Below are 57,109 nucleotides of genomic sequence, written 5' to 3' on the forward strand. Positions count from 1 at the left end.
GGAGGAAGGTTTCGCCGAGATTCCCGCCTGGCATCCGGCGGTGGCGCGGGTGATCCCGGTGGCGATCCGGCGCTGGCGCAAGAACCTCTGGCAGACCCTGCGCAACGGCGAATGGCGGCGCTTCAAGCAGCGCCTGAAGGAAGTCGACTATGACCTGGTGATCGACGCCCAGGGGCTGCTGAAGAGTGCCTGGCTGACCCGCTACGTGGGCAAGACGCCGGTCGCCGGTCTCGATCGCGACTCGGCGCGCGAGCCGCTCGCCAGCCGCTTCTATCGCCGTGCCTATCCGGTCGCCTGGGGACAGCATGCGGTGGAGCGCACGCGCCAGTTGTTCGCCCAGGCGCTGGACTACCCGTTGCCCGAGTCGGTCGGTGACTATGGCCTGGACCGCGAGCAGTTGGCCGACGCCGAGCCTGGCGCGCCGTACCTGGTGTTCCTGCACGGTACTACCTGGGACACCAAGCATTGGCCGGAAGCCTACTGGCGCGAACTGGCCGAGCGCATGTGCGAGCGCGGCTGGTCGGTGCGCCTGCCCTGGGGCAGCGCCGCCGAGCGGGAGCGGGCCGGGCGCCTGGCGGCGGGGTTGGAAAATGCCGCGGTACTCCCCAGATTATCCCTGGCCGGCATGGCCAAGGTGCTTGCCGGCGCGCGCGCCTGCGTGGCGGTGGATACCGGCCTCGGTCACCTGGCGGCGGCGCTGGACGTGCCGACGCTGTCGCTGTTCGGCCCGACCAATCCTGGCTTCACCGGCGCCTACGGGCGCTCCCAGGTCCACCTGGGCAGCGACTTCCCCTGTGCGCCGTGCCTGAAGAAGACCTGTACCTACCAGCCGACCGAAGAGGATCGCAAACTGTTCGATCTCAAGCGTGAGCAGCCGCTGTGCTTCACCCGGCTGAATCCCCAGCGCGTGGCCACCCAGCTGGAGGCCATGCTGCTGGCCCCGGAGACCCTCCGATGACCCTGGCGTTCATCCTCTACAAATACTTCCCCTTCGGCGGCCTGCAGCGTGACTTCATGCGCATCGCCCTGGAATGCCAGCGGCGCGGGCACGACATCCGCGTCTATACGCTGATCTGGGAGGGCGACGTGCCGGACGGCTTCGAAGTGCTGGTGGCCCCGGTGCGCTCGATCTTCAACCACCGGCGCAACGAGAAGTTCACCGCGTGGGTCCGCGCCGACCTGGACAGGCGCCCGGTGCAGCGGGTGATCGGCTTCAACAAGATGCCCGGACTGGATGTCTACTACGCCGCCGACGCCTGTTTCGAGGAAAAGGCCCAGACCTTGCGCAACCCGCTGTACCGCCAGTGGGGCCGCTACCGCCACTTCGCCGGCTACGAACGGGCAGTGTTCGACCCGGCCTCGAAGACCGAGATCCTGATGATCTCCGAGGTGCAGCAGCCGCTCTTCGTCAAGCACTACGGCACCCAGGCCGAGCGTTTCCATCTGCTGCCGCCGGGGATCAGCCAGGATCGCCGGGCGCCGGCCAACGCCGCGGACGTGCGTGCGGAATTCCGCCGCGAGTTCGGCCTGGAGGAGGACGACCTGCTGCTGGTGCAGATCGGTTCCGGCTTCAAGACCAAGGGCCTGGATCGCAGCCTGAAGGCGCTGGCCGCGCTGCCCAAGGCGTTGCGCAGGCGTACCCGGCTGATCGCCATCGGCCAGGACGATCCCAAGCCGTTCCTGCTACAGATCGCCGCCCTCGGTCTCAACGACCAGGTACAGATCCTCAAGGGTCGCAGCGATATCCCGCGCTTCCTGCTCGGCGCCGACCTGCTGATCCACCCGGCCTACAACGAGAACACCGGTACGGTGCTGCTGGAGGCGCTGGTCTCCGGCCTGCCGGTGTTGGTGACCGATGTCTGCGGCTACGCCCACTACATCGCCGAGGCCGACGCCGGGCGGGTGCTGCCGAGTCCCTTCGAGCAGGACAGTCTCAACCGCCTGCTCGCGGAAATGCTGGAGGACGCTCCGGCGCGCGCCGCCTGGTCGCGCAATGGCCTGGCCTACGCCGATCACGCCGACCTCTATAGCATGCCGCAGCGCGCCGCCGACCTGATCCTCGGGGAGGCCTCATGAGGCTGGTGCTGGAAGAGCCGTTCAAGCGCCTGTGGAGCGGGCGCGACCCGTTCGAGGCGGTGGAGGCGCTGCAAGGCAAGGTCTACCGCGAACTGGAGGGGCGCCGCACCCTGCGCACCGAGGTTGACGGGCGCGGCTACTTCGTCAAGATCCACCGTGGCATCGGCTGGGGCGAGATCGCCAAGAACCTGCTCACCGCCAAGCTCCCGGTGCTCGGCGCGCGCCAGGAGTGGCAGGCCATCCGGCGCCTGCACGAGGCCGGCGTAGCGACCATGACCGCGGTCGCCTACGGCGAGCGCGGCAGCGATCCGGCGCGGCAGCATTCCTTCATCGTCACCGAGGAACTGGCGCCGACCGTGGACCTCGAGGTGTTCTCCCAGGACTGGCGCGAACGTCCTCCACCGCCGCGGCTCAAGCGCGCGCTGGTCGAGGCGGTGGCGCGGATGGTCGGCGACATGCACCGTGCCGGAGTCAACCATCGCGACTGCTACATCTGTCATTTCCTGTTGCACACCGACAAGCCGGTGAGCGCGGACGATTTCCGCCTCTCGGTGATCGACCTGCACCGTGCCCAGACCCGCGACGCCACGCCGAAACGCTGGCGTAACAAGGATCTGGCGGCATTGTATTTCTCTGCGCTGGACATCGGACTGACGCGTCGCGACAAGCTACGCTTCCTGCGCACCTATTTCCGCCGGCCGTTGCGCGAGATACTGCGCGACGAGGCCGGCCTGCTGGCCTGGATGGAACGCAAGGCGGAAAAACTCTACGAACGCAAGCAGCGTTACGGAGACCTGCTCTGATGGCGGGGTGGACCCTCGAACCCGATTACCGTCACCTGGCCGCCGATTTCGGTAGCCTCGATAGCGTGTTCGCCCTGGAGGGCGAGCGCCTGACCCGCGACCCGTTGTCCGAAGTCATCCGCATCGAGCGCGACGGCGTGCGTTACTACGTCAAGCGCTACCGCAGCGCCGGCAAGGGCCTGCGCCGCTACCTGGCGCGACCGCGGATCAAGGCCGAGTGGCAGAACCTCAAGCGCTTCGAGAAGTGGGGCATTCCCACCGCCGAGGTGGTCGCCTGGGGGCTGGAGCGCAAGGCCGGCGCTTTCCAGCGCGGCGCCATGATCACCCGCGAACTGCCGGGCACCGAGGACTTGTCGGTGCTCGCCTGCAACCGGGATCCGCGCCTGAAGGACCCGCGCTGGGTGGACGGCGTCAGCCGGCAGATCGCCAAGGCTACGCGCCTGATGCACGACCAGCATTTCACCCATAACGACCTGAAGTGGCGCAACCTGCTGGTGGACGCCCAGCCGCTGGTGTATTTCATCGACTGCCCGAACGGCGCGTTCTGGTGGAGCTTCATGCTGCGCTACCGGATCACCAAGGACCTGGCCTGCCTGGACAAGGTGGCCAAGTACCACCTGTCGCGCACCCAGCGCCTGCGCTTCTACCTGCAATATCGCCGTCGCCGGCACCTGAACGAATCCGACAAGAAGCGTATTCGCCAGGTGGTGGCTTTCTTCGAGGGGCGCGAATGAGCGTTTTCATCGCCGCGCAGGACCACGACCTGCTCCAGCGCAACCGTCTGGACAGCTTCGACGCCCTGTGGGCCTTGCAGCTGGATGCCGTGGACGAACCGAATACCGAACGGGGTGGCTGGAGCAGCGTCTACCGCCTCGACCTGGGCGACTCCGCCTACTACCTGAAGCGCCAGAGCAACCACCTGACCCGCAGCCTGCGCCATCCGCTGGGCGAGCCGACCTTCGCCCGCGAGTTCCGCAACATCGAGCGCTACCGGGCGCTGGGCATTCCCGCCCTGCAGGCGGCGTTCTTCGCCCAGCAGGCGGTCGGCGGAGAGCGCCAGGCGATCCTCCTGACCCGTGCCCTGGACGGTTGGCAGGACCTGGACACCTGGCTGGCGTCCTGGCACGACCTGGCCGAAGAGCGGCGCCGGGCGATTCTCCGGGCGGTTGGCAGGCTGGCGCGCCAGCTGCACGCGGCCGGACAGATGCATGGTTGCTTCTATCCCAAGCATGTATTCCTCCGCGAGGGGGCCGATGGTGTCTTCGAGGCCTGCCTGATCGACCTGGAGAAGACCCGCCCGATCTGGTTCGGCCGCCGCGACCAGGTCAAGGACCTGGAGCCGATGCTGCGCCGTGCCCCGGACTGGAGCGAAGCGGACGTGCACGAATTCATCTCCGCCTATGTCGACGAACCCCTCGACTCGGCCGAGGTCGAGCAGTGGTATCGCCTTCTCGACCAGCGCCGCCGGCGCAAGGAGTCGCGCCGATGAGACTGGCCGAACTGCAAGCCGCCGGGCGCCACCCGCAACTGCCATTGCGGGTGACCCTGGCGGATGGCGCTGGCGCTGCCGAACTGCGCCTGGACAGTCTGCTGCGGGTGCTGCCCGGGCAGCGCTACGTCGGTGCCGGCGAATGGCGTGGGCGCAAGGTGCTGGCCAAGCTGCTGGTGGGCGGCAAGGCCGCACGGCATTTCCAGCGCGAACTGGAAGGGGCGCGTCTGCTCGCGGCCCAGGGGCTGACCACCCCGGCGCTGCTGGCCGACGGGCTGCAGGAGGGCGAGGGCGGCTGGCTGCTGTTCGACTACCTCGACGCGGCGCAGAGCCTCGGTGACGCCTGGCGTGCGGTGGAGGCACAGGCGCCGCTGGGCGATGCCCAGCAAGCGGTGCTCGGCGAAGCCCTGGCAGCCATTGGCGAGCTGCATGCAAAGGGCCTCTGGCAGGACGACCTGCACCTGGACAACCTGTTGCGCCACGCCGGCCGCCTGTATCTCATCGACGGTGGCGGCGTGCGTGCGGAAACTCCCGGCCAGCCGCTGTCGCGACAGAAAGTGCTGGAAAACCTCGGGGTGTTCTTCGCCCAGTTGCCGGCGGTCCTCGATCCTTTCCTGGAGGAGTTGCTGGTGCATTACCTGCTGGCCAACGGCGAGCATGCGCTGCCGCTGGAAGCCTTGCAGAAGGAAATCGCCAAGGTTCGCCGCTGGCGGGTGCGCGACCTGCTGAGGAAGGTCGGTCGCGACTGTAGCCTGTTCAGCGTCGTGCGCGGTCCGTTCCGCCTGTTCGCCGCCCGCCGCAGCGAGGCCGAGACGATGGCGCCCCTGCTGGCGGACGCGGACCGCCTGATCGCCGCCGGCCACGTCTACAAGGACGGCGGCGCGGCCACCGTCGCCCGGGTCGAAGCGAACGGCCGCACGCTGATCATCAAGCGCTACAACATCAAGGGCTGGGTCCATTGGCTGAAGCGCTTCTGGCGGCCGAGCCGGGCCTGGGCCTCCTGGCGCGAAGGCAACCGCCTGGAATTCCTCGGCATCGCCACCGCCCGTCCGCTGGCGATGCTGGAGCGGCGCTGGTGCTGGCTGCGCGGGCGCGCCTACCTGATTACCGATTATCTCGGCGGTCAGGATATAATCGCTCGTTTTAAGCCTTGCCTGGACATGCCCGATGGCGCCGTTTCGCCACCGGAAGCCGAGTTGGCGGCACTGGATCGGCTGTTTTCGACGCTGATCCGCGAACGCATCAGCCACGGCGACCTGAAGGGACACAACCTGTTCTGGCAGGCCCATGAACAAGGCGGCGAATGGGCGCTGATCGACCTGGACGCGATGCGCAAGCATCACAGCCAGGCGTCCTTTGCCCGCGCCTACGCCCGCGACCGCGCGCGCTTCCTGCGCAACTGGCCGCAGGACAGCGGCCTCTACCGGCTGCTGGAGCAACGGATTCCCCGCCTCGGCGACGCCGCCGGGGCTTGAACGACAAGCGACGACCACCGCCTGCGGCGGTCGACGAGTTAAACGAAAGCCGCGGTTGTCGGTCCCACTCCGCAACCGCGAGCTGCTTTGAAGAGGTTCTACCGTGGCATTGACCGTCCTAGGCCTGTCTGGCGCCGTAAGCCATGACCCGTCCGCCGCCCTGTACATCGACGGCAAGCTGGTCGCGGCCGTCGAGGAAGAGCGCTTCGTGCGCGACAAGCACGCGAAGAACCGCATGCCCTACGAATCGGCGAAGTTCTGCCTGGAGCAGGCAGGGGTCGAGCCGGCCGATGTCGACGTGGTGGCGATTCCCTTCGCTCCCATCAGCATCATGGAAAAGGCCCGCTGGCACTACGCCAAGCGCTACGCCTACGCGCCGGATCGCGCGCTGGATGCGATCCTGCTCGGCAACCGCCGCTACAAGCGTTACTACAAGCGCATCGAGTGGTGCCTGCAACAACTCGGCTTCGACCTGAAGAAAATCAAGATCCAGCCGGTCGAGCACCACCTTGCCCACGCCTCCAGCGCCTACCATTGCTCGGGGTTCAAGGAAAAGACCGCGATCCTCGGCATCGACGGCAAGGGCGAGTACGCCACCACTTTCTTCGGCTGGGGCGAGAACGGTCGGATCCACAAGATCAAGGAGTTCTACGATCCGGATTCGCTGGGCGGCCTGTACGGCGCGATCACCGAGTACCTCGGCTTCGACATGCTCGACGGCGAGTTCAAGGTCATGGGCATGGCGCCCTACGGTGACGCCAGCAAGTACGATTTCTCCCGTCTCGCCAAGTTCGAGAACGGCGAACTGGTGATCAACACCGACTATGCCAACGTCATCGGCTTCCGCCGCTACAAGGAGAAAGGCAAGGGCTACTACTTCTCGCCCAAGCTGATCGAGTGGCTGGGGCCCAAGCGCGAAGGCGACATCGCCGACGATCCCTACATCCATTACGCCGCGAGCATCCAGGCGTTGTTCGAGAAGCTCGCGCTGGAGATGATGGACTACTACCTCGGCGATATCATCCGCGAGACCGGCAAGGTCGCTTTCGCCGGCGGCTGCGCGCTGAACGTCAAGCTCAACCAGAAGATCATCTCGCGCCCCGAAGTGAAGGAGCTGTTCGTCCAGCCGGCGGCCAGCGACGCCGGCACCGCGGTCGGCGCGGCGGCCTACGTGTCGCACCAGCGCGGCGTGCCGGTGGAGAAGATGGAGCACGTCTACCTCGGCCCGGAGTATTCCAACGAGGACGTCATCGCCGCCTGCGCCCGTCACGAGGCCAGGCCGCAGTGGCAGAAGATCGACAACCGCAGCCGGCGTATCGGCAGGATCCTTGCCGACGGCAACCCGGTGGCCTGGTTCCAGGGACGCATGGAGTTCGGTCCGCGTGCCCTCGGTGGCCGCTCCATTCTCGGCTGCCCGAGCGTGCCGGGCGTGGCCGACCGGATCAATGCGCAGATCAAGTTCCGCGAGCGCTGGCGGCCCTTCTGCCCGTCGATGCTGGATACCGTCGGCCCGCAGATGTTCAAGATCGACCACCCGGCCCCGTTCATGACCTTCACCTTCGAAGTCAACGAAGAGTGGAAGGAGCGAGTGCCGGAAGTGGTGCACGAAGACGGTACCTCCCGCGCCCAGGTGCTGAAGCGCGAGTACAACCCGCGCTACTACGACCTGATGAAGGAACTGGAGAACCTCACCGGCAACGGCGTGGCCCTGAACACTTCGCTCAATCGCCGTGGCGAACCGATGATCTGCTCGCCGACCGACGCCCTGAACATGTTCTTCGGCTCCGATCTGCAGTACCTGATCATGGAGGACATCCTGGTCGTGAAGGAGGGCGTGGACTGGTATGACTCGGTCGGCTGAACCTCGCGTCCTGCAGTTCTGTCACGGCTACGACGGGCCTTTCCTCGACTGTGCCCGTCAGTACGCCAGCCTGTTCGCCGGAACCCCGTACAAGGTCACCACGGTGTTCCTCACCGGGCGTTCCGATCCTGAGGTGGCGGCGCGTTGCGCCTCCGACGAGGTACTGTTCCTCGAGTACGGCTCCAGGGACATCCGTGGCCTCAAGCTGAAGGCGATCCGCGACTTGCGCGAGATCGCCCGTTCGCGCGACTTCCGCTTCTGCATCGCGCACCGCTTCAAGCCGATCTGGATCGCCAGCCTGGCCACTCGTCTGCCGATCGTTGGCGTGCACCACGCCTTCGGCGATTACCAGCGGTTGTCGCGCAAGGTCTTCGCCGGCCTGATGAGCAAGCGCCTGAGCCTGCTGGCGGTGTCCGACGCGGTGCGCGACGATATCCGCCGTTGCCTGCCGAAGTGGCCGGCGGAGCGGGTCGAGACGCTCTACAACCGCATCGACGTCGCTGCGCTGCAGGCCGAGCAGGTCGAGCGCCTGAGTGCGCGCCGGCAACTGCGCCTGCCCGACGAGGCCTGGGTGGTCGGCAACGTTGGCCGCCTGCATCCGGACAAGGACCAGGCTACCCTGCTGCGCGGCTTCGCCGCCGCGCTGCCGCGCCTGCCACAGAACAGCCTGCTGGCGATCCTCGGCAGCGGCCGCCTGGAAGAGCAGCTCAAGGACCTGGCCTGCGAACTGGGCATCGGCGAGCGCGTGCTGTTCCTCGGCCAGGTCGAAGAGGCACGGCGCTACTTCAAGGCGTTCGACGCCTTCGCCCTGAGTTCCGACCACGAGCCGTTCGGCATGGTCCTGCTGGAGGCCATGGTCGCCGGCGTACCGCTGATCGCCACCGCCTGTGGCGGCGCCCGCGAAGTGGTGGAGGGGGTCGGCATCCTCTTCCCGCTGGGCGACGAGACGGCCCTGGCCGAGGGTCTGACCCACCTGGCGGCGCTTGACCGCCGCCAGCGCGAGGCCTGTGCGCGGCTCATGCTCGAGCGCCTGGAGACACGCTTCTCCGACGCTGCGGTGCGCCGCGAATTCTGGCGCCTGCCGACGATTGCCGGCTTCGCTTCGGAGTCTGCATGCTGAACAGGTTGCGCGCCTTCCGCGAACGCGGTTGGCGCGAAGTGGACGCGCCGACCTACGCCCAGGCCTGGCAGCGTTTCGGCGGCAGCGTCGCGACCCACCCGCTGGTGGTCGAGCAGCTCGCCGAAATGGCTGGAATCCCGGTGCGTTACCTGGGTTGGGAGAGCGCTGGCGAACTGGTTGCGGCGATCCCGACCTGGGGCCGCCACCTGGCGTTGTCCAAGGACGTGCTCAAGCGGCGCGGCAAGAAGGGCCTGTACGACCTGGGCAACGCCGAACTGATCCTGCCGGTGGCCGGCGATGCCCGCATCGCCCTCCGCCATGCGGGACGCTACCTGTCGGCGCTGCATGAGCGGAACATCGTCACGCTGCGCCCTCAGACCGAGCAACTGGCTTTCGCTCGTGCTCCCGAGGATTTCTCCAAGAAGTTCCGCTATAACCAGCGGCGCGAAGTGCGCCTGGTGGAGGAGGCCGGTGGCCAGGTGCGCCAGGCAGACAGCTTCGCCCCGGCCGAGTTCGCTGCCATCTATCTTGAACTGTTCCAGCGTCGCTGGGGTTTCCCTGCCACCGGCGCGGAGCGCATGGCCGAGGTCTTCGAGCGGCTGCGCGAATTGCTGCGCGGCTCGGTCCTGCTGCTCAACGACCAGCCCATCGCGGTCCAGGTACTGTATCGCGCCGAAGCGCCGGGCTGGCTCAGCGTCGAGTACATCAACGGCGGCGTCGATCCGCAGACCCGCGAGTTCAGCCCTGGCAGCGTGCTCAGTTACCTGAACACCCAGGCCGCCTGGGAGGATGCGCGAGCGCTGGGCAAACCCCTGCGCTATTCGTTCGGTCGCGCCGACCGCGAATACAAGGATCGCTGGTGCCATCCTTCTCCGGTCTTCCAGGTCTGAAGCATGAGCGCACGCAAGCAGCAGTTGCTCAAGCGTCATCGACGCAACAAGCGGATCGGCCTACTGGTTGCGCTGCTGGCATTGCTGGCCGTCGGTCTGCTGGTCAGCCCCTGGTTGTTGCCGATCCTCCTCGTGGCCCTGTGGGTCGCCCACGAAGCCTGGTTCGCCGATCACCTGTTCTATTCGCCGGGCGAGGACTACCGCTACCGTTTCGCGGAAGGGGTCGAGTCGCTGCCGGTACGCCTGGCGGATGGCCGTCTGCGAGTCGACGGTGAGCTGCGCGAAGGCGATACGCTGGTGCTTGGCATCGGCGTGCGCGCTGGCTGGCTGGGGCGCTTACTCGAACCCTCGGTGCTGCTGGAAGGTGGCGCGGAGGCCGATGCCCAGGCTTTCGAACGTGGGGTGAACGGCTTGCGCTACCTGAACCTGACGGGACTGGCCGGGCCGCTGGGCGAGGGCCGGATTCGCCTGCGCGGCCGGCATTGCCGGCTGGTCGGCGAACCGACCCTGTGGCGTGCGCGCCATCCCGACTACCGTGATCGGCGGGTGATGGTCATCGCTCCGCATGCCGACGACGCCGAGCTGGCCGCCTTCGGCCTCTACAGCCAGGCTCGCGAGGCCTGGATCGTGACCCTGACCGCCGGCGAGATCGAAACCGAGCATTACCGCCGCATGGGCCTCGACGGAATAGCTGCGGCGCGCCTGAAGGGCCGCCTGCGCGCCTGGGATAGCCAGGCCGTGCCGACGTGGGGTGGGGTGCCGGCCGAGCGCTGCGTGCAACTGGGTTATTTCTGCCTGCAATTGCCTGCCATGGAGGCGAACCCGGGCGAGGTGGTGCCGTCCCGTGAGGCCGATCTCGCCGATATCCGTCCGTTCCGCCAGTTCAACCGCCTGCGCCTGGCCAGCGATGCCGACGGCCTGTCGACCTGGAACAATCTGCTGGCCGATCTCCGCGAGCTGATCCTGCTGGCACGTCCCGAGGTCATCGTCCTGCCTCATCCGCATTTCGATCCGCACCCGGACCATGTCCGCGCCCAGGAGGCTGTGCGCGAGGCGCTCCAGGGCCTGGACTGGCAGCCGCAGGCATTGTTGCACTATGCCAATCACCTGCACGACAACGATCGCTGGCCGATGGGCGATGCGCACATGGGGGTCAGCCTGCCACCGCTGACCGAAGAATGCTCGCCGCTGCTGCCATGGACGCTGGCGCTGGAGCGCACGCGCCAGGTGGACAAGGCCATGGCCTTGGGCATGATGCACGACCTGCAACCCAGGCCGCCGTTCAAGCGCCGTCTGCGCCGCCGTCTGCAGGGCTGGCTCGCCGGGCGTCGCTGGCCGGCATACGGCGAGGACGAGTTCATGCGCAAGGCGGTGCGTCGGCACGAGTTGTTCTGGGTGGAGTCGCTGGATGGGGAGGCGTGATGCTTGGGTCGAGCGTTCGGCAAGGTTCGAGCCGCCATGCTGCTTCGGAGAAGCCGCGAGGATGAAGGTCTGATGAAAGTTCTGTTTCTGGTCCAGAAAGAGCAGCGCGCGATCCTGGATCGCCTGTACGACGGCATCGCCGCCCATTGCGAGTGCGATACCCGCTGGCTGAGCAGCGAGGAGCAGGCCGACCTGCGCGGCTACTTCCGCAAGCACGTGGATGTCTCGCGCTACGACCGCATCCTGTTCTTCCTCCGTTTCAAGAAGGAAATGCGCCAGGTCCGCTTCATCCGCAGCGTGCCCAACCTGGTGATCCTCGAGCACGATGCCTACCAGAACTACATTCCCTGCAAGTACACCGGCAAGTTCAGCGCCCATTACCGGCGCCTGCCCTGGGCACGGGTGATCAGTTCGGGCCATACGGTCAGCGAACGCCTGCGCCAGGAGGGATTCGACGCGGTATTCGTGCCCAAGGGCTACGACCAGACCCTGTTGCATGACCTGGGCCTGGCGCGCGATATCGAGCTGGGCTTCGTCGGCAGTACCGGCAGCGTGGCCTACAGTGGACGCAAGGCGCTGCTCGACGAGTTGGGCGGAGTGGAGAACCTGCTGGTGACCAAGACCAAGTCCGGCGAGGAGTACCTGCGCACGCTCAACCGCATCCGTTTCTTCGTCAGCGCGGATGTCGGCATGGGCGAATACATGATCAAGAATTTCGAGGCGATGGCCTGCGGTTGCGTACTGCTGGCCTACGACCAGGGCGAGCGGGAAAACGAGGCCTTGGGTTTCCGGGACATGGAGAATATCGTGCTGTATCGCTCGGTGGCGGACATCCAGGAAAAGCTCGCGATCCTGCGCCTCGATACGGCTCTCGCCGAGCGGATCGCGCGAAGCGGCCAGGCGCTGGCCATCGAACGATTCAGCTTCGCCGCTGTCGGTCAGAGTATCGTCGAGGCCATGCGGCCCGCGTTGCGCGAGCCGGAGCGTCCCGGATGGCTGGAGAAGACCTGGCGACGTATTTTTACCTGAGAGTAGCAGCCGAAAAGAGCTGGGGCTTCAGGCGTGTTTGCTATTGTTCAGCTTGTTTTTCCGGGCTGGGGGGAGGTGTAGGACCGATGAAGATCGCAGGATCGCTCATGCATGTCTGGCGCTTTGAATGGGGACGTGAAGGACAGGTAAGGTTGTAGTTATGGCGCTCGTCGATGATGGTTCGCAGCCATTGGTTTCCGTGATCATCGCTTCCTATAACCACGAAAAGTACATAGAAGCGAGCATTGCCAGCGTGGCTGCGCAGACATACCGCAACGTGGAACTGCTGGTGGTGGACGATGGTTCCAGCGATGGCAGCGTCGAGCTTTTGCGCGGGCTCCAGGCGAAGTACGGCTTCGACCTCAGGGTCCAGCAGAACCAGGGACTGTCGAGAACGCTCAACGAGGCGATCGCCAGGGCCCGGGGAAATCTCATCGTGCCTTTCGGTTCGGACGACATCATGTTGCCGCAACGCCTGGAGAAACAGGTGGCACACATGTGGGACAAGCCCGAGGTAGGTATCTGCGCGGGCAATATCGAGATCATCGACTCCAATGGCCGGGTCATGCCGGGAAAGGAGCAGCGCAAACGCGACCTGCCTTTCCGCCGTCTCGACTTCGATGACCTGTTCCTGGACCGCAAGCCGGGCCCGATGGCGCCCACCTTGATGTTCCGGCGGGAAGCCCTGGAGAAGGTCGGCGGTTTCGATCCGGACATACGCCTGGAAGATGTCTATATCGAACTGGCGGTGACCAAGGCTGGCTACGTCATCGACATTCTTGGCGAGGTCCTCGCCCAGTACCGCAAGCATCCCACCAATACGTACAAGAACGCCCGTTTCATGGTGGACAACGTATTCAAGACGTACAGCCAGTTCAGCGATCACCCCGATTACGAGCAGGTGATCATGCGCTTCCGCAATTCGATGTTCCTCAAGTGCTCGAACCGGGACAAGGTACTGGCCCGGGAGCTGCTCTCCGGCTTGCCGCTGAAGTACTGGAACGAGAAGACCTTCCGCGGCATTGCGCGGCTGTTTTTCTCCTGATCGCTGATATCGCCGCACTCAAGGCGCGGCGATATCCTCACCGCGCCTGCTGGCGGCGAACCTTTGCTGGATCCACAGCGCATACAGCAGCGCCATGGGAATCCAGATCAGGAACCAGTGTTCCTTGGGATGGGGCAGGAAGGCGTTGCCCTCCGTGAGTCCGGCTGCCAGGCCGAACACCAGCCAGGTCGAGGCTAGCAGAACCGCTGGAGACTTCCGGTTTTTCCAGGAGAAGCCGAAGGCCAGTGCGTAGATCGCCACCCACAGCAGGAGCCCGATGATCCCTCCAGCGAAAAGCACACCCAGTTCGATGTTGTGCGGGTCGGCGAGCAGCATGCCGTTGCTCAGGACGATTCGCATCGGATGATCGTAGCCGTGTCCGAACCATGGATGCTCGCTGATCTGGCGTAGGGCGTCGGCCCAGATTTCCGGGCGGAACGATGCCCCTCTCTGGGTGATCACTTCCGGGTACAGGATGTAGCCCAGTAGCGCTCCAGCCAGGGCGAGTGCCAGGGCGATGAGGGCTTTTTTCCTGTCTCCGGCCAGGACCAGCCACATAAGGGCCGCTGTGAGCCCTACCAGGGGAGTACGTGAACCGGTCGCGATGAGAAGGCCACCGAGCAGCGCCAGAGATATCAGTGGCAAGGGGGCCAGGATGAGGCGGGATTGCATCCAATAGGCCAGCCAGAGTGCCGTGAAGGCGCCATAGACATGGGCGCTCAGTAATGGGTTATAGAGAGCGCCATAACCGGTAAGGCGCAGCGGGTTGGCGTCCCAGTAGTATTGCAGCAAGGTGGCTGCCGCGGAGATCACCGCGCCAAGGGCTGCCAGCCAGGTCGCGGTCTTGAGGCGGAGGGGAGCTTCGAGCGCCAGGATGGCGGCGCAGAAGAACAGGAGGGCGATGTACAGGGGGCGCTTGAGCAGCGAGCCGGTGGAGTTCTCGGGGGTCGACCAGGACAGGCTCAGCATCATGTAGCTGCTGAAGGCGAGGAAGGCGATGAACAGCGGCGAGCCCGTTAGCGGGCGAAGCAGACGCGGTTGCAGTATCACGTACAGCAGCGTCGGTGCAGCCAGCAAGATATAGAAAAGCCGGTGATAGTCGGAACGGTCGCCGACCCAGAACATTCCGGTGAGCAGGGCCAGCCAGCCCAGCGGCAGGATCCAGTGGCTGAGGATGCGGCTGGTATCGTGACGAAGACGGGTCAGTCGGGTAGCTGCGAACATTCCTTGCTCAATCCAGTTGCAGTTGCTTGAGGAGCTGCTCGAGTGTCCAGTGGACCTGGCTGCTGCGGAGATAGGCCTTGAGCACCAGGTGCTCGCTGTCGTCGAGGAACCAGGTTCGATCCTGTTCGTAGCGCAGCAGGTGCTTGAAATTGCGAATGCGCTGGGCGGCGCTGAGCGCCGAGCGCTGGACCCGCAGGTCGGCGATGTCGATCAGGCCCATCCGGCCTTCCGGCGTGCGCACCACGTTGCCCAGGTGCAGCGAGCGGAAGTACACCCCCTTGGCGTGCAGCGCGGCGATCAGCTCGCCCAGTTGCGTCCGGACTGCGTCGCCGCACTCCGGGTCGTTGCGGTCGAGTTGGCGGAGGGTCTGCCCCGGTAGCGGCTCGTAGTGCACCGCGTCGCGCTGGATATGTGGGATCCGCAATACGTCCAGCACCTTCGGGCAAACGATGCCGCGCCGCGCCAGTTCGCTGGCGTTGCGGGCGAAGCGCTCCGCATAGGGGAACAGGGCTGCGGAGGAAATCAGGCGCTTGCGGCGAAACAGTTTGAGGAAGGACCCGTCGCGCAGACGCAGAACCTTGTCCCCATGACCATCGGCTTCCAGCACTTCTGCGTTGTCACGCAACTGCAAGTAGGAGGGGTAGTCTATGACTCGCATGCGAGCTCCTGAACGAACGGCCCGCCATCTTACCCCAACACGCCTTCCAGGCGGAGTGATGGAGGTCCTGTGCTACACTCCGGGACCTTTTCAGCATGTAAGAAACCATGAGCGATAGTCCTCAGAATCCCGGACCTTCCAGTCTCAAGATCTATTTCCGCCTGTTGGGCTACGTGAAGCCCTACATCGGAATGTTCCTACTCAGCATCGTCGGTTTCCTGATCTTCGCCTCGACCCAGCCGATGCTGGCGGGCATCCTCAAGTATTTCGTCGACGGCCTCTCCAATCCTGACGCGGCATTGTTTCCGAATGTGCAGTGGCCCTGGTTGCGCGACCTGCACCTGGTCTACGCGGTGCCGTTGCTGATCATCCTGATCGCTGCCTGGCAGGGGCTGGGCTCGTTCCTCGGCAACTTCTTCCTGGCCAAGGTTTCCCTGGGGCTGGTGCATGACCTGCGGGTCGCCCTGTTCAACAAGCTGCTGGTGCTGCCGAACCGCTATTTCGACACGCACAGCTCCGGCCACCTGATCTCGCGCATCACCTTCAACGTGACCATGGTCACCGGAGCGGCCACGGATGCCATCAAGGTGGTGATCCGTGAGGGCCTGACCGTGGTCTTCCTGTTCCTCTACCTGCTGTGGATGAACTGGAAGCTGACCCTGGTGATGCTGGCGATCCTGCCGGTCATCGCGGTGATGGTGACTACCGCCAGCCGCAAGTTCCGCAAGCAGAGCAAGAAGATCCAGGTGGCCATGGGCGACGTCACCCACGTCGCCTCGGAAACCATCCAGGGCTACCGGGTAGTGCGCAGCTTCGGCGGCGAAGCCTATGAAGAGAAGCGCTTCCTCGACGCCAGCCAGAGCAATACCGACAAGCAGTTGCGGATGACCAAGACCGGCGCGGTCTACACGCCGATGCTGCAATTGGTGATCTACGTCGCCATGGCGATACTGATGTTCCTCGTGCTGTGGCTGCGCGGGGACGCCTCGGCCGGCGACCTGGTGGCCTATATCACCGCGGCGGGCCTGTTGCCCAAGCCGATCCGCCAGCTTTCCGAGGTCAGTTCCACGGTCCAGCGCGGCGTCGCCGGCGCCGAGAGCATCTTCGAGCAGCTCGACGAAGCGGCGGAGGAAGACCAGGGTACCGTCGAGAAGGAGCGGGTCAGCGGGCGCCTGGAAGTGCGCAACCTGAGCTTCCGTTATCCCGGAACCGACAAGCAGGTGCTGGATGACATCAGTTTCATCGCCGAGCCCGGGCAGATGATCGCCCTGGTCGGCCGTTCCGGTAGCGGCAAATCGACCCTGGCCAACCTGGTTCCGCGCTTTTACCAGCACAATGACGGCAAGATCCTCCTTGATGGCGTTGAAGTCGAGGATTATCGCCTGCGCAACCTGCGCCGCCACATCGCCCTGGTGACCCAGCAGGTCACGCTGTTCAACGACAGCGTGGCCAACAACATCGCCTACGGCGACCTGGCTGGCGCGCCGCGCGAGGAAATCGAGCGGGCGGCGAAGGCTGCCAACGCCAAGGAGTTCATCGACAACCTGCCGCAAGGCTTCGACACCGAGGTCGGCGAGAATGGCGTGCTGCTTTCCGGCGGCCAGCGCCAGCGTCTGGCGATCGCCCGGGCGCTGCTCAAGGACGCGCCCCTGCTGATCCTCGACGAGGCGACCTCGGCGCTGGACACCGAGTCGGAGCGGCATATCCAGGCGGCGCTGGACGAAGTGATGAAGGGGCGCACCACCCTGGTGATCGCCCACCGCCTGTCGACCATCGAGAAGGCCGACCTGATCCTGGTGATGGACCAGGGGCAGATCGTCGAGCGCGGCAGCCACGCCGAGCTGCTGGCGCAGAACGGCCATTATGCGCGGCTGCATGCGATGGGACTGGATGAGCAGGCGCCGGCGCCTGTCGGCTGATAAACTGGGCGTCTGCCCCGAGAGGTTGTTTGGAGTTCCCATGAAGTTGTCCATGCCCCGTTTCGACCAGGCCCCGGTGTTGGTGGTCGGTGATGTGATGCTCGACCGCTACTGGCATGGCGCGACTTCGCGCATTTCGCCGGAGGCCCCGGTGCCGGTGGTCCGCGTCGAACAGCACGAGGACCGCCCCGGCGGCGCCGCCAACGTCGCGCTGAACATCGCCGCGCTGGGCGCGCAGGCCTTGCTGGTCGGCGTCACCGGCCGCGACGAGGCCGCCGACAGCCTGGCCAACAGCCTCAAGGCCGCTGGAGTGGACGCGCGCTTCCAGCGCATCGATAGCCAGCCGACCATCGTCAAGCTGCGGGTCATGAGTCGCCACCAGCAACTGCTGCGGGTCGACTTCGAGGAACCGTTCCGCACCGACGCGGCGGCCCTGGCCGTGGACGTCGAGTCGCTGCTGGCCAAGGTCAAGGTGCTGGTGCTGTCCGACTACGGCAAGGGCGCGCTACAGAACCACCAGGTGCTGATCCAGGCGGCGCGGGCGCGCAACATTCCGGTACTGGCCGATCCCAAGGGCAAGGACTTCGCCATCTATCGCGGCGCCAGCCTGATCACCCCGAACCTGTCCGAATTCGAGACCATCGTCGGCCGTTGCGCCGACGAAGCCGAACTGGTCGCCAAGGGCCAGGCGCTGATGAGCGAACTCGACCTCGGTGCCTTGCTGGTGACCCGCGGCGAGCATGGCATGACCCTGCTCCGCCATGGCCAGCCGGCCCTGCACCTGCCGGCGCGGGCGCGGGAAGTGTTCGACGTCACCGGTGCCGGCGATACGGTCATCTCCACCCTGGCCGCGGCGCTTGCCGCCGGCGAGGAGCTGCCGTCCGCGGTGGGCCTGGCCAACCTGGCCGCCGGCATCGTGGTCGGCAAGCTGGGTACCGCGGCGATCAGCGCGCCCGAACTGCGTCGCGCGGTGCAGCGCGAGCAGGGTTCCGAGCGTGGCGTGCTGGGCTTGGAGCAATTGCTGCTGGCAATCGAAGACGCCCGCGCCCACGGCGAGAAGATCGTCTTCACCAATGGCTGCTTCGACATCCTTCACGCCGGCCACGTGACCTACCTCGAACAGGCGCGCGCCCAGGGCGACCGCCTGATCGTCGGGGTCAACGACGACGCCTCGGTCACTCGCCTGAAGGGCGTTGGCCGGCCGATCAACTCGGTGGACCGGCGCATGGCGGTACTCGCCGGGCTCGGCGCGGTGGACTGGGTGGTGAGCTTCGCCGAAGACACTCCCGAGCGCCTGCTCGAGCAGGTGCGTCCGGACGTGCTGGTCAAGGGCGGCGATTACGGCGTCGAGCAGGTGGTCGGCGCGCAGATCGTCAAGGCCTACGGCGGCGAGGTACGGGTGCTCGGCCTGGTGGAGAACAGCTCCACCACCGCCATCGTCGAGAAGATCCGCCAGCGCTGATTCCCGTTAGCAGGTTCTTCCCGCTTCACGCCGACCCCTGGCCCTGTGGCTGGATCATTGATGTTCCAGCCAAGCCTGGAACATCAATACATTCCAGAGCGGGCCTTGCCAGTTTCTTTTTCCGCTGAGATGCTCCTGCCAGGCTCGCCGAATCGGCTCCGGGCGCAGGTAGCCCTCGCGTCTCAAGCGTTCCTCGGCCAGGAGGCTTTCGGCCCACTCCCGCAACGGTCCCCGCAGCCAGGTGTCCAGAGGGATGGCGAATCCCATCTTGGGACGCTCGATCAGTTCCCGGGGAACGTGCTGGTAAAGAACCTGGCGCAGCAACCACTTGCCGTCGTTATTTCTGATCTTCAGGTTCAGTGGCATTTTCCAGGCGAGTTCGACCACGCGATGATCGAGGAGCGGGACGCGGGTTTCCAGGCTAGTGGCCATTGCGGCGCGGTCGACCTTCGCCAGTATGTCATCGGCCAGGTAGGTCCGGGTATCCATGGCCATCATCCATTGTTCGAAGCTTTCCATCTCGGGGAGGCTGTCAAGATTCCAAAAGACGGAAGCCGATTCCTCGCTGCCGATGACGAGGTTCGTAGGCTTCTTCCAGTGGCTGACCAGATCCTTGTAGAAGTCCTCTTCACTGGAAAACGCCATGAGACCGGCGAGCTTCTGAAGCTTGTCTCCTGGTGTGCGCAAACGGTACTTCGAGGGTAGCAAGGGGCTTGCGAGAGAGAACAGGCTGTCCCACATCGCCGGTGGCAGAGCGCTCAGCAGTTTTGCGAGCGTCATCCTGGCAACCAGTGGAAGCTGTTTCAACCTGTTCCATGCCTGGCATGCCGTGAGATAGCGATTGTAGCCGGCAAACAGTTCATCGCCACCATCGCCGGTGAGAGCGACCGTTACGGATTGCTTGGCCAGGCGACTGATCAGGTAGGTCGGTATCTGTGAGCTATCGGCGAAGGGCTCGCAGTAGATGCCGGGAAGACACGGCACCACCGCGAGTGCGTCTTCGGCCCTGACGTAAAGCTCGGTGTGCTGGGTGCCGAGATGCTGGGCGACAGCCTTGGCGTGTTCCGCTTCGTTGTAGCCGGGCTCGTCGAAGCCAATGGTGAACGTCTGTACGGGCCGGGAATGCCGAGCCTGCATAAGGGCCACGATTGTGCTGCTGTCGACGCCACCGCTAAGGAAGGCGCCAAGAGGTACGTCACTGAGCATTTGCGAAGTAACGCTGGCGGACAGTTGCCGGTGCAGGGCATCCACGGCCTCTGAGTCACTTCCCTGGAATGGCTGATGGATCCCTTGTGCGATGACCTTGCTCAGAGACCAGTAGGGGAGCGGATCCATGAGTTCACCTGGCGTAGCATTAGCCAGGTTCAATTGAATGTAATGCCCGGGCGGAAGTTTTTTTATACCTTTGTAGATGCTGTTGGGAGTGGGGCAATATCCAAAACGTAGAAATGCTGCAAGGCTGTCTCTGTCGATCTCTTTTTGGAACTCTGGGTGTACGGTCAGGGACTTTAACTCGGAGGAAAACAGGAAGCAGTTTCCCTGCCACCCATAATATAAAGGTTTTTCTCCTAGCCGGTCACGAATGAGGAAGATTTTACTCGTTTCTTTATCGAAAAGTGCGAGGGAAAACATGCCAGTGATATTGGATAGGGTTTTCTCCATACCCCAGACGGAGAAGCAGGCAAGCAGCGTCTCGGTGTCGGAATGCCCCCTCCAGGGATGCGGTCCGAGCAGGGCACGGAGTGCCAGATGATTGTAGATCTCCCCATTGAAGACTATGACGTACCGTCCGCATGCAGACGGCATGGGCTGATGTCCGGCCGTCGACAGGTCCTGTATGGCCAGGCGGCGGTGGCCGAGCGCCAGGCCGATGGAATGATCCAACCAATATCCTTTGTCATCGGGGCCACGATGAATGATCTTGTCCGTCATCTGGCCAATGATCTGTACCATTTGGGTCTTTTCAGTGTGTCTTTGGATAAATCCACTGATACCGCACATTTTCTTTACTCGTCGACGGGAATGGCTTGGGGATGACGCGGGAGGGGGATGGCAAGAAGTGGGATTGTATTTAAAGGTTTTACTTAGGGAAGAGGATAAGCCTGCAGTAATTTCATGCTTTTAAAGAAAATACCTACCGATTGGTTTTGGTTTCGGCGGGTGGGATACCTCAGGTGACCGATATTCGTGATTATCCTTGCCCAATCTGAGAATTAAATGCCGTGGTCGTCGGGCAAGTCATCTTCAAAGCTTTAAAGAGTGTTAAGAAGTGTAAAGTCAGCGCGCGCCTTTCTGCTTTCCCTGAGTTTCCACGGCTAGAATCCGCTGTTCTGAGGGATGGGGTCCGGCAGAATGCCGACCTATCCGGGCAGGTGACTGGCTGGTCTGACAAGTTTTCCCGGCGAGACGGTCATAGGCGCTGCCCATGCGGCGGCGCATGATCCGGGCATCCCATCCTGCGTGGAGCAAGATGCCCATGAGCACCGATGTACAGGGCCGTGCCCTGGCTGTACTGAACCGTGTCGCCCAGGCCGACTGGCCGGATCGCTTCAATCTTCGCAAACCCTTCGAGAAGTTGCTCTACAGCGGCAGCCGTACCGGCTTCCGCCTGGCCAGCGAGCGTTCGGCGAAGCAAGCGAAGGGACCGCGCAAGGCCGATCCGGACGGGTTGTTCGACCTGTCGTTCTCCGACGACCAGCAGATGCTGGTGGACATGCTTGAAGGCTTCGCCCTGGAGGTGTTGCGTCCGCTGGCTCATGACGCGGATGCCGAGGCCAGCCTGCCGGCGGAACTGCTCAACCAGGCGCTGGAGCTGGGCCTGACCCACTATGGGGTCGGCGAGGTGCACGGCGGCATGGCCGGTGAGCGCACCACGGTGACCACTGCCCTTATCGCCGAGGCCCTGGCCAAGGGCGACCTGACGCTGGCGGCGGCCCTGCTGGTGCCGTTGTCGGCGGCCAACTGCATCCGCCGCTGGGGCAGCCCCTCGCAGCAGGCGCAGTGGCTGCCGGCGTTCGTCAGCGAAGAGGGGGCGCCGCTCACCGCCATCGCGGTCAACGAGCCGAGTCTGCTGTTCGACCCGCAGAAACTGGCGACCCGCGCCCGGCGCAAGGGCAGTCACTACCTGCTTTCCGGAGAGAAATGCCTGGTCCTGCGCGGCCTGGAGGCCAGCCGCCTGATCGTCGCGGCGAAGACCGACGAGGGGCCTGCGCTGTTCCTGGTGGAAGCCTCCGCCAAGGGCGTCGAGCGACGTGCCGAGCCGGCGATGGGACTGAAGGCCGGCGGCACCGCCCGGTTGCGCCTGAAGAGCGTCAAGGTGCCGGCGGACAACCGCCTGGCCGCCGAGCATTTCGACTACCGGGCCTTCCTCGATCACGCGTCCCTGGCCTGGTGTGCCCTGGCGCTGGGCACCGGACAGGCGGCGCTGGACTACGTGATCGCCTACTGCAACGAGCGTGAGGCCTTCGGCGAGCCGATCAGCCATCGCCAGGGGGTCGCCTTCATGGTCGCCGACATCGCCATCGAACTGGACGCCATGCGCCTGATGGTCTGGCGCGCCTGCGCCCTGGCCGAGCGCGGCCAGCCGTTCCAGCGCGAGGCTTACCTGGCGCGGCTGCTGTGCGCCGAGAAGGCGATGAAGATCGGCACCGACGCGGTGCAGCTGCTCGGTGGCCACGGCTTCACCAAGGAGCATCCAGCCGAGCGCTGGTACCGCGACCTGCGCGCGGTAGCGCTGATGGCCGGCGGCCTGCACCTGTGAACCCGAGCGAGTGCGCGGTCCGCCGCGACGAGTGAACGAGGAATCGACATGTACCTGGAAACCCCGAAGAAATTCCGCAGCCTGGCCAACCAGGCGCATCAGGTCGCGGAAAACTATTTCCGGCCGATCTCGCGCAAGTACGACAAGGCCGAACACGCCTATCCGAAGGAGCTGGACCTGCTCGCGGCCTTGCTGGACGGCATGAACAGCGGCTCGCCCGAGGCTGTCGGTGCGACCTCGGCGAGCAAGCGTGCCGGCAAGCAGGTAGAGGAGGGTATCAAGAACGGCGGCAACCTGTCGGCGTTGCTCGGCGTGATGGAACTGTGCTGGGGCGACGTCGGCCTGCTCCTGGCCATGCCGCGCCAGGGGCTGGGCAACGCGGCGATCGCCGCGGTGGCCAACGAGGAGCAGTTGCAGCGCTTCGGCGGCACCTGGGCGGCAATGGCGATCACCGAGCCGGGCTGCGGCTCGGACTCGGCGGCGATCCGCACCACCGCGACCCAGGATGGCGAACACTATGTACTGAACGGCGAGAAGATTTTCGTCACTTCCGGCGAGCGGGCCGATGCCGTGGTGGTCTGGGCCACCCTGAACCGCAACCTGGGGCGGGCGGCGATCAAGTCCTTCGTGGTCGAGAAGGGCACGCCGGGGATGACCGTGACGCGCCTGGAGAAGAAGCTCGGGATCAAGGCTTCGGATACCGCTTCGATCAGTTTCAATGATTGCCGGGTGCCGGCCGCGAACCTGCTGGGCAACGCCGAGGTCGACGTGCAGAAGGGTTTCGCCGGGGTCATGGAGACCTTCGACAATACCCGCCCGCTGGTGGCCGGCATGGCTGTCGGGGTGGCCAAGGCGGCGCTGGACCGGACCCGCGAATTGCTGAAGAAGGCTGGCTGCAAGTTCGACTACAGGAAGCCGCTGCTCACCGTCAGCCACGCCGAGGCCACTCTCTATCGCCTGGAGGCGGAGTGGGAGGCAGCGCGCCTGTTGACCTTGAAGGCGGCATGGATGGCCGACAACAAGCTGCCCAACTCGAAGGAAGCGTCCATCGCCAAGGCCAAGGCTGGACGGGTGGCCAACGAGATCACCCTGAAGTGCGTGGAGCTGGCTGGCGCCCTCGGCTACGCCGAGGATGAGCTGTTGGAGAAGTGGGCGCGGGACTCGAAGATCCTCGACATCTTCGAGGGCACCCAGCAGATCCAGCTGCTCATCGTCGCTCGCCGCCTGCTCGGCAAGTCTTCCAGCCAGTTGAAGTAGAAAGGGCGGCAAAGCCCGCCCGGTTCAGGCGCTGGCGCGGTCGCGTCCACCGCCGGCCTGGTCGCCGTTGCTGGATGGCCACAGTGCCAGCCAGTCGCGGAAACGGATGCGTTCTTCATGCACCAGCCAGCCGTCCTGTACGGCAAAGCTCTCGGCCAACCACAGGCCGCGGGTGGCCGCAGGGCGCAACTGGCCCTTGCGCAGGGTGAACAGGTCGCCGGTGGGGCGCCCCTGGTCCAGCGGCAGCAGGTAGAGATCGGGGCGCCGACGGTCCAGACGCGCCACCAGCGGACCGCTCTCGAGCCGCTCGTCGACATGGTAGAGGCTCGGCTCGCGCGCATCGCGCGGCAGCTCCAGGCGCATGTCGTAGACCAGTTGCAGCGAGGCCGTGGGCAGGTGTACGTAGGCGCGTGGGCGCTCCAGCAAGCGCAGGCTGCCGGCTTGCACCGGACGGGCGGCGCCGGACAGCGGGGTGAGGACGAAGTGGCTGTTCTCCCGGTAGCGCAGCGAACCCTGGTAGGGCGTCGGCAGCCAGGTGTCGCCGAAGCGCCCGCCGAGCCAGCCGCCGGCGGTCTCCACCAGGCATTCCTCGGCGACTTCCTGGATCGCCGTGAGCAGCGGCAGGTTCAGTTCGTGGGCTGGTACGTAGCCGGAGATCAGCTTGAGCACGGTATCGCCGCGGTCCAGCCGGCGCTGACGGACCAGCACCCAGTAGTCGCGGCCCTGCCAGTTCAGGGTCAAGCGCACCGAGACCCCCAGGTTGGCCAGCTCGGCGACGAAGCGCTGCGGGTCGGCTACCTCCATGCGGCGGCGGCGTACGAGCATCTGCTGGAAGTTCAGCGGCAGGCCGAGGGCCTGGTAGACCAGCCCGTCCGGGGAGGCCTCTACCAGCAGCGGCAGGGTCTTGAAGGCGGACGGATCCTTGCGGGCGAGCATACGGGGCATACGGGGCTCCTTGTCGGGTCATCGCGCCGGGGCGGGACGGAGGCTCACGTTCGATGCACCGGCCACCGGAGGCGAGGGCGGCAGGCAGGATACGGCTCGTTCGGGAGGAACATGGCAGCGGAATGCACCGCGGGTGTCAACCCGCGGATGTTGCAGCCGATGTATGGTTCAGGCCTTTTTTAGGGCTTGCGCGGCCATCGCGACATTATGGGCCAGGTGCAGCGGATTGATGGTGCCGACGATGGCGGCGGCGACGCCCGGCTGGTCGAAGACCAGTTCGAAGCTGGCACGCACCGGGTCCTGTCCGGCGCCCAGGCAGGCATGCCCGCTGGCCAGCGCCTTCTTCACCAGGATGCCCTTGGCATGGGCCGCGGCGTACTCGATGACCGGGCGTTCGGCGCGCTCGTTCAGGTTGTAGGTGACCATCGCGCAATCGCCCTCGCGCAGGGCGCGCAGGCCACCTTCGACGGTCTTGCCGGAGAGTCCGTAGGCGCCGATCAGGCCCTCGCGCTTGAGCGCGGCGAGAGTCGGGTAGACCTCGCTGTTCTCGAGGATATCCAGGTCGTTGCCATCGGAATGCACCAGCACCAGCTCGATCCGCTCGGTCTCCAGGCGCTTCAGGCTGCGTTCGACGGAGCGCCGGGTATGCGTGGCGGAGAAGTCGAAGACTGACTGGCCGTCGACGAACTCTTCGCCGACCTTGCTGACGATCACCCAATGCTCGCGCTGGCCGCGCAGCAGCGGGCCGAGGCGTTCCTCGCTGCGGCCGTAGGCCGGGGCGGTGTCGATCAGGTTGATGCCGAGGTCGCGGGCCAGGGCCAGCAGGTCGGCGGCTTCGCGGTCGTCGGGGATGGTGAAGCCGGAAGGGTACTTCACTCCCTGGTCGCGGCCGAACTTGACGGTGCCCAGGCCCAGCGGCGAAACGGCCAGGCCGGTGTCGCCCAGCGGGCGGTGCAGGTCGTGGAGGGTATCCCTGATCATGCGAAGGCCACCTCCCAGGCCGGTTCGGCGAGCGGCGGACGCGGCAGTTGCGGCAGCGCGGCATGTTCGCTGGGGCGGATGCCGTCTTCTTCCAGGCGGGCGCAGACCCGGTCGGCGAAGTCAGGGGCCAGCGCCAGCTTGGTCGGCCAGCCGACCAGCAGGCGTCCCTGTTCGGCGAGGAAGGCGTTGTCCGGGCGCAACAGGTTGGACTGTGCCGGCTCGGCGCGATCCACCCGCAAGGTGGCCCACTGCGCCTGGCCGAGGTCGATCCAGGGCAGCAGCTTTGCCAGTTCGCGGCGTGCTTCGGCGATCTGCGCGGCTTCGTCGCGGGCCACGCCATCGGTTTCGGCGATGTCGCCGCCGAGGTACCAGACCGACTGGCCGTCGCGGGTCGGATGGGTGGTCACGGTGATCCGTGGCTTCGGCCCTGCCCCCAGGCAGTGGGCGTACAGCGGTTTCAGGGTCGCCGCCTTGACCATCACCATGTGCAGCGGCCGCCGCTGCATGGCCGGTTGTTCCAGGCCCAGTTCGCGGAGCAGCGCCTCGTTGCCGGCACCGGCGCTGAGCACCACGCGCTGGGCACGGATCTCCCGGCCGTCGACGCACAGGCCGGCCAGTTCCCGGCCTTCGCGCAGCGGTTCGATGCGTTCGCCGGCGAGCAGGCTGTCGCCGGCCAGTTCCGCCAGGCGGCGAATCAGGTCGGGGACGTCGAAGACGATTTCCGTGAGGCGGTAGGCCTTGCCCTTGAACCCCTTGTCGCGCAGCGCCGGAGGCAAATCCTCGCCCTTGGCCTGCTCGACCCGGCTGCGCACCGCCTTGCTGGCGAAGAAGCTGGTAAGGCTGCCGGCCAGGCCGCCCGGCGACCACAGGTAGTGCGCCTCGGAAAGCAGGCGCACGCCCCGCAGGTCGAGTTCGCCGTCGCTGCCGAGACAGGCGCGCCAGCGCCGCGGCATGTCGGCGATGGCTTCGGAGGCGCCGGTCAGGGCACCATGCAGGGCGTACTTGGCGCCGCCGTGGATGATCCCCTGCGACTTCACGCTCTGTCCGCCGCCGAGGCTGGCGCTTTCCACCAGCACGGTGGCGTAGCCGGCCCGGCGCAAGCGGGCGTTCAGCCAGAGGCCGGCGATACCGCCGCCAACGATGAGGATGTCGGTGGAAAGGGCTTGGGGCATGGGGCTGCCTTATCGGGAACGGAAAGGGCGCAGTATACAACCTGCGCCCGCGACGGTCGTTCAGTGCCCCGAAGCGCGGGAGAACAACTGGATCACCAGCACGCCGGCGATGATCAGGCCGATACCGAGGAGGGCCGCGGGGTCCAGGCGCTGGCCGTAGACGAACATCGCCACCAGGCTGACCAGGACGATGCCGAGCCCGGACCAGATGGCGTAGACCACGCCGACCGGCAGGGTGCGCATGACCAGCACGAGCATGCTGAAGGCGAGCACGTAGCCGCCCACCACCAGCAGCAGCGGCAGTGGCTTGCTGAATCCGGCGACGGCTTTCAGCGAGGTGGTGGCGACCACTTCGGCGGCGATGGCGATGGCGAGGTAGAGATAATTGGTCATGGCGGGGTCCTCCGGAAACTGCGGCCATTCTAGGGAGCCGGCGGATGGGATAAAGTCGTTACCTATCTGTATTGGAGATAGGTTATGCAGTGGAACCTGGAGCAGATCCGCCTGTTCGTCAGCGTCGCCGAGCGCCAGTCGTTCTCTGCCGCCGCCCGCGAACTGAAGCGGGTGCAATCGGCGGTGAGCAACGGCATCGCGCTGCTGGAGGCGGACCTCGGCGTCACCCTGTTCGAACGCAGCAGCGGACGCCAGCCGCGCCTGACCGACGAGGGCCGGGTGCTGCTGGCGGAGGCGCGCGAGGTGCTGCGCCAGTGCGAGCGCCTGCAGGGGCGCGCGCTGGGGCTGGCGCGCGGCGAGGAGCCGCGGCTGCGCCTGGCCCAGGACGAGGCGATGCCCTACCAGCCGGTGCTGGACAGCCTGGAAGCGCTGGCGCAGCGCTTTCCCAGTCTGGAGGTGCAGGTGTCCAGCGGCGGCCAGGGTGACGTCACCCGTCGTTTGCTCGAGGAGCAGGCTGACCTCGGCCTGCTGTTCCACCATGAGCGCATGCCTGAGTCGCTGGAGCGGCGGCGCCTCGGCAGCGTCGAGATGGTCACGGTGTGCGGTGCCGGCCACCCGCTGGCCGGGCTGCAACGGGTCAGTCGCCGCGAGCTGGCACAGCACCGGCAACTTTTGATCGTGCCCCAGCAGAGCGGCTATCCGGGCGGCGAGCAGATCAGCCCGCAGGTCTGGCGGCTGGACAGCTTCTATTCCATGGCCGAGCTGCTGATGCGCAACCTCGGCTGGGCCTGGCTACCGCGGCACGTGGTGCAGTACCCCACCTACGACCGGCTGATGGTGGAGCTGACCAGCGACTGGACGCCGCCGGCGCTGGTGGTCGAACTGGTCTGGCGGCGCAACGAGGTGCTCGGCCCGGCGGCGGCCTGGCTCGGCGAAACCTTCACCCGCCACCTGCGCGCCATCGGCTGAGCCGGTCGGCGGGAGTTTTGCTAAGCTGCGCGCCCATGAACCGTACCCTCTATACCCTGCTGTTCCACCTCGGCTTGCCGCTGGTGGCGTTGCGCCTGTGGTGGCGCGCGCGCCAGGCGCCGGCCTATGCCAAGCGCATCGGCGAGCGTTTTTCCCTGTCCTTGCCCGAGGTGCCGCCCGGCGGCATCTGGGTGCACGCCGTCTCGGTGGGCGAGAGCATCGCCGCCGCGCCGATGGTGCGGGCGCTGCTGGAGCGCCATCCGCAGCTGCCGGTCACCGTCACCTGCATGACCCCGACCGGCTCGGAGCGCATCCGCGCATTGTTCGGCGAGCAGGTCCGGCACTGCTACCTGCCCTACGACCTGCCCTGGGCGGCGGCGCGCTTCCTCGACCGGGTGCGGCCGCGCCTGGCGGTGATCATGGAAACCGAGCTGTGGCCCAACCATATCCATGCCTGCGCCGTGCGCGGGATCCCGGTGGCGCTGGCCAATGCGCGCCTGTCCGAGCGCTCGGCGCGTGGCTACGCGCGCTTCGCCGGGCTGACCCGGCCGATGCTCGCCGAGCTGTCCTGGATCGCCGTGCAGACCGAGGCCGAGGCCGAGCGCTTCCGTCGTCTCGGCGCGCGTCCTGAGTGCGTCAGCGTGACCGGCTCGATCAAGTTCGACCTGCGCATCGACCCGCAGCTGCCGCTGGCCGCTGCCGCCCTGCGCGAGGAATGGGACGCGACGGCGCGACCGCTGTGGATCGCCGCCAGCACCCATGCCGGCGAGGACGAGATCGTCCTGGCAGCCCACCGGCGCCTGCTGGAAACGCGTCCCGACGCGTTGCTGATCCTGGTGCCGCGCCATCCGGAACGCTTCGCCGGCGTCCACGAGCTATGCCGCCGCGAAGGCTTCGCCACGGTCCGGCGCTCCGGCGGCGAGCCGGTGGCACGCGCGACCCAGGTGCTGCTCGGCGATACCATGGGCGAGCTGCTGTTCCTCTATGCCCTGGCCGACATCGCTTTCGTCGGCGGCAGCCTGGTGCCCAACGGCGGGCACAACCTGCTGGAGCCGGCGGCCCTGGGCAAGCCGGTGTTCGCCGGTCCGCACCTGTTCAACTTCCTCGACATCGCCGCGCAATTGCGCGACGCCGGGGCGCTGCTCGAGGTGACGGATGCCGGCGAGCTGTGCGACGGCCTCGCGCGCCTGTGGGCGCAGCCGGAGGTCGCGACGGCCATGGCCACTGCCGGAGAGAAGGTGCTGCGCAACAACCAGGGCGCCCTGGAGCGGCTGCTGGCGGGGTTGGCGCGGTTGCTCGGGCGCGGCGGGTAGAGCTCGCCCCGTCGGCCCTCCCCTGGCCCTGCATCGCGACAGGGCGTTTCAGAACGTCGGCGGGGTGATCACCCAGAGCACCAGGGTATCGCTGTCGCCCGGGTTGCCGTAGCGATGCGGTTCCTGGCTGGAGTAGCTGAAGCTGTCGCCCTCGCGGAGCTGGAAATGGCGGTCGCCGACCCAGAGTTCGAAGATTCCGCTGAGGATGTAGCCGGCTTCCTCGCCCTCATGGCTGTAGCTCTGCTGGCTGTAGGTGCCCGGCGGGAAACGCGAGTGGAGGATCTCCAACTGGCGGCTGGGCTGCGGGGTGAGCAGTTCGTCGATGATGCCGTCTTCGTAATGCACGCTCATGCGCGTGTTGCGCCGCACCACGTAGCCGGCGTCCGCCGGGTCCACCGCGGCCTCGCTGGCGAAGAACCACTGGATGGTCACGCCGAGGCTGCGGGCGATGTTGAACAGCGCCGGAATCGACGGATACGCCAGGTTGCGTTCCAACTGGCTGATGTAGCCGGCGGTGAGTTCGCTCTGTGCGGCCAGCTCGGCCAGGGTCAGGCCGCGGCGCTTGCGCAGGCCGCGGATGCGGGTGCCGAGGAAGTGCGTTTCGCTGCGCGGCGTGTCGGTGGCGTCCGGCGGTGACGGGCGGGGCATGCGGCGGGGTCCTGGCTGCGTTTGCGGCATTCTAGGGGCTGGGCCGGGACCCGTCGAGGGAGCCGCGGCCGCGCCGCTCAGATGCTCCAGGCGGCCTTGAGCCCTTCGTAGATCGCCTCCTCGGCGGTGCGGGGGGCCAGGCAGTCGCCGATCCGCAACACCTCCGCCAGGCCGTGCAGGCTGTCGGCCAGGCGGTCCACCGGCTGGTGGCCCTGGCATAGCACCAGGGTATCGACCTCCTCGAACAGCATCGCCTCGCCGCTGGCGCTGTGCTGCATGTACACCGTGGTATCGTCGCAGCCGTACAGGCGGGCGTAGGGCGTGACCGGGATACCCAGGCGGTGCAGCTCGCCGGCCAACTGGTCGCGCACATACAGCGGCAGGCTCTCGCCGCAGTGGGTGCCGTTCACCGCCAGGCGCACCTGGTGGCCCTCGCGTACAAGCTTTTCCGCGATACCGGGGCCGATCCAGTCGCCCCGCCAGTCGGTGACCAGCACCGAACGACCGACCCGCACCTCGCCGCGCAGCACCTGCCAGGCATCCACCACCTGCAGCTCGCCGCCGCGCTCGAAAGGCGGCCAATAGGGTTCGGCGCCGGTAGCGACGATCACCAGGTCCGGCCGTTCGCGCTCCACCAGCGCGCGGTCGACCGGCGTGTTGCGGCGTACCTCGACGCCGGCCAGTTGCATCTCCCGTTGCAGGTTGGTGGAGGCGCCGCCGAATTCCGCGCGGCGCGGCAGCAGTTGCGCCAGGTTGACCTGGCCGCCGAGCTGGGCGCCGGCCTCGCAGAGCACTACCTCGTGGCCGCGCTGTGCCGCCACCGCCGCCGCCTTCATCCCCGCCGGGCCGCCGCCGGCGACCAGCACGCGCTTGCGCCGCGAGGCCGGATTGGGCGTTGCGTAGGTCAGCTCGCGGCCGGTTTCCGGGTGCTGGATGCAGGAGATCGGATAGCCTCGGTGGAAATGTCCGATGCAGGCCTGGTTGCAGGCGATGCAGGCGCGCACGTCGTCGCTGCGCCCGGCCTCGGCCTTGTTCGGCATCTGCGGGTCGCAGATCAGCGCGCGGGTCATGCCGCAGACGTCGGCCTGGCCTCGGGCGAGGATGGCCTCGGCCTCCTGGGGCTGGTTGATGCGCCCGGTGACGAACAGCGGGATCGCCAGGCGCGCCTTGAAGGTACCGGCTTCGCGGGCCAGGTAGGCCGGCTCGATGGCCATCGGCGGGACGATATGGATGGCGCCGCCGAGGGAGGCCGAAGTGCCGGCGACGATGTGCAGGTAGTCCAGCTCGCCCTGGACCGCCTCGGCCGCCTGCAGCGACTCGCTTTCGCTGAGACCCTCGGGGTCGCGCTCGTCGGCGGACAGGCGCAGGCCGACGATGAAGTCCTCGGAGGTGGCCGCGCGCACCGCTGCCAGCACTTCGCGGAGGAAACGCAGGCGGGCATCGAGGTCGCCGTTGTAGCCATCCTTGCGGCGGTTCACCCGCGGGTTGAGGAATTGCGCCGGCAGGTAGCCGTGGCTGGCGACCACCTCCACCCCGTCCAGTCCTGCCTCGTGCAGGCGGCGCGCGGCGGCGGCGTAGCCGGCGACGATCTCGTCGATCAGCGGCTGGTCGAGTTCGCGTGGCATCACCCGGAACCGTTCGTTGGGCGAGGCCGAGGCGGAATAGGCCACCGCCAGCAGGCCGTCGGCGGACTCCATGATCTCGCGCCCGGGATGGAAGATCTGCGACAGCACCACGCAGCCTTCGGCGTGGCAGGCCTCGGCGACCCGCCGGTAGCCGGGGATGCAGGCATCGTCGGTGGCCATCAGCACGTGCGAGGTGTAGCGCGCGCTGTCGTGGACCCCGGCCACCTGCATGACGATCAGTCCGGCGCCGCCGCGGGCCCGGGCGCGGTGATAGGCGACGAGTGGCTCGTTGACCAGGTTGTCGGTAGGCATCGACGTGTCGTGGCCGCTCGACATGATGCGGTTTTTCAGGCGTTTGCCCCGGATTTCCAGGGGGCTGAACAGGTGCGGGAAATTCACGGTTGGCGTCCTTCTTGTTGTTCTCGCGGCGCGCTTCAGAAACAGGATATGAATTTACCATCAGTAAAAAATCAACTTGTTTTTTTAAAATCGACTGGATAGTTTCTGTCCCGTGGCCGCTTCCCGGCGGCTCGCTGCGATCCACTCCACAACAAGAACAAGAGGAGACGCACATGAACCGTTCCTTTCCATTGCGCCGCGCGGCCAGCGCCCGTCCGCATCCGGTTTTTCCTTGCCGCGTCCTGCTCGGCGCCGTCCTGCTGGCGTTCGGCGGCCTCGCGCCGGTCCAGGCCGATGATGGCCTGGTGGTGGTCGGCTACGGCGGCGCCGGACAGAAGGCCCAGGAGGTGGCGTTCTTCCAGCCGTTCACGCAGCAGACCGGGATTCCCGTGGTGCAGAGCGAGTACAACGGCGAGATGGCCCGGATCAAGGTGATGGCCGATACCGGTCACGCCGACTGGGACCTGGTCCAGGTCGAGGGGCCGGACCTGGCGCGCGGTTGCGACGACGGCCTGTTCGAGCGTCTGGACTGGCAGGCCATCGGCGGTAAGCAGCAGTTGATCGCCAATGCCGCCCAGGAATGCGGTTCCGCCGCGCTGGTCTGGGGCGTGGCGATCGGCTACGACGCCGACCGGCTGCAACAGCCGCCGGCGTCCTGGGCCGACTTCTGGGACGTCCAGCGCTTCCCCGGCAAGCGCGGCCTGCGCAAGCGGGCGATCTACAACCTGGAGTTCGCCCTGCTCGCCGACGGCGTGCCACGCGAGCAGGTCTATCCGCTGCTGGCGACCCGCGCCGGTGCCGACCGTGCCTTCGCCAAGCTGGGCCAGCTCAAGCCCTACATCCAGTGGTGGGAGGCGGGAGCGCAGCCGGCGCAGTGGCTGGCCGCCGGCGACGTGGTGATGACGTCCACCTACACCGGGCGCATCGCCGACGCCCACCGCGCGGGGCGCAACCTGGCCCTGGTATGGCCGGGCAGCCTGTACGGCATGGACTACTGGGCGGTGGTCAAGGGTTCGAAGCGCGGCGCCGAGGCGCGTCGCTTCATCGCCTTCGCCAATGCCCCGGATGCCCAGGTGCGCTACGTCGAGAACATTCCCTACGGGCCGACCAACCGCCAGGCCGCCCAGCGCCTGCCCGCGCAACTGGCGAGCTGGGTGCCGACCGCGCCGGCGAACCTGGAGCAGGGCCTGGCGATGGACGACGAATTCTGGGTCGAGCACGGCGAGGAGCTGGAGGAGCGCTTCAACGCCTGGGCCAGCCAGTGAGACGGGCGCCACGTAACCTGCGATCATCGGGGCTGCCCGCCGGTGGTCGCGGGCGACGAGCAGGAGCCGCGAAAGGATGAACCAAGAAGTGCGCTTTTCCCGTCTGGAGCCAGAGCAGCGCAAGGCGCTGCTGATCGAGGCGACCCTGGCCTGCCTGAAGCGTCATGGCTTCCGGGGCGCCTCGGTGCGCAAGATCTGCGCCGAGGCCGGGGTATCGGTGGGCCTGATCAATCACCACTACGATGGCAAGGACGCGCTGGTGGCCGAGGCCTACCTGGCGGTCACCGGACGCGTCATGCGCCTGCTCCGCGGTGCCATCGACACCGCGCCGGGCGGCGCCCGCCCGCGGCTCTCGGCGTTCTTCGAGGCATCCTTCTCCGCCGAGCTGCTCGATCCGCAATTGCTCGACGCCTGGCTGGCGTTCTGGGGTGCGGTGGGCAGCATCGAAGCGATCGGGCGGGTCCACGACCATTCCTATGGCGAGTACCGGGCGCTGCTGGTCGGCGTGCTGCGGCAACTGGCGGAGGAGGGCGGCTGGGCGGACTTCGACGCGGAACTGGCGGCCATCAGCCTCAGCGCCCTGCTCGACGGGCTGTGGCTGGAGTCTGGGCTGAATCCCGCGACCTTCACGCCGCGGCAGGGCGTGCAGATTTGCGAGGCCTGGGTGGATGGCCTGGAGGCGGGCGCCCATCGCCGCTTCCGGCGTGCGATGGAAGCTTGTTGATCGTCCGTTCAGTAGTGGATAGGCTGCTGCTGGCAGCGGAAGGCGCCCCGGCCCCTTCCGCCCACCGTCCGACAACCCAGAACAAGAAACGCCCCGGACCGCCGGAGGCGCAAGGTGATGGCGATGGTTCCGCGCGTATTGGTGGTCGACGACGACCCGGTGATTCGTGAGCTTCTCCAGGCCTATCTCGGCGAGGAGGGCTATGACGTCCTCTGCGCCGGCAACGCCGAGCAGGCGGAAGCCTGCCTTGCCGAGTGCGCCCATCTCGGCCAGCCGGTCGAGCTGGTGCTGCTGGACATCCGCCTGCCCGGCAAGGACGGCCTGACCCTGACCCGCGAGCTGCGGGTGCGCTCCGAGGTGGGGATCATCCTGATCACCGGGCGCAACGACGAGATCGATCGCATCGTCGGCCTGGAGTGCGGCGCCGACGATTACGTGATCAAGCCGCTGAACCCGCGCGAACTGGTGTCGCGGGCGAAGAACCTGATCCGCCGGGTGCGCCATGCCCAGGCCAGCGCCGGCCCCGCCCGGCAGGCCCTCAGGCAGTTCGGCGACTGGCTGCTGGACGCCGACCGGCGCCGCCTGATCGACCACGCGGGCAACGAAACCCTGCTCACCCATGGCGAATTCCAATTGCTCGGCGCTTTCCTGCGCAACAGCGGGCATACCCTGAGCCGCGACCAGTTGATGGACCAGATCCGCAACCGCGAGTGGCTGCCCAGCGATCGCTCCATCGACGTGCTGGTCGGCCGCCTGCGTCGCAAGCTGCGCGACGACCCGGCCGAACCGCAACTGATCATCACCATCCACGGCGCCGGCTACCTGTTCACCGCCGCGGCCAGCGACGCCTGAGCCATGCAGGCCTGCTGGCTGGCGCTCTGCGGATGGCTGCTGGGCGGCCTGGCACAGGCTGCGGAGACCATCCGCTATTGCGACTATCCGGTATACCCGCCGATTTCCTGGAGCGACGGCCAGCAGGTCCGGGGGCTGGCGCCGGAGCTGGTGAAGCGGCTGTTCGGCGCGCTGGGCTACCGGGTCGAGGTGGTGGTGCTGGGCAACTGGCGGCGCTGCCTGCTCGACGCCGCCGCCGGACGGGTCGACCTGATACTGGCCTACCGCACGCCCGCGCGCGATCGCGACCTGGCGTTTTCCGCCGAGCCGGTGCTGCGCGAGGAGGTGGCGATCTTCTACAACCGCCAGCGGCCGGTGCGTATCCAATCCCTCGGCGACCTCGCCGGCTATCGCGGCGGGCTGTTGTTCGGCGAAAGCTACGGGGCGGACTTCGACCGCTTCGTCGGCCGCCACGGCAACGTCGAATGGGTTTCCGACAGCCGACAGAACTTCGGCAAGCTGGTGCGCCAGCGCATCGACTACATCGCCCACGAACGACGCACCGGCACGCTGTTCGCCGAGCGCCTGGCCGGCGGCGAGAACATCCGTGCGCTGCCCGAACCGCTGACGGTGGACTACCTGCGGGTGGCGGTCTCGCGGCACTCGCCGCTGGCGGCGAAGATGGACGAGATCGACCGGGCCCTGCGTGGCTATCGCGACGACGGCAGCATCCAGCGTTGGCTGGACGACAGCGTGCGCGACTATCGGCGCCTCGCCGGCAACCGCGCGGACGCCTGGTGAGCGGCCACGGCGGAGTGTTGGCGCGGCGCCTGCTGTGGCGGGTGCTGCTGTTCAGCCTGTGTTTCACCGTCCTCGCCGGCGCCGTGCAGCTGTTCTTCGAATACCGCCGCGAAATGCGCGAGATCGAGGCGCGCCTGGAACTGATCCGCAGCGGCTACCTGGCCAGCTTCGAGCGCAGCCTGTGGGATCTCAACCAGGAGCAGTTGAACGTGCAGTTGCGCGGCCTCGGGGATTTCCCCGACATCGCCCGTGTCAGCCTGCAAAGCGCCGACTTCAACCTGTTGCAGGGCGACCAGCGTCCACGCGGCATGCTGCGGGTCGAGCGCTTTCCCTTGAGCTACCAGCCGCCGGGGGGCGAGCGTCGGCAACTGGGCGAGCTGGAGATCGCCATCGACCTGGCGGCGGTCTATCGCCGGCTGGTTTCCGGCGGCCTGGCCAGCCTCTTGTGGATGGGCAGTTTCCTTTGCGGCCTGGCGGTGGCCCTCAGTTGGCTGTTCCACAGCCTGGTCACTCGCCATCTGTGGCGCATGTCCGAGTTCGCCGGGCATATCGCCGAAGGCGACCTGCAACAGCCGCTGCGACTGGACAAGGTGGACCGCGAGCGCGATGAGATCGACGCCGTCGCCGCCGCCCTGGAAGACATGCGCCAGGCCCTGCGCACCGACCGCCGCCGGCGCGATGCCGATCGCGACGAGTTGCGTCGGCAGGTCGAGCGGCGCACCGCCAGCCTGCGCCGGGCGAAGGACCAGGCGGAAGCCGCCGACCGCGCCAAGAGCCGTTTTCTCGCGACCATGAGCCATGAGATCCGTACCCCGCTGAACGGCATCCTGGGCATGGCCGAGCTGCTGCGCGAGGCATCGCTCGGCGAGCGTGACCGCCAGCGCCTGCGGGCACTGGCGACAGCGGGGGAGGGACTGCTGGCGATCCTCAACGAGGTCCTCCACTTCGCCCGGCTGGAGGAAGCGCCGGATGTGCCGGAAGCGGTGGACTTTTCCTTGCGGAGCCTGCTCGAGGACGTCCTCACCCTGCTCGAACCACGGGCGCGGGAGAACGCCACGCGGCTGGACCTGTGGCTGGACCCACAGGTTCATGACGGCCATCGCGGCGCCGAGCAGTTCCTGCGCCAGGTGTTGACCAACCTGCTGGGCAACGCGGTGAAGTTCACCGAGGCCGGCGAGGTGCGCGTTCGCGTCGAGCGGCTGGCGCGCAGCGCAGGAAGCGAGCGCCTGCGGCTGAGCGTCGCGGACGATGGAATCGGCATTCCCGAGGAAATGCGCGAACGCATCTTCGAACGCTTCACCCAGGGCGGCGACGCCGTGACCCGCCGTTACGGCGGAACCGGCCTGGGCCTGGCGATCAGCAAGCGGCTGGTGGAAGCGCTGGGGGGACGGATCGGCGTGGAAAGCCGGGTCGGCCAGGGCAGCACGTTCTGGTTCGAGATCGAGCTGGCGCTGGCGAGCTTGTCCGGCGCGACGCCGCCGGCGGCATCGGTGTCTGCGCTGGAGGTGCTGCTGGTGGAGGACGTGGCGCTCAACCGCGAGGTGGCCCAGGGCCTGCTCGAGCGGGACGGCCACCGGGTGATGCTGGCCGAGGACGCGGGGCCGGCCCTGGCGTTGTGCCGGCAGCGGCGCTTCGACCTGATCCTGCTGGACATGCACCTGCCGGGGATGGCTGGCCTCGAGCTTTGCGCCGGGATTCGCCGGCAGCTCGACGGCCTGAACCGCTCCACGCCGATCTTCGCCTTCACCGCCAGCATCCAGCCGGACATGGTGCGTCGGTACTTCGCCGCGGGCATGCAGGGCGTGCTCGGCAAGCCCCTGCGGATGGACGAGCTGCGCCGCGCGCTGGGCGAGGTCGGCACCAGCGTGCCTGCGCTTGCGGTGGAGGCCGCGCTGGACCGGCAAATGCTCGAGACCCACCGCCGCCTGCTGGGGCGGCACAAGCTCGCCGGACTGCTGGGCAACCTGCTGGGAAGCCTGGACGAGCAGTTGCCGCTGCTGGCCGAAGCCCTGGACCAGGCGGACCTGGCCGAGGCGGCGAACATCGCCCATCGCCTGTCCGGAAGCTGCCACTCCATGGGCCTGGTGGCGCTCGGCGCCGGCCTGGGCGAGCTGGAGCGCGAGGCCCTGGGCGCGGCCGGGGTCGACCCGCGAGCCTGGGGCGCACGCCTGGGTAGCCTGCGCCGCGACGGCGCCGAAGCCCTGCGCCGCGCCGGCTTCCTCGGCGAAGCCGACTCAGCGGCCGGTTGAGCGGCGCGGCGAACAACTTCCTTACAGCTTTTTACATCTTCGATCCGCGCGTTCAACGGCGTCTTACATCCGCCGCCAATAATCCGCTCATCCGTGCGCAAGACACGGCCTCTGACAGAGTGGAGACAAGAATAATGAGCCATCTCGAAGACCCCTGTGCGTACCCTCATCCGGAGGTGCGCCATGGCTGACGGCAAGGAAAGGCTGCAACTCACCCGGGCCCTGGCGAGCCGCCACATCTTCATGCTGTCCCTCGGCGGGGTGATCGGCACCGGGCTGTTCATGGGCTCCGGCGTGACCATCAACCAGGGCGGCCCGGCCGGCGCGGTGCTGGCCTACCTGGTGGCCGGGGTGCTGATGTACCTGGTGATGGTCTGCCTCGGCGAGCTGTCGGTGCAGATGCCGGTCTCCGGTTCGTTCCAGGCCCACGCGACGCGTTTCATCGGCCCGGCGACTGGCTTCATGATCGGCTGGGTCTACTGGATGAGCTGGGCCTCCACGGTAGGCCTGGAATTCACCGCGGCCGGGATGCTCATGACCCGCTGGTTCCCGGAGGTGCCCGTGTGGCTATGGTCGGGTTTCTTCGTGGTCGTGCTGTTCTCCCTCAATGCCCTGGCGACCCGCGCCTTCGGCGAGGCCGAGTACTGGTTCGCCGGGATCAAGGTGGCGGCGATCCTGGTGTTCATCGTGGTCGGGGGGCTGGTGATCTTCGGCGGTATCGAACTGAAGAGCGGTGCGCCGGCGCCGATGTTCTCCAACCTGGTCGGCGAGCGGCTGTTCCCCAACGGCCTGTCGGCGGTGTTCGCGGTGATGATGACGGTGGTCTATGCCTTCCAGGGTTGCGAGATCATGGGCGTCGCCGCCGGCGAGACCGAGCGACCGGAGAAGAGCATCCCGCGGGCGGTGCGCAACGTGGTGTTCCGCGTACTGATCTTCTACGTGCTGGCCATCGTCGTGCTTTCCGCCATCATTCCCTGGCAACAGGCCGGGCTGATGGAAAGCCCGTTCGTGCAGGTGTTCGACATGGTCGGGATTCCCTACGCGGCGGACCTGATGAACTTCGTCATCCTCACCGCCATCCTCTCGGTAGGCAACTCGGGCCTGTACGCCTCGACGCGGATCCTCTGGGCGATGTCCAGGACCGGCATGGCCCCGCGCGGCCTGTCGAAGCTCAGCGCGCGCGGCGTACCGCTCTACGCGTTGCTGATCACCCTGTGCTTCGCCCTGCTCTCGTTGCTGACCAGCGTGGTCGCCGCCGACACCCTGTTCATGGTGCTGATGGCGGTGAGCGGGATGTCCGGCACCGTCACCTGGATCGTCATCGCCTACGCCCAATACCGCTTCCGCCGCGAGCACATGGCCAGCGGCGGCACGGTCGCCGAACTGAAATATGCCGCGCCGCTGTTCCCGCTGGTGCCGCTGGCCTGCATCGCCGTGTGCTGCTCGCTGTTCGTCTTCCTCGCCCTCGATCCCACCCAGCGGCCGTCCTTGTACTGGGGCTTCGGCTTCATCGCCGCCTGCTACCTGGCCTATTACGTGGTTCGTCGCCGGCAGCCGCAGGGACTGGGCGACCCCGCCCTGGGACGGGCCGGCTGAACGGCCATTCGCAGGACCCGACGCCCGCCGCATCCGGCGGGCGTTTTCGTTTTCGCCTGGTTGGTTTGTTCGAAGTTGTAACAGCCGGCTCGCGCGGGCCTTCGCCGCTTTTCGGCGGATCGCATGGCGTGTGGCTTTGCGCCTGCCGCAGGGCCGTTACATACACCCGAATGGGTGGATTGTGGTCTTATTGAACGAGTGTTTAGTATTGCCTGAAAGCCGCGATCGCCATCAACCAACAATAAGAACGAGGGCCGCATGACTGACCTTTCCCCATTGCAGACGCGGGTCGAAGCCGGGATCGCCTGGCTCGTCCTGAATCGTCCGCAACAGCGCAATGCACTGGATATCCCCACCCTGGAGGCCCTGCACGTCCGACTCGATGCCTGCGAGCGCGACCCGGCAGTGCGCGCCGTGGTCCTCGGCGGCAGCGGACGCAGTTTCTGCGCCGGGGCCGATCTCGCCGAATGGGCGGCGGCTGAAGCCCGTGGCGAGCTGGAAAGCTATGGCTGGACCGAGGCCGCCCACGCCCTGATGGGGCGCCTGCACGCCCTCGACAAACCCACAGTCGCCGCCGTCAACGGCAGCGCCGTGGGCGCTGGCATGGACCTGGCGCTGTGCTGCGATTTCCGCATCGCCGCCGCCTCGGCGCGCTTCAAGGCCGGCTACACCGGCATGGCCTACTGCCCGGACGCCGGCGCCAGTTGGCATCTGCCACGGCTGCTCGGCAGCGAGGCGGCCAAGCGCCTGCTGTTCCTCGACGAAGCCTGGAGCGCGGAGCGCGCTCTGGGCGCCGGACTGGTCGGCGAGGTGGTCGCCGACGAGCGCCTGGTTGAGACGGTCGGCGCCTTCGCTGCGCGTCTCGCCAGCGGCCCGACCTTCGCCTTCGCCCAGACCAAGCGCCTGCTGCGCGACGGCGCCGGGCGCTCGCTGGCCGAGCAGTTGCGTGCCGAGCAGGCCGCCGGGCTGCTCTGCGGGCGCAGCGAGGATGCCGCCGAGGCGCTGCGCGCCGTGGCCGAGAAACGTTCCCCTCAATTCAGCGGGCGCTAGGCGCCGAGCAGGTGATTCCCATGGATTTCAGGCTGACCCAGGAACAGGACATGCTGGTCGAGGCGGTGCGCAGCTTCGTCGAGAAGGAACTGCTGCCCCACGAGGACGATGTCGACCGCGCCGACGCGGTGTCGCCGGAGCTGGCCGCACAGATTCGCGGCAAGGCCCTCGCCGCCGGTTTCTATGCCTTCAACATGCCCGAGGAAGTGGGTGGCGGCGGCCTCGACTACCTGTCCCAGGCGCTGGTCGAACGCGAGCTGTCGAAGGTCTCCTGGGCCCTCCACGTATTCGTCGCGCGGCCCTCGAAGATCCTCATGGCCTGCACCGGAGAACAGCTCGGCGACTACCTGTTGCCCTGCGTGCAGGGCGAAAAGACCGATTGCTTCGCCCTCACCGAGCCGGGCGCCGGCTCCGACGCCAATTCGATCAAGACCCGCGCGGTGCGCGACGGCGACGCCTTCGTGATCAACGGTAGCAAGCACTTCATCAGCCACGCCGGGCACGCCGACTTCGCCATCGTCTTCGCCGTCACCGACAGCTACGAGCACAACGGCCGCAAGCGCAACGCGGTGACCGCCTTCCTGGTGGACAAGGGCACGCCCGGGATGACCGTGCGCCGCGGGCCGAAATGCGTGAGCAACCGTGGCTACCACACCTACGAGATCTTCTTCGACGATTGCCGGGTGCCGGCCTCCAAGGTGCTCGGCGAGGTCGGCAAGGGCTGGGAAGTGGCCAACGCCTGGCTCACCGCCGGACGGGTGATGGTCGCCGCCAACTGTGTCGGCCAGGCCCAGCGCGCCCTCGACCTGTCGCTGCGCTGGGCGGCCGATCGCAAGCAGTTCGGCCAGCCGATCGGCAGCTACCAGGGCGTTTCCTTCAAGCTCGCCGACATGGCCACGCAGATCCGTGCCGCCGAGCTGATGACCCTGCACACCGCCTGGAAGATGGACCAGGGCACCATGACCGACGGCGAGGCCGGCATGGCCAAGCTGTTCGCCAGCGAGACCCTCGGCAAGGTCGCCGACGAAGCGGTGCAGATCTTCGGCGGCATGGGCCTGATGGATGAAGGACCGGTCGAACGCATCTGGCGCAACGCGCGGATCGAACGGATCTGGGAGGGCACTTCGGAAATCCAGCGGCACATCGTTTCCCGCGAACTGCTGCGGCCGTTGCTGCGTTGAAGTCCTGGCTCCCCTCTTCCTCCAGGGGAGAGGGGAAGGCTGCCATGTTCCGAATCGAGAACCGACATGAATCGTGAAAACCTCAAGCGCCTGCTGGCACCCAGGCATCTCGCCTTCATTGGCGGCCGTGGCATGGCGCGTGCCCTGAAACGCTGTGCCGAAGGCGGTTTCGCCGGCCAGTTGTGGCTGGTCAATCCGCAGCACGCCGAACTCGAAGGCGTACCCTGCGTGGCCAGCGTCGCCGACCTGCCGTGCGGCCCGGACGCGGCGTTCGTCGCCACCAACCGCGAACTGACCCTCGACGCGGTCGCCGCGCTCGCCGCCAAAGGCGCCGGCGGGGCGATCTGCTATGCCTCCGGCTTCGCCGAAACCGGCGAACAGGGCCTGGCCGTGCAACGCCGGCTGCTGGCCGCCGCCGGCGAAATGGCGCTGCTCGGCCCGAACTGCTACGGCTTGCTCGACTACCTGCACGGCGCCGCGCTATGGCCGGTGGCACATGGCGGTCGGCAGGTGGAGCGGGGCGTCGCGGTGCTGACGCAGAGTGGCAACTTCGCCTACAACCTGTCGATGAGCGACCGTTCGCTGCCGGTGGCCTATATGGCATCGGTGGGCAACCAGGCGCAGCTGGGCATCGCCGAGCTGATGGACGTGCTGCTCGACGAGCCGCGGGTGACTGCCATCGGCCTGCATCTGGAAGGGCTGAAGAACGTCCCGGGGTTCGCCCGCGCAGCCCACAAGGCGTTGCAGAAAGGCGTGCCGGTGATCGCCCTGAAGACCGGGGTGTCGGAGATCGGCGCGGCCCTCGCGCTCAGCCACACCAGTTCCCTGGCCGGTTCCGACGCGCTCTACGACAGCCTGTTCGAGCGCCTCGGGGTGATCCGCGTGAGCGGCCCGGTGAGCTTCGTCGAAACCCTCAAGGCCGCCGCCTGCGGCCACCTGCCTGGCGGGCCGAGCCTGGTCGCGCTGGCCTGTTCCGGCGGCGACGCCGGGTTGATCGCCGATTACGCCGAGCGCAACGGCCTGGGGTTGCCGTCTTTCGACGCCGAACAGCGCGACGAACTGGCCGGGGTGCTGCCCGACTACGCCAACATCGCCAACCCGCTGGACTTCACCACCGCCATCTGGGGCGATGCCGCGGCCCTGGAGGAAATGCTCGACAGCGCTTTGCGCAGCCCTGCCGACGCCGCCCTGCTGGTGCTCGACTATCCGGGCGAGGAAACCGGCGAGCGGCCGCAGTGCGACCTGCTTCTGCAACGCTACTGCGCCGCGCTGAAGCGCCACGGAAAAGTCGGCTTCATCGCCTCGGCGTTCCCGGAATTGCTGCCGGCCCGGGCCCGCGAGCTGTTGCACGGCGAGGGCGTCGCCGCGCTGCAGGGCGTCGAGGATGGTCTCGCCGCCTGGGGACGGATCGCCCGCTACCGCCAGCGCCGCGCGGCGCTGCTGGAGCGCGGTGAGGCGGCGTTGGTGCCGATCTGCCCAGGGCCGCTGGCGGGCGACGGCTACCTGCTCGACGAGTGGCAATCCAAGCAGGCGCTGAAACCCTTCGGCCTGCCACTGCCCCAGGGGGTGCTGAGCACCCCCGGCCAGGCCCGCGAAGCGGCCCTCGACCTCGGCTTCCCGCTGGTGCTCAAGGCGGTCAGCGCCGCACTGCCGCACAAGACCGAGGCCGGTGGCGTGGCGCTCGGCCTACGCAACGAGGCGGCGTTGGAGGCGGCATTGTTCGACATGCGCGAAAGCCTGGCCCGGCACGCGCCGCAACTGGTCTTCGAGCGTGTGTTATTGGAGCGCATGGCTGGCGCGCCGCTGGCCGAGCTGATCGTCGGGGTCAAGCGCGAGGAGGGCTTCGGCCTGGCATTGGTGATCGGTGCCGGCGGGATACTCGTGGAGCTGCTGCGTGACAGTCGCAGCCTGCTCCTGCCAACCACCGACGCGGCGATCCGCGATGCCCTGCTGAGCCTGCGCAGCGCGCCGTTGCTCAGCGGCTTCCGCGGTCGCCCGGCAGTGTGCATGGAGGCCCTGGTGGCGGCGATCCGCGCGGTCGCCGAATTCGCCTGCGAACATGCCGAGCGCTTGCTGGAGCTGGACGTCAATCCGTTGCTGGCGGATGCCGAGGGAGCGCTGGCGGTGGATGCGTTGATCCGGCTGGCCAATGGCTGAAGGCCGGGGGGGACACGACGGCTCCCCCTCCCGCTTGTGGGAATGGGAGCAAGAGCGCTGCGGCGCGAACGGCGACTCCGATGGTCGCCGAACTGGACGAGGATATTGCCCATGCAACCACAGAAGACCCTCACCGCCGGCCAGGCCCTGGTCCGCTTGCTGGCCAACTACGGCGTGGATACCGTTTTCGGCATCCCCGGCGTGCATACCCTGGAGCTGTACCGCGGACTTCCGGGCAGCGGCATCCGCCACGTGCTGACCCGCCACGAGCAGGGCGCCGGCTTCATGGCCGACGGTTATGCGCGGGTCAGCGGCAAGCCGGGAGTGTGCTTCGTCATCACCGGGCCGGGCGTGACCAACGTCGCCACCGCCATCGGCCAGGCCTACGCCGACTCGGTGCCGCTGCTGGTGATTTCCAGCGTCAACCACAGCGCCAGCCTGGGCAAGGGCTGGGGCTGCCTGCACGAGACCCAGGACCAGCGTGCCATGACCGCGCCGATCACTGCCTTCTCCGCCCTGGCCTTGAGCCCGGAACAGCTGCCCGAACTGATCGCCCGGGCCTACGCGGTGTTCGACAGCGAGCGTCCGCGCCCGGTGCATATCTCGATCCCGCTCGACGTGCTCGCCGCGCCGGTGGCCCATGACTGGAGCGCTGCCGTGGCGCGCCGCCCTGGTCGTGGCGTGCCGTGCACCGAGGCATTGCGGGCGGCGGCGGAGCGCCTGGCTGCGGCCCGGCGACCAATGCTCATCGCCGGCGGCGGCGCGCTGGCGGCCGGCGATGCGCTTGCCGCGCTGAGCGAGCGCCTGGCCGCGCCGCTGTTCACCAGCGTCGCCGGCAAGGGCCTGCTGCCGCCGGACGCGCCGCTCAACGCCGGGGCCAGCCTGTGCGTAGCGCCGGGCTGGGAGATGATCGCCGAGGCCGATCTGGTGCTGGCGGTGGGCACCGAGATGGCCGACACCGACTTCTGGCGCGAACGCCTGCCGCTGTCCGGCGAACTGATCCGCGTCGATATCGACCCGCGCAAGTTCAACGACTTCTATCCCTCTGCCGTAGCGCTCAGGGGCGATGCCCGGCAGACCCTTGAGGCGCTGCTGGCGCGCCTGCCGCAGGAGGCCCGCGACGCCGCGCCGGCCGCCGCGAGGGTGGCGCGCCTGCGCGCGGAGATCCGCGCGGCACACGCGCCGCTGCAGGCGCTGCACCAGGCGATCCTCGACCGGATCGCCGCCGCGCTGCCGGCCGATGCTTTCGTCAGCACCGACATGACCCAACTGGCCTATACCGGCAACTACGCGTTCGCCAGCCGAGCGCCGCGCAGCTGGCTGCATCCCACCGGCTACGGCACCCTCGGCTACGGCCTGCCGGCCGGCATCGGCGCCAAGCTCGGCGCCCCGCAGCGCCCGGGCCTGGTGCTGGTCGGCGATGGCGGCTTCCTCTACACCGCGCAGGAACTGGCCACCGCCAGCGAGGAACTGGACAGTCCGCTGGTGGTGCTACTGTGGAACAACGACGCGCTCGGCCAGATCCGCGACGACATGCTCGGCCTGGACATCGAGCCGGTCGGCGTGCTGCCGCGCAACCCCGACTTCGCCCTGCTGGGCCGCGCCTACGGTTGCGCGGTGCGCCAGCCGCAGGACCTGGACGAACTGGAGCGCGACCTGCGCGCCGGCTTCGGGCAGCCCGGCGTGACCCTGATCGAACTGCGGCACGCCTGTGCGCGCTGACCGCCGGACAAGGAGAGCATCCATGCGCTATTCCGACTTCACTCAACGTATCGCCGGCGACGGCGCCGCTGCCTGGGACATCCACTATCGCGCGCTGGCGCGGGTCGAGCAGGGCGAGGAAATCCTCCTGCTGTCGGTCGGCGACCCCGACTTCGATACCCCGGCGCCCATCGTCCAGGCGGCCATCGACAGCCTGCTGGCCGGCAACACCCACTACGCCGACGTGCGCGGCAAGCGCGCCCTGCGCCAGCGCATCGCCGAGCGCCACCGGCGGCGCAGCGGCCAGGCGGTGGACGCGGAGCAGGTGGTGGTGCTGGCAGGCGCCCAGTGCGCGCTGTACGCGGTGGTGCAGTGCCTGCTGAATCCGGGCGACGAGGTGATAGTCGCCGAGCCGATGTACGTTACCTACGAAGCGGTGTTCGGCGCCTGTGGCGCGCGGGTGGTGCCGGTGCCGGTGCGCTCCGAGAATGGCTTCCGCGTGCAGGCCGAGGAGGTCGCCGCACTGATCACCCCGCGCACGCGCGCGATGGCGCTGAACAGCCCGCACAACCCGTCCGGCGCCAGCCTGCCGCGGGCCACCTGGGAAGCCCTGGCCGAGCTGTGCATGGCCCATGACCTGTGGATGATCTCCGACGAGGTCTACAGCGAACTGCTGTTCGACGGCGAGCATGTCAGCCCGGCCAGCCTGCCGGGGATGGCCGACCGTACCGCGACCCTCAACAGCCTGTCGAAATCCCACGCCATGACCGGCTGGCGGGTCGGCTGGGTGGTCGGTCCCGCAGCACTCTGCGCGCACCTGGAGAATCTCGCCCTGTGCATGCTCTATGGCTCGCCGGAATTCATCCAGGATGCCGCCTGCACCGCGCTGGAAGCGCCGCTGCCGGAGTTGGAGGCGATGCGCGAGGCCTACCGCCGCCGCCGCGACCTGGTAATCGAGTGCCTGGCCGACAGCCCCGGCCTGCGTCCACTGCGCCCGGACGGCGGCATGTTCGTGATGGTCGACATCCGTCCCACCGGACTTTCCGCCCAGGCCTTCGCCGACCGCCTGCTGGACCGCCATGGCGTATCGGTGCTCGCCGGCGAAGCCTTCGGCCCGAGCGCCGCCGGTCACATCCGCCTCGGCCTGGTGTTGGGCGCCGAACCGCTGCGCGAAGCCTGTCGGCGCATTGCGCTGTGCGCCGCCGAGTTGCTCGGCCAGGCCTGAACCCCTCGGCCGCGAGCGATGCGGCCGGTCACCACGATTCGGAAACCACGATGAACGTACTGATCGTCCACGCCCACAACGAACCGCAATCCTTCACCCGCGCGCTCTGTGACCAGGCATGCGAGACCCTGGCAGGCCAGGGCCACGCGGTGCAGGTCTCGGATCTCTACGCGATGAACTGGAATCCGGTGGCCAGTGCCGCCGACTTCGCCGAGCGTGCCGATCCCGACTACCTGGTGTACGCCCTGGAGCAGCGCGAGAGCGTCAAGCGCCAGAGCCTGGCCGCCGACATCCAGGCCGAGCTGGACAAGCTGCTGTGGGCCGACCTGCTGATCCTCAACTTTCCGATCTACTGGTTCTCGGTGCCGGCGATCCTCAAGGGGTGGTTCGACCGGGTACTGGTGTCCGGGGTCTGCTATGGCGGCAAGCGCTTCTACGACCAGGGTGGCCTGGCCGGCAAGAAGGCGCTGGTCAGCCTGACCCTGGGCGGGCGCCAGCACATGTTCGGCGAGGGTGCCATCCACGGACCGCTGGAGGACATGCTGCGGCCGATCCTGCGCGGCACCCTGGCCTATGTCGGCATGCAGGTGCTGGAGCCCTTCGTCGCCTGGCACGTGCCATACATCAGCGAGGAAGCGCGCGGCAACTTCCTGCGCGCCTACCGGGCGCGGCTGGAAAATCTCGAGCAGGATGTACCCCTGCGGTTCCCGCGGCTGGAGCAGTTCGACGCGCTGCTCCAGCCGCTGGCGCGCTGACCCGGGCGACGCGCGCCAGGCCAGTCAAGCGAAGACGCCCCCGACCGGGGGCGTCTTGGCTCGTGCTAGTACTGCTGGCGCGGCTTGCTCTGTAACTGCTCGGCGGCGGCCTTGGCCAGGTCCGGCGGGAGGAAGTCCTTGTCCGGATCGTAGTCCTGCTTCAGGTAGGCGCTGAGCGCCTCCAGGTCGGCCGGGCTGAGGGTGCCGGCCGCCTGCTTCAGGCGCAGGGTATCGAGGATGTAGTCGTAGCGGCTGTTGTTGTAGTCGCGCACGGCGGCGTACAGCTGGCGCTGGGCGTTGAGCACGTCGACGATGTTACGGGTGCCGACCTGGTAGCCGATCTCGGTGGCTTCCAGCGAACTCTGGTTGGAGATGATCGCCTGGCGCCGCGCCTGGACCTGCTCGACGTCGGTATTCACCGCGCGGTGCAGGTTGCGGGTATCCTGCACCACCTGGCGGCGCTGGCCTTCGCGGGATTGCTCGCTCTGGTTGAGGCGCTGGTAGGACTCGCGGACCTGGGAGGAGGTCAGGCCGCCGCTGTAGATCGGGATGTTCAGTTCCAGGCCAATGCTGCGCTCGTCGACATACTTGCCATAGTGCACCAGCGGATTGGCGGCGCTGTTGGCGAAGCCGAGGGCGTCGTTGTCGCCCTTCTGGTACTGGGCCACGGCATCGAGGGTCGGCAGGTGCCCGGCCTTGCGCTGGCGGAGGGTTTCCTCGGCGGCGTTGACCGCGTAGTTGCTGGCCAGCAGGCGCAGGTTCTGCTGCACCGCGGTGTCGACCCAGGCCTTGGCGTCGTTCGGCGCCGGCGGCACCACCGGCAGGGTGTGGCGCATGCCCTCGATGGCGCTGTAGTCGCGGTTGGTCAGGGTCACCAGGGCCTGGAAGGCATCGTCCACGCGCTGTTCGGCGATCAACCGGTTGGCGCGGGCGGTGTCGTAGCTGGCCTGGGCCTCGAGCACGTCGGTCTTGTCGGAAAGGCCCACGTCGAAGCGCTCGTTGGCCTGGTCCAGCTGGCGCTTGAAGGCGGCTTCCTCGGCCTTGCTGGTGGCCAGGTTGTCCTGGGCGCGGAGCACCGTGAAGTAGGTCTCGGCGCTGCGCAGGATCAGGTCCTGCTGGGTCGCGGAGAATTCCAGCCGGGCCTGGTCGCTGGTTTCCTTGGCGGCCTGCCACTGGAACCAGCGGTCGGCGCGGAACAACGGCTGGCTGAGGGTGGCCTGGACGACCTGGCTGTTGCGCTTGACGGTCGCCGGACGCTCGTCGAATGCGATCCGGGTGTCTCCGACGCGGGCGCCGGCGCCGAGTTGCGGCAGCAGGCCGGCGCGGGCCTGGGGCACCACTTCCTTGCGCGCCAGGTAGTCGGCCTGGGCGGCGGCGAGGTCGGCGTTGTTGTCGACGGCTTCCTTGTAGACGCTGATCAGGTCGGTCTTGGTCGGCAGCGGGGTCGGCTGGGCGGCCCAGGCGACACCGGTAGCAGCGGCCACGGCGGCCGCCAGGGAGAGTCTGCGCAGCATTCGTTCGTCCTGGAAAAGATGCGAGGTGGGGCAAGGCTAAGGTCGCTACCGGTGGCGGTCAAGGCACCTGCGCGGCAACTGATCGAAGAGCCAGTCCGGATCGATGTGCCGGCGAACGTGCGGGGATCTGCGTCTTCCCTGGCGAGAGGGCGCCGGACCGGACCATGACTGCCGGTCGGGCGGGGCGTTTTCCCGTTGGCGTATCCCGCCGGTGTTGATTAGACTGCCGGGGTTCTTGTCGGGGTGCCCTATACGAGGGGCTGAGATCGGATAGTTCCGGATCCCGTTGAACCTGATCGGGCTAGCGTCCGGTTCCGCCTCGCGCGGACCGCAGCAACCCGCGTAGGGAACAAGATGTCCGCGCCATGCCTGCCTTGCCGGCGCGTCCTTCTCGCCACCAGTCCCGGTGGCCCCGCGTGCCAGGTTCTCCCGACAATCACCCAGGAGAGCCATCGATGAGCGCAACGCAGAAGAACAACATCACCCGCCTTGAGCAGCTCGACCGCCAGTCGACGCAGCCTTTCCCGAACTCGCGCAAGGTCTACCTGACCGGCTCGCGCCCGGACATCCGCGTCCCGGTGCGGGAAATCTCCCTCGCCGACACCCCCACCGCCTTCGGCGGCGAAAAAAACCCGCCGGTGTTCGTCTACGACACCTCCGGCCCGTATACCGACCCTGAGGTCCGCATCGACCTGCGCAAGGGCCTGCCTGACGTGCGTTCGCGCTGGATCGACGAGCGCGGCGACACCGAGATCCTCCCCGGCCTGACCTCCGAGTTCGGCCAGGCCCGCCTGGCCGACGCCAGCCTCGACGCCCTGCGCTTCGCCCACGTGCGCACGCCGCGCCGGGCCAAGGCGGGCGCCAACGTCTCGCAGATGCACTACGCGAAGAAAGGCATCATCACCCCGGAGATGGAATACATCGCCATCCGCGAGAACATGAAGCTGCAGGAAGCCCGGGCCGCCGGCCTGCTCGACCAGCAGCACCCGGGGCACAGCTTCGGCGCCAACATCCCGAAGGAAATCACCCCCGAGTTCGTCCGCGAGGAAGTCGCCCGCGGCCGCGCGATCATTCCGGCGAACATCAACCACACCGAGCTTGAGCCGATGATCATCGGCCGCAACTTCCTGGTGAAGATCAACGGCAACATCGGCAACAGCGCGCTGGGCTCGTCGATCGAGGAAGAGGTGGAGAAGCTCACCTGGGGCATCCGCTGGGGCGCCGACACGGTGATGGACCTGTCCACCGGCAAGCACATCCATGAAACCCGCGAGTGGATCCTGCGCAACAGCCCGGTACCGATCGGCACCGTACCGATCTACCAGGCGCTGGAGAAGGTCAACGGCGTCGCCGAGGACCTGACCTGGGAAATCTTCCGCGACACCCTGATCGAACAGGCCGAGCAGGGCGTCGACTACTTCACCATCCACGCCGGCGTGCTGCTGCGCTATGTGCCGCTGACCGCCAAGCGGGTCACCGGCATCGTTTCCCGCGGCGGCTCGATCATGGCCAAGTGGTGCCTGGCGCACCACCAGGAGAACTTCCTCTACACGCATTTCGAAGAGATCTGCGAAATCATGAAGGCCTACGACGTCAGCTTCTCGCTGGGCGATGGCCTGCGTCCGGGCTCGGTGGCCGACGCCAACGACGCCGCCCAGTTCGGCGAGCTGGAAACCCTCGGCGAGCTGACCAAGATCGCCTGGAAGCACGACGTGCAGGTGATGATCGAAGGTCCCGGCCACGTGCCGATGCAATTGATCAAGGAAAACATGGACAAGCAGCTGGAGTGCTGTGACGAGGCGCCGTTCTACACCCTCGGCCCGCTGACCACCGACATCGCCCCCGGCTACGACCACATCACCTCCGGCATCGGCGCGGCGATGATCGGCTGGTTCGGCTGCGCCATGCTCTGCTACGTCACGCCCAAGGAGCACCTGGGTCTGCCGAACAAGGATGATGTGAAGACCGGGATCATCACCTACAAGATCGCCGCCCATGCCGCCGACCTCGCCAAGGGCCACCCGGGCGCGCAGATCCGCGACAACGCGCTATCCAAGGCGCGCTTCGAGTTCCGTTGGGAGGACCAGTTCAACCTTGGCCTGGACCCGGACACCGCGCGGGCGTTCCATGACGAGACCCTGCCGAAGGACTCGGCCAAGGTCGCGCACTTCTGCTCCATGTGCGGACCGAAGTTCTGCTCGATGAAGATCACCCAGGAAGTCCGCGACTACGCCAAGGAGAACGGCCTGTCCGACGAGAGCAAGGCCATCGAGGCCGGCTTCCAGGAGCAGGCGGCGCGCTTCAAGGACGAAGGATCGGTGATCTACAGGCAGGTCTAGGCCGCGCCACGGGGCCCCTCGCCGTGACGAGGGGCTGCGGAGCGTCGGAAGCGTCAGCCGCGGCCGGGGAACAGGTTCGGCTTGACGATGCCGTTCAGGCGCGGATACGGGATCTTCAGTTCGGGGTGGGCATAGGAATACGGCGCGATGGAGTAGGCGTCGTACTTCAGCGTCACCGCGCCGAAGGTCAATGCCACGTGCGGGGTGCGCTGGAACGGCCAGGTCTTCTGGAAATCGGCGTCCTGGTCGAGCTTGTTGGCCAGCAGCCAGGCCTTGTGCGCCAGCTCGGCCTGTTTCCAGAAGGCTTCTTCCTGGCCGGGAACCAGCATGTCCTGCAGGCTCAGCACCTTGTGCTGCCTGCGGTCGTAGTTGATGAAGCCGCGACCGGGCATGCCGTGGGCGCCGCCGGTGAACAGGTAGCTGGAAAGCTCGATGATCACCAGACCGTCATGTTGTTCGCGCACCTTGGCTTGCAGGTAGCTGCTCCAGCCCGGCTCGGCGCTGTCCAGGAACTGCCGCTCGTAGGCCGCCAGCGATGCCGGCAGGGGTGTTTCGTTGTTTTCCCGGGTCATTTCCAGCAGGGCGCGCTCGACGATCGGGTCCAACTGCGGTTCGTCGGGGAACTTCAAGGTGTCGATGTTTACCAAGGGACACTGTTCGCCCTGACAGCCGGGCTTCAGGTGCTCGCTGGCGAGGCGCTCGGTGGGCAGCGGGTCGTCGAGGCCGGGCTTGAAGAGGCTCTGGCAGGCGCTCAGCAGAACGACCAGGCTGCCGAGGGCGGCGAATTTCAGAAGGCGCATGGGATTCCTTTTGCGACGGTGGATGGGCGGGCTCGAAGCGTCGACCAGTCCGTTTCGACCCTGGCGTCGCGCTTGAGTTCGGCCCGCGCAAACCCCAAGTATGGCCTAGCCGTGGCCGGGAAACACGCCCGTGCGGCGAGCGCCACGAAGTTTTCCCGAGCTGTCCTGAAAGTGGCTGCGCCCTGCGCCGGGCCGCGATAGGATGGCGCGAAACCCACATACCCGAGTGAAGTGAGTCGAGGATGTCCGAAACCTTCAAACCCGCCCCCGGTGACGTCGAGCTCGTGCAGCGCGAGGAATGCTTCCGCGGCTTCTATCGTCTCGATCGCCTGCGCCTGCGGCATCGCCAGTTCGACGGCAGCATGGGCCGGGAAATCAGTCGGGAACTGTTCGTCCGCCATGACGCGGTCTGCGTGCTGCCCTACGACCCGCAGCGCGATTGCGTGGTGCTCATCGAGCAATTCCGCGTCGGGGCGATGCAGAAGCTCGCCAACCCCTGGCTGCTGGAGCTGGTCGCCGGCCTGATCGACAAGGACGAGCAACCGGAGGAAGTGGCCCATCGCGAGGCGATGGAGGAGGCCGGGCTGACTCTTGGTGCGCTCTGGCCGATAACCCAGTACCTGCCGTCGCCGGGCGGCACCGACGAAGTGGTGCACCTGTTCGTCGGCCGTTGCGACAGCGAAGGCGTCGGCGGCGTGCATGGCTTGCCGGAGGAGGGCGAGGACATCCGCGTCCACGTCTGGCCGTTGGAAGATGCGCTGCAGGCCGTGCGCGACGGGCGGATCAACAACGCGGCGAGCATCATCGCCCTGCAGTGGCTGGCCCTGAACCGGGCCGAGGTGCGTGGGCTATGGGCCTGAACCTGCTGCGCGAGCGCTACCGGGTCGACCTGGCCAGCCTGCAGGCGACCTGCGAAGCGAACTACGCGCGACTCATGCGCCTGCTCCCGGACATGCGCGAGGCGCAGGCCTCGCGCCGGGTCGCGCTGAGCGAAGGGGAGCGGCTGCTCGGCGTACTTGCGCTGGAAGTGACCGAGGCCTGCCCCTACACCACCACCCTTCAGGTGCGCCAGGAACTGGGCCTGCCCTGGTTGCCGGCGCCGCGGCTGGAAGTGCGGGTCTACCACGATGCGCGGATGGCCGAGGTGATCGGCGCCGAACAGGCGCGGCGGCTGATGGCGATCTATCCCTACCCGAACCAGGCGATGCACCAGCCCGACGAGAAGAACCAGCTCAACCTGTTCCTCGGCGAGTGGCTCGCCCATTGCCTGGCCTGCGGCCACGAAATGGAGCCGGTGGCCCAGCGCTGAGCGGTTGCAGGCAAAAGGCCAGTTGAATGACATCAAGCCAAAAGTAGTCCTCGCAACTGTGATCTGTTCCGCTTTCCGGGTTTGCCGCCACTTTCGTCGGTCACCATAATCATCCCTTTCACCGCGGACGCCTCGCCTTCAGGAGACGGCCCCTTGTCACGCCATTCGAACACTCCCGCCACCGACGCCTCCGTACTGCTGGTGCAGCTCTCGGACAGCCACCTGTTCGCCGAGGATGGCGCGCGCCTGCTTGGCATGGATACCGCCCATAGCCTGGAGAAGGTGGTCGAGCGGGTCGCCCGGGAGCAGCCGCGGATCGACCTGATTCTCGCCACCGGCGACGTCTCCCAGGACGGCAGCCTCGATTCCTACACACGCTTCCGCAGGTTGAGCTCCCCCCTGGACGCGCCGTTGCGCTGGTTCGCCGGTAACCACGACGAACGCGAGCCGATGCAAAGGGCGACCGAGGGCAGCGACCTGCTGGAGCAGGTCGTCGACGTCGGCAACTGGCGCGTGGTGTTGCTCGACTCGAGCATTCCCGGCGCGGTGCCGGGCTATCTCGAGGAGGATCAGCTGGAGCTGCTGCGGCGCGCCATCGACAGCGCCGGCGAACGCTTCCTGCTGGTTTCCTTCCATCACCACCCGGTGCCGATCGGCAGCGACTGGATGGATCCCATCGGCCTGCGCAACCCGCAGGCGCTGTTCGACCTGCTGGCGCCCTATCCGCAGGTACGCTGCCTGCTGTGGGGGCACATTCACCAGGAGTTCGACCGCCAGCGCGGCCCGCTGCGCCTGCTGGCTTCGCCGTCCACCTGCGTACAGTTCGCCCCCGGCAGCAGCGACTTCACCCTCGACCGCCTGGCGCCGGGCTACCGCTGGTTGCGCCTGCACGACGACGGGCGCCTGGAAACGGGGATCTCGCGGGTCGACGACGTCGTCTTCGAAGTGGACTACGACACCGCCGGATACTGACATGCCCCCGGTCGCGGGATACCGCGGCCACGTGCGTCGTTGCCGATCGGCGCGCAGGCTGGAAGATGAAGCCTGGAAGCTGGTACCGTTCGGCTTTCCCTACCGAGTTGAAGCCCATTAGCCCGTTCCCGATGACCGCGACCAGCCCATCCCTGCTGTATATCCACGGCTTCAACAGTTCGCCCGAATCGCACAAGGCGCGTCAGCTGCAGGCGGCCTTCGGCCACTTGGGCCTGGCCGAAGGCCTGCGCGTCCCGGCCCTGCACCATCACCCACGGCAGGCTATCGCCCAGTTGGAGCGGGCCATCGCCGAGCTCGGGCGACCGGTGCTGGTCGGCAGCTCCCTGGGTGGCTACTATGCGACCCATTTGGCGGAGCGCCATGGCCTGGCGGCGATCCTGGTCAATCCGGCGGTCGCCCCGCATCGCTCCTTCGACGGCTACCTGGGCGCGCAGACCAACCACTACAGCGGCGAGACCTGGGAACTCACCGAGGACCACGTGGCGGCGCTGGCCGAACTGGAAGTCACGCACCTGCAACGTCCCGAACGCTACCAGGTATGGCTGCAGACCGCCGACGAAACCCTCGATTATCGCGTCGCGCAGGCCTTCTACCGAGCCTGCGCGCTACGTATCCAGGCCGGCGGCGACCACGGTTTCCAGGGCTTCGCCCGGCACCTGCCGGCGCTGCTGGCGTTCGCCGGCTACCCGTCGGCGCTGTGGCGCGACACCGACTTTTCGACTTTTGACTGAATAGAGACCCCATGGCTACTTACAACGCAGACGCCATCGAAGTCCTTTCCGGCCTCGACCCGGTGCGCAAGCGCCCGGGGATGTACACCGACACCACCCGCCCCAACCACCTGGCCCAGGAAGTCATCGACAACAGCGTCGACGAAGCCCTGGCCGGCCACGCGAAGAGCGTGCAGGTGATCCTGCACCAGGACAACTCGCTGGAAGTCATAGACGATGGCCGCGGCATGCCGGTGGACATCCACCCGGAAGAGGGCGTGCCGGGCGTCGAGCTGATCCTTACCAAGCTGCATGCCGGCGGCAAGTTCTCGAACAAGAACTACCAGTTCTCCGGCGGCTTGCACGGGGTCGGCATCTCGGTGGTGAACGCGCTCTCGACCCGGGTCGAGGTACGCGTCAAGCGCGACGCCAACGAGTACCGGATGACCTTCGCCGACGGCTTCAAGGACAGCGATCTGGAAGTCATCGGCACGGTCGGCAAGCGCAATACCGGTACCAGCGTGCATTTCTGGCCGGATCCGAAGTATTTCGATTCGGCGAAGTTCTCGGTCAGCCGCCTCAAGCATGTGCTCAAGGCCAAGGCGGTGCTGTGCCCGGGCCTGAGCGTGGTGTTCGAGGACAAGAACACCGGCGAGCGCGTCGAGTGGCACTTCGAGGACGGCCTGCGCTCCTACCTGACCGACGCGGTCGCCGAGCTGCCGCGCCTGCCCGATGAACCCTTCTGCGGCAACCTCGAAGGTTCCAAGGAAGCGGTGAGCTGGGCCCTGCTGTGGCTGCCCGAGGGCGGTGAGTCGGTGCAGGAAAGCTACGTCAACCTGATTCCCACGGCCCAGGGCGGCACCCATGTGAACGGCCTGCGCCAGGGCCTGCTCGACGCCATGCGCGAATTCTGCGAGTTCCGCAACCTGTTGCCGCGCGGCGTCAAGCTGGCGCCCGAGGACGTCTGGGAACGGATCGCCTTCGTCCTCTCGATGAAGATGCAGGAACCGCAGTTCTCCGGGCAGACCAAGGAGCGCCTGTCGTCCCGCGAGGCGGCGGCGTTCGTCTCGGGCGTGGTGAAGGACGCCTTCAGCCTGTGGCTCAACGAGCACGCCGAAATCGGCCTGCAACTGGCGGAACTGGCGATCAGCAACGCCGGGCGTCGCCTCAAGGCGGGCAAGAAGGTCGAGCGCAAGAAGATCACCCAGGGGCCGGCGCTGCCCGGCAAACTGGCCGACTGCGCCGGACAGGAACCGATGCGCGCGGAACTGTTCCTGGTCGAGGGCAACTCCGCCGGCGGCTCGGCGAAGCAGGCGCGGGACAAGGAATTCCAGGCGATCATGCCGCTGCGCGGAAAGATCCTGAACACCTGGGAAGTGGACGGCGGCGAGGTGCTCGCCAGCCAGGAGGTCCACGACATCGCGGTAGCCATCGGCGTCGATCCGGGCGCCAGCGACCTGGCCCAGCTGCGCTACGGCAAGATCTGTATCCTCGCGGATGCCGACTCCGACGGCCTGCACATCGCCACGCTGCTCTGCGCGCTGTTCGTCCGTCATTTCCGCCCGCTGGTGGAAGCCGGCCACGTCTACGTGGCGATGCCGCCGCTGTACCGCATCGACCTCGGCAAGGAAATCTACTACGCCCTCGACGAAGCCGAGCGCGACGGCATCCTCGAGCGCCTGGCCGCCGAGAAGAAGCGCGGCAAGCCGCAGGTCACCCGCTTCAAGGGCCTTGGCGAAATGAATCCGCTGCAACTGCGCGAGACCACCATGGATCCGAATACCCGGCGGCTGGTCCAGCTCACCCTGGAGGACGCCACCGGTACCCTGGAGATCATGGACATGCTGCTGGCCAAGAAGCGCGCCGGTGACCGCAAGTCCTGGCTGGAAAGCAAGGGCAACCTGGCCGAGGTGCTGGTCTGATGCGCCGCCTGCTGGCCATCCTCGGCCTGTTCGGGGGCCTGGTCCAGGCGGC

Annotated in this window: 48 protein-coding genes and 1 riboswitch (1 of these 49 only partly in view); of the genes, 37 read left to right on the top strand and 11 right to left on the bottom strand. The window is 67.1% G+C overall.

What is annotated here, in order from left to right:
- From waaC to wapR, 12 genes are all read left to right on the top strand, one after another.
- Positions 1-958 (top strand): lipopolysaccharide heptosyltransferase I (gene waaC / locus HMPREF2716_RS01835; protein ID WP_070621785.1); only part of this gene is annotated, 958 nt, incomplete at its 5' end.
- Positions 955-2,076 (top strand): glycosyltransferase family 4 protein, encoded by a 1,122-nt coding sequence (locus HMPREF2716_RS01840; protein WP_003116148.1) that lies wholly within the window; start codon positions 955-957, stop codon positions 2,074-2,076. The genes waaC and HMPREF2716_RS01840, both read left to right, overlap by 4 nt.
- Complete coding sequence (gene rfaP, locus HMPREF2716_RS01845; RefSeq protein WP_003095775.1) at positions 2,073-2,879, top strand: lipopolysaccharide core heptose(I) kinase RfaP; 807 nt, start codon at positions 2,073-2,075, stop codon at positions 2,877-2,879. The genes HMPREF2716_RS01840 and rfaP overlap by 4 nt, the downstream gene beginning before the upstream one ends.
- Entirely contained in the window at positions 2,879-3,613 is a 735-nt protein-coding gene (locus tag HMPREF2716_RS01850) for a lipopolysaccharide kinase InaA family protein (protein ID WP_003161989.1), read from the top strand. Before rfaP ends, HMPREF2716_RS01850 begins: the two co-directional genes overlap by 1 nt.
- Positions 3,610-4,368, top strand: coding sequence for a lipopolysaccharide kinase InaA family protein (locus tag HMPREF2716_RS01855; protein ID WP_003095770.1), 759 nt, complete (start codon positions 3,610-3,612; stop codon positions 4,366-4,368). The genes HMPREF2716_RS01850 and HMPREF2716_RS01855 overlap by 4 nt, the downstream gene beginning before the upstream one ends.
- On the top strand, positions 4,365-5,843 hold the full coding sequence (locus HMPREF2716_RS01860; RefSeq protein WP_003135663.1) for a lipopolysaccharide kinase InaA family protein: 1,479 nt from the start codon (positions 4,365-4,367) through the stop codon (positions 5,841-5,843). Before HMPREF2716_RS01855 ends, HMPREF2716_RS01860 begins: the two co-directional genes overlap by 4 nt.
- A 103-nt stretch (positions 5,844-5,946) precedes the next feature.
- Positions 5,947-7,704 carry a carbamoyltransferase family protein gene (locus HMPREF2716_RS01865; RefSeq protein WP_023518159.1) on the top strand — a complete coding sequence of 586 codons (1,758 nt, stop codon included), beginning with the start codon at positions 5,947-5,949 and terminating at the stop codon, positions 7,702-7,704.
- On the top strand, positions 7,688-8,824 hold the full coding sequence (locus HMPREF2716_RS01870; RefSeq protein WP_023096227.1) for a glycosyltransferase: 1,137 nt from the start codon (positions 7,688-7,690) through the stop codon (positions 8,822-8,824). The genes HMPREF2716_RS01865 and HMPREF2716_RS01870 overlap by 17 nt, the downstream gene beginning before the upstream one ends.
- A complete protein-coding gene (locus tag HMPREF2716_RS01875; protein ID WP_003114550.1) occupies positions 8,818-9,714 on the top strand; it encodes an antimicrobial resistance protein Mig-14 in 897 nt (298 codons plus the stop codon). The genes HMPREF2716_RS01870 and HMPREF2716_RS01875 overlap by 7 nt, the downstream gene beginning before the upstream one ends.
- Positions 9,715-9,717: 3 nt before the next feature.
- The gene (locus HMPREF2716_RS01880) at positions 9,718-11,136 is read left to right on the top strand and encodes a PIG-L deacetylase family protein (protein ID WP_023518158.1); all 1,419 of its coding nucleotides are present in this window, start codon (positions 9,718-9,720) and stop codon (positions 11,134-11,136) included.
- Positions 11,137-11,208: 72 nt separating this feature from the next.
- Complete coding sequence (locus HMPREF2716_RS01885) at positions 11,209-12,165, top strand: glycosyltransferase family protein (RefSeq protein ID WP_003114548.1); 957 nt, start codon at positions 11,209-11,211, stop codon at positions 12,163-12,165.
- A 160-nt stretch (positions 12,166-12,325) separates the two neighbouring features.
- Complete coding sequence (gene wapR / locus HMPREF2716_RS01890) at positions 12,326-13,210, top strand: alpha-1,3-rhamnosyltransferase (protein WP_003116152.1); 885 nt, start codon at positions 12,326-12,328, stop codon at positions 13,208-13,210.
- A gap of 18 nt (positions 13,211-13,228) precedes the next feature.
- On the opposite strand, the gene waaL is transcribed toward wapR, so the two are convergent.
- Together waaL and HMPREF2716_RS01900 are read right to left on the bottom strand one after the other, a co-directional pair.
- Entirely contained in the window at positions 13,229-14,434 is a 1,206-nt protein-coding gene (gene waaL / locus HMPREF2716_RS01895) for an O-antigen ligase WaaL (RefSeq protein ID WP_070621786.1), read from the bottom strand.
- A 7-nt stretch (positions 14,435-14,441) separates the two neighbouring features.
- Positions 14,442-15,092 (bottom strand): BUD32 family EKC/KEOPS complex subunit, encoded by a 651-nt coding sequence (locus tag HMPREF2716_RS01900; RefSeq protein ID WP_003114545.1) that lies wholly within the window; start codon positions 15,090-15,092, stop codon positions 14,442-14,444.
- Between the two features lie 107 nt (positions 15,093-15,199).
- Between HMPREF2716_RS01900 and msbA the strand changes: the two genes are divergently transcribed.
- Complete coding sequence (gene msbA / locus HMPREF2716_RS01905) at positions 15,200-17,011, top strand: lipid A export permease/ATP-binding protein MsbA (protein ID WP_003114544.1); 1,812 nt, start codon at positions 15,200-15,202, stop codon at positions 17,009-17,011.
- Between the two features lie 40 nt (positions 17,012-17,051).
- Entirely contained in the window at positions 17,052-18,473 is a 1,422-nt protein-coding gene (gene hldE, locus HMPREF2716_RS01910) for a bifunctional D-glycero-beta-D-manno-heptose-7-phosphate kinase/D-glycero-beta-D-manno-heptose 1-phosphate adenylyltransferase HldE (RefSeq protein ID WP_003123589.1), read from the top strand.
- A 54-nt stretch (positions 18,474-18,527) separates the two neighbouring features.
- On the opposite strand, the gene asnB is transcribed toward hldE, so the two are convergent.
- On the bottom strand, positions 18,528-20,474 hold the full coding sequence (gene asnB, locus HMPREF2716_RS01915; RefSeq protein WP_023130369.1) for an asparagine synthase (glutamine-hydrolyzing): 1,947 nt from the start codon (positions 20,472-20,474) through the stop codon (positions 18,528-18,530).
- 469 nt (positions 20,475-20,943) lie between these two features.
- On the opposite strand from asnB, the gene HMPREF2716_RS01920 reads away from it, so the two are divergent.
- Complete coding sequence (locus HMPREF2716_RS01920; protein ID WP_003123588.1) at positions 20,944-22,233, top strand: acyl-CoA dehydrogenase family protein; 1,290 nt, start codon at positions 20,944-20,946, stop codon at positions 22,231-22,233.
- 48 nt (positions 22,234-22,281) lie between these two features.
- On the top strand, positions 22,282-23,490 hold the full coding sequence (locus tag HMPREF2716_RS01925) for an acyl-CoA dehydrogenase family protein (protein ID WP_043493970.1): 1,209 nt from the start codon (positions 22,282-22,284) through the stop codon (positions 23,488-23,490).
- 24 nt (positions 23,491-23,514) lie between these two features.
- Here the strand turns inward: HMPREF2716_RS01925 and HMPREF2716_RS01930 are convergent, their stop codons facing one another.
- The 4 genes from HMPREF2716_RS01930 to HMPREF2716_RS01945 all read right to left on the bottom strand — a co-directional run bounded on the left by HMPREF2716_RS01930 (position 23,515) and on the right by HMPREF2716_RS01945 (position 26,981).
- Entirely contained in the window at positions 23,515-24,435 is a 921-nt protein-coding gene (locus HMPREF2716_RS01930) for a hypothetical protein (RefSeq protein WP_003114542.1), read from the bottom strand.
- A 168-nt stretch (positions 24,436-24,603) separates the two neighbouring features.
- Complete coding sequence (locus HMPREF2716_RS01935) at positions 24,604-25,416, bottom strand: aldo/keto reductase (protein ID WP_003095738.1); 813 nt, start codon at positions 25,414-25,416, stop codon at positions 24,604-24,606.
- Complete coding sequence (locus HMPREF2716_RS01940; RefSeq protein ID WP_003114540.1) at positions 25,413-26,588, bottom strand: NAD(P)/FAD-dependent oxidoreductase; 1,176 nt, start codon at positions 26,586-26,588, stop codon at positions 25,413-25,415. Before HMPREF2716_RS01940 ends, HMPREF2716_RS01935 begins: the two co-directional genes overlap by 4 nt.
- 60 nt (positions 26,589-26,648) lie before the next feature.
- Complete coding sequence (locus HMPREF2716_RS01945) at positions 26,649-26,981, bottom strand: DMT family transporter (protein ID WP_003095735.1); 333 nt, start codon at positions 26,979-26,981, stop codon at positions 26,649-26,651.
- A gap of 84 nt (positions 26,982-27,065) precedes the next feature.
- Here HMPREF2716_RS01945 and HMPREF2716_RS01950 point away from each other — a divergent pair, with 84 nt between their 5' ends.
- Positions 27,066-27,950: a LysR family transcriptional regulator gene (locus tag HMPREF2716_RS01950; protein ID WP_003114539.1), complete on the top strand. Its 885-nt coding sequence runs from the start codon at positions 27,066-27,068 to the stop codon at positions 27,948-27,950.
- A 35-nt stretch (positions 27,951-27,985) separates the two neighbouring features.
- Positions 27,986-29,263 (top strand): lipid IV(A) 3-deoxy-D-manno-octulosonic acid transferase, encoded by a 1,278-nt coding sequence (gene waaA / locus HMPREF2716_RS01955; RefSeq protein ID WP_003114538.1) that lies wholly within the window; start codon positions 27,986-27,988, stop codon positions 29,261-29,263.
- Between the two features lie 48 nt (positions 29,264-29,311).
- Here waaA and HMPREF2716_RS01960 read toward each other — a convergent pair whose 3' ends face one another.
- Both HMPREF2716_RS01960 and HMPREF2716_RS01965 read right to left on the bottom strand, forming a co-directional pair.
- Entirely contained in the window at positions 29,312-29,911 is a 600-nt protein-coding gene (locus HMPREF2716_RS01960; RefSeq protein ID WP_003095727.1) for a helix-turn-helix domain-containing protein, read from the bottom strand.
- A 77-nt stretch (positions 29,912-29,988) separates the two neighbouring features.
- On the bottom strand, positions 29,989-31,935 hold the full coding sequence (locus tag HMPREF2716_RS01965) for an oxidoreductase (protein WP_003146337.1): 1,947 nt from the start codon (positions 31,933-31,935) through the stop codon (positions 29,989-29,991).
- Positions 31,936-32,108: 173 nt separating this feature from the next.
- Between HMPREF2716_RS01965 and HMPREF2716_RS01970 the strand changes: the two genes are divergently transcribed.
- The 12 genes from HMPREF2716_RS01970 (at position 32,109) to HMPREF2716_RS02025 (ending at position 47,470) form a co-directional block, all read left to right on the top strand.
- Positions 32,109-33,200, top strand: a complete 1,092-nt coding sequence (locus HMPREF2716_RS01970) for an ABC transporter substrate-binding protein (protein ID WP_003095722.1) — start codon at positions 32,109-32,111, stop codon at positions 33,198-33,200.
- Between the two features lie 76 nt (positions 33,201-33,276).
- Entirely contained in the window at positions 33,277-33,924 is a 648-nt protein-coding gene (locus HMPREF2716_RS01975) for a TetR family transcriptional regulator C-terminal domain-containing protein (protein ID WP_070621787.1), read from the top strand.
- 117 nt (positions 33,925-34,041) lie between these two features.
- Complete coding sequence (gene aruR, locus HMPREF2716_RS01980) at positions 34,042-34,776, top strand: two-component system response regulator AruR (protein ID WP_003095718.1); 735 nt, start codon at positions 34,042-34,044, stop codon at positions 34,774-34,776.
- A gap of 3 nt (positions 34,777-34,779) precedes the next feature.
- Entirely contained in the window at positions 34,780-35,556 is a 777-nt protein-coding gene (locus HMPREF2716_RS01985) for a substrate-binding periplasmic protein (RefSeq protein WP_003114534.1), read from the top strand.
- A complete protein-coding gene (locus HMPREF2716_RS01990) occupies positions 35,553-37,805 on the top strand; it encodes an ATP-binding protein (RefSeq protein WP_010792256.1) in 2,253 nt (750 codons plus the stop codon). Before HMPREF2716_RS01985 ends, HMPREF2716_RS01990 begins: the two co-directional genes overlap by 4 nt.
- Before the next feature lie 183 nt (positions 37,806-37,988).
- Entirely contained in the window at positions 37,989-39,401 is a 1,413-nt protein-coding gene (locus HMPREF2716_RS01995) for an amino acid permease (protein ID WP_003095711.1), read from the top strand.
- 258 nt (positions 39,402-39,659) lie between these two features.
- Positions 39,660-40,451, top strand: coding sequence for an enoyl-CoA hydratase/isomerase family protein (locus tag HMPREF2716_RS02000; protein ID WP_003116159.1), 792 nt, complete (start codon positions 39,660-39,662; stop codon positions 40,449-40,451).
- 20 nt (positions 40,452-40,471) lie between these two features.
- Complete coding sequence (locus HMPREF2716_RS02005; RefSeq protein WP_003095708.1) at positions 40,472-41,632, top strand: acyl-CoA dehydrogenase family protein; 1,161 nt, start codon at positions 40,472-40,474, stop codon at positions 41,630-41,632.
- Between the two features lie 66 nt (positions 41,633-41,698).
- Complete coding sequence (locus HMPREF2716_RS02010) at positions 41,699-43,789, top strand: acetate--CoA ligase family protein (protein ID WP_019395656.1); 2,091 nt, start codon at positions 41,699-41,701, stop codon at positions 43,787-43,789.
- A gap of 42 nt (positions 43,790-43,831) precedes the next feature.
- Positions 43,832-45,511, top strand: a complete 1,680-nt coding sequence (locus HMPREF2716_RS02015) for a 5-guanidino-2-oxopentanoate decarboxylase (protein WP_004347641.1) — start codon at positions 43,832-43,834, stop codon at positions 45,509-45,511.
- A gap of 22 nt (positions 45,512-45,533) precedes the next feature.
- Positions 45,534-46,715 carry an arginine--pyruvate transaminase AruH gene (aruH, locus tag HMPREF2716_RS02020; protein WP_003102073.1) on the top strand — a complete coding sequence of 394 codons (1,182 nt, stop codon included), beginning with the start codon at positions 45,534-45,536 and terminating at the stop codon, positions 46,713-46,715.
- 50 nt (positions 46,716-46,765) lie between these two features.
- Complete coding sequence (locus tag HMPREF2716_RS02025) at positions 46,766-47,470, top strand: NAD(P)H-dependent oxidoreductase (protein WP_003102071.1); 705 nt, start codon at positions 46,766-46,768, stop codon at positions 47,468-47,470.
- Positions 47,471-47,535: 65 nt separating this feature from the next.
- Here the strand turns inward: HMPREF2716_RS02025 and opmH are convergent, their stop codons facing one another.
- A complete protein-coding gene (gene opmH, locus HMPREF2716_RS02030) occupies positions 47,536-48,984 on the bottom strand; it encodes an efflux transporter outer membrane subunit OpmH (RefSeq protein WP_003095699.1) in 1,449 nt (482 codons plus the stop codon).
- 229 nt (positions 48,985-49,213) lie between these two features.
- A riboswitch (TPP riboswitch) is annotated at positions 49,214-49,350 on the top strand.
- 89 nt (positions 49,351-49,439) lie between these two features.
- Between opmH and thiC the strand changes: the two genes are divergently transcribed.
- On the top strand, positions 49,440-51,323 hold the full coding sequence (gene thiC, locus HMPREF2716_RS02035; RefSeq protein WP_003161275.1) for a phosphomethylpyrimidine synthase ThiC: 1,884 nt from the start codon (positions 49,440-49,442) through the stop codon (positions 51,321-51,323).
- A 53-nt stretch (positions 51,324-51,376) separates the two neighbouring features.
- Here thiC and HMPREF2716_RS02040 read toward each other — a convergent pair whose 3' ends face one another.
- Positions 51,377-52,123, bottom strand: a complete 747-nt coding sequence (locus HMPREF2716_RS02040) for an RsiV family protein (protein WP_003102069.1) — start codon at positions 52,121-52,123, stop codon at positions 51,377-51,379.
- Between the two features lie 242 nt (positions 52,124-52,365).
- On the opposite strand from HMPREF2716_RS02040, the gene HMPREF2716_RS02045 reads away from it, so the two are divergent.
- From HMPREF2716_RS02045 to HMPREF2716_RS02070, 6 genes are all read left to right on the top strand, one after another.
- Complete coding sequence (locus HMPREF2716_RS02045) at positions 52,366-52,983, top strand: NUDIX domain-containing protein (protein WP_003095694.1); 618 nt, start codon at positions 52,366-52,368, stop codon at positions 52,981-52,983.
- A complete protein-coding gene (locus HMPREF2716_RS02050; protein WP_003102067.1) occupies positions 52,974-53,432 on the top strand; it encodes a DUF1249 domain-containing protein in 459 nt (152 codons plus the stop codon). The genes HMPREF2716_RS02045 and HMPREF2716_RS02050 overlap by 10 nt, the downstream gene beginning before the upstream one ends.
- 153 nt (positions 53,433-53,585) lie before the next feature.
- On the top strand, positions 53,586-54,404 hold the full coding sequence (gene cpdA / locus HMPREF2716_RS02055; protein ID WP_014603361.1) for a 3',5'-cyclic-AMP phosphodiesterase: 819 nt from the start codon (positions 53,586-53,588) through the stop codon (positions 54,402-54,404).
- Positions 54,405-54,535: 131 nt separating this feature from the next.
- Positions 54,536-55,156: a YqiA/YcfP family alpha/beta fold hydrolase gene (locus tag HMPREF2716_RS02060; protein ID WP_003102064.1), complete on the top strand. Its 621-nt coding sequence runs from the start codon at positions 54,536-54,538 to the stop codon at positions 55,154-55,156.
- Positions 55,157-55,167: 11 nt separating this feature from the next.
- On the top strand, positions 55,168-57,057 hold the full coding sequence (gene parE / locus HMPREF2716_RS02065) for a DNA topoisomerase IV subunit B (protein ID WP_070621788.1): 1,890 nt from the start codon (positions 55,168-55,170) through the stop codon (positions 57,055-57,057).
- A protein-coding gene (locus tag HMPREF2716_RS02070; RefSeq protein ID WP_003095689.1) for an esterase-like activity of phytase family protein crosses the window boundary here: on the top strand, positions 57,057-57,109 show its start. 961 nt of this gene lie beyond the right edge of the window; the window shows 53 of its 1,014 coding nt (coding positions 1-53); its start codon is at positions 57,057-57,059; its stop codon lies beyond the right edge, outside the window. Before parE ends, HMPREF2716_RS02070 begins: the two co-directional genes overlap by 1 nt.

It is taken from the genome of Pseudomonas sp. HMSC076A11 (assembly GCF_001810205.1).
Lineage (GTDB): Bacteria > Pseudomonadota > Gammaproteobacteria > Pseudomonadales > Pseudomonadaceae > Pseudomonas > Pseudomonas aeruginosa.

Bases quoted from the DNA above. Each gene is read 5' to 3' on its own strand.
- HMPREF2716_RS01840 (WP_003116148.1), top strand. From the start codon at position 955: ATGACCCTGGCGTTCATCCTCTACAAATACTTCCCCTTCGGCGGCCTG.
- rfaP (WP_003095775.1), top strand. From the start codon at position 2,073: ATGAGGCTGGTGCTGGAAGAGCCGTTCAAGCGCCTGTGGAGCGGGCGC.
- HMPREF2716_RS01850 (WP_003161989.1), top strand. From the start codon at position 2,879: ATGGCGGGGTGGACCCTCGAACCCGATTACCGTCACCTGGCCGCCGAT.
- HMPREF2716_RS01855 (WP_003095770.1), top strand. From the start codon at position 3,610: ATGAGCGTTTTCATCGCCGCGCAGGACCACGACCTGCTCCAGCGCAAC.
- HMPREF2716_RS01860 (WP_003135663.1), top strand. From the start codon at position 4,365: ATGAGACTGGCCGAACTGCAAGCCGCCGGGCGCCACCCGCAACTGCCA.
- HMPREF2716_RS01870 (WP_023096227.1), top strand. From the start codon at position 7,688: ATGACTCGGTCGGCTGAACCTCGCGTCCTGCAGTTCTGTCACGGCTAC.
- HMPREF2716_RS01875 (WP_003114550.1), top strand. From the start codon at position 8,818: ATGCTGAACAGGTTGCGCGCCTTCCGCGAACGCGGTTGGCGCGAAGTG.
- HMPREF2716_RS01880 (WP_023518158.1), top strand. From the start codon at position 9,718: ATGAGCGCACGCAAGCAGCAGTTGCTCAAGCGTCATCGACGCAACAAG.
- HMPREF2716_RS01885 (WP_003114548.1), top strand. From the start codon at position 11,209: ATGAAAGTTCTGTTTCTGGTCCAGAAAGAGCAGCGCGCGATCCTGGAT.
- wapR (WP_003116152.1), top strand. From the start codon at position 12,326: ATGGCGCTCGTCGATGATGGTTCGCAGCCATTGGTTTCCGTGATCATC.
- waaL (WP_070621786.1), bottom strand. From the start codon at position 14,434: ATGTTCGCAGCTACCCGACTGACCCGTCTTCGTCACGATACCAGCCGC.
- HMPREF2716_RS01900 (WP_003114545.1), bottom strand. From the start codon at position 15,092: ATGCGAGTCATAGACTACCCCTCCTACTTGCAGTTGCGTGACAACGCA.
- msbA (WP_003114544.1), top strand. From the start codon at position 15,200: ATGAGCGATAGTCCTCAGAATCCCGGACCTTCCAGTCTCAAGATCTAT.
- hldE (WP_003123589.1), top strand. From the start codon at position 17,052: ATGAAGTTGTCCATGCCCCGTTTCGACCAGGCCCCGGTGTTGGTGGTC.
- asnB (WP_023130369.1), bottom strand. From the start codon at position 20,474: ATGTGCGGTATCAGTGGATTTATCCAAAGACACACTGAAAAGACCCAA.
- HMPREF2716_RS01920 (WP_003123588.1), top strand. From the start codon at position 20,944: ATGCCCATGAGCACCGATGTACAGGGCCGTGCCCTGGCTGTACTGAAC.
- HMPREF2716_RS01925 (WP_043493970.1), top strand. From the start codon at position 22,282: ATGTACCTGGAAACCCCGAAGAAATTCCGCAGCCTGGCCAACCAGGCG.
- HMPREF2716_RS01930 (WP_003114542.1), bottom strand. From the start codon at position 24,435: ATGCCCCGTATGCTCGCCCGCAAGGATCCGTCCGCCTTCAAGACCCTG.
- HMPREF2716_RS01935 (WP_003095738.1), bottom strand. From the start codon at position 25,416: ATGATCAGGGATACCCTCCACGACCTGCACCGCCCGCTGGGCGACACC.
- HMPREF2716_RS01940 (WP_003114540.1), bottom strand. From the start codon at position 26,588: ATGCCCCAAGCCCTTTCCACCGACATCCTCATCGTTGGCGGCGGTATC.
- HMPREF2716_RS01945 (WP_003095735.1), bottom strand. From the start codon at position 26,981: ATGACCAATTATCTCTACCTCGCCATCGCCATCGCCGCCGAAGTGGTC.
- HMPREF2716_RS01950 (WP_003114539.1), top strand. From the start codon at position 27,066: ATGCAGTGGAACCTGGAGCAGATCCGCCTGTTCGTCAGCGTCGCCGAG.
- waaA (WP_003114538.1), top strand. From the start codon at position 27,986: ATGAACCGTACCCTCTATACCCTGCTGTTCCACCTCGGCTTGCCGCTG.
- HMPREF2716_RS01960 (WP_003095727.1), bottom strand. From the start codon at position 29,911: ATGCCCCGCCCGTCACCGCCGGACGCCACCGACACGCCGCGCAGCGAA.
- HMPREF2716_RS01970 (WP_003095722.1), top strand. From the start codon at position 32,109: ATGAACCGTTCCTTTCCATTGCGCCGCGCGGCCAGCGCCCGTCCGCAT.
- HMPREF2716_RS01975 (WP_070621787.1), top strand. From the start codon at position 33,277: ATGAACCAAGAAGTGCGCTTTTCCCGTCTGGAGCCAGAGCAGCGCAAG.
- aruR (WP_003095718.1), top strand. From the start codon at position 34,042: ATGGCGATGGTTCCGCGCGTATTGGTGGTCGACGACGACCCGGTGATT.
- HMPREF2716_RS01985 (WP_003114534.1), top strand. From the start codon at position 34,780: ATGCAGGCCTGCTGGCTGGCGCTCTGCGGATGGCTGCTGGGCGGCCTG.
- HMPREF2716_RS01995 (WP_003095711.1), top strand. From the start codon at position 37,989: ATGGCTGACGGCAAGGAAAGGCTGCAACTCACCCGGGCCCTGGCGAGC.
- HMPREF2716_RS02000 (WP_003116159.1), top strand. From the start codon at position 39,660: ATGACTGACCTTTCCCCATTGCAGACGCGGGTCGAAGCCGGGATCGCC.
- HMPREF2716_RS02005 (WP_003095708.1), top strand. From the start codon at position 40,472: ATGGATTTCAGGCTGACCCAGGAACAGGACATGCTGGTCGAGGCGGTG.
- HMPREF2716_RS02010 (WP_019395656.1), top strand. From the start codon at position 41,699: ATGAATCGTGAAAACCTCAAGCGCCTGCTGGCACCCAGGCATCTCGCC.
- HMPREF2716_RS02015 (WP_004347641.1), top strand. From the start codon at position 43,832: ATGGGAGCAAGAGCGCTGCGGCGCGAACGGCGACTCCGATGGTCGCCG.
- aruH (WP_003102073.1), top strand. From the start codon at position 45,534: ATGCGCTATTCCGACTTCACTCAACGTATCGCCGGCGACGGCGCCGCT.
- HMPREF2716_RS02025 (WP_003102071.1), top strand. From the start codon at position 46,766: ATGAACGTACTGATCGTCCACGCCCACAACGAACCGCAATCCTTCACC.
- opmH (WP_003095699.1), bottom strand. From the start codon at position 48,984: ATGCTGCGCAGACTCTCCCTGGCGGCCGCCGTGGCCGCTGCTACCGGT.
- thiC (WP_003161275.1), top strand. From the start codon at position 49,440: ATGAGCGCAACGCAGAAGAACAACATCACCCGCCTTGAGCAGCTCGAC.
- HMPREF2716_RS02040 (WP_003102069.1), bottom strand. From the start codon at position 52,123: ATGCGCCTTCTGAAATTCGCCGCCCTCGGCAGCCTGGTCGTTCTGCTG.
- HMPREF2716_RS02045 (WP_003095694.1), top strand. From the start codon at position 52,366: ATGTCCGAAACCTTCAAACCCGCCCCCGGTGACGTCGAGCTCGTGCAG.
- HMPREF2716_RS02050 (WP_003102067.1), top strand. From the start codon at position 52,974: ATGGGCCTGAACCTGCTGCGCGAGCGCTACCGGGTCGACCTGGCCAGC.
- HMPREF2716_RS02060 (WP_003102064.1), top strand. From the start codon at position 54,536: ATGACCGCGACCAGCCCATCCCTGCTGTATATCCACGGCTTCAACAGT.
- parE (WP_070621788.1), top strand. From the start codon at position 55,168: ATGGCTACTTACAACGCAGACGCCATCGAAGTCCTTTCCGGCCTCGAC.